52 protein-coding genes, 1 pseudogene and 1 riboswitch (1 of these 54 cut by a window edge) are annotated in these 56592 nt (G+C 67.4%); of the genes and pseudogenes, 37 read left to right on the forward strand and 16 right to left on the reverse strand.

Annotated features, from left to right (window positions below; translation table 11 throughout):
• Window positions 1-109 carry the 3' portion of a type VI secretion system lipoprotein TssJ gene (gene tssJ / locus QZM35_RS02370; RefSeq protein ID WP_089432320.1) on the forward strand. Its footprint begins 410 nt before the window's first position, so 109 of the gene's 519 nt are visible here — the last part of the coding sequence; the start codon falls outside the window, past its left edge; it ends in the stop codon at window positions 107-109.
• On the forward strand, window positions 106-870 hold the full coding sequence (locus QZM35_RS02375; RefSeq protein WP_301775342.1) for a hypothetical protein: 765 nt from the start codon (window positions 106-108) through the stop codon (window positions 868-870). The genes tssJ and QZM35_RS02375 overlap by 4 nt, the downstream gene beginning before the upstream one ends.
• 88 nt (window positions 871-958) lie before the next feature.
• Here the strand turns inward: QZM35_RS02375 and catC are convergent, their stop codons facing one another.
• Genes catC through QZM35_RS02390 form a run of 3 tightly spaced genes read right to left on the reverse strand, consistent with a single transcriptional unit; the run spans window position 959 to window position 3361 of the window.
• Window positions 959-1249, reverse strand: a complete 291-nt coding sequence (gene catC / locus QZM35_RS02380; protein ID WP_011355923.1) for a muconolactone Delta-isomerase — start codon at window positions 1247-1249, stop codon at window positions 959-961.
• 43 nt (window positions 1250-1292) lie between these two features.
• Window positions 1293-2195, reverse strand: a complete 903-nt coding sequence (catA, locus tag QZM35_RS02385) for a catechol 1,2-dioxygenase (RefSeq protein WP_089428087.1) — start codon at window positions 2193-2195, stop codon at window positions 1293-1295.
• A gap of 32 nt (window positions 2196-2227) precedes the next feature.
• On the reverse strand, window positions 2228-3361 hold the full coding sequence (locus QZM35_RS02390; protein WP_089428086.1) for a muconate/chloromuconate family cycloisomerase: 1134 nt from the start codon (window positions 3359-3361) through the stop codon (window positions 2228-2230).
• A 91-nt stretch (window positions 3362-3452) separates the two neighbouring features.
• Between QZM35_RS02390 and QZM35_RS02395 the strand changes: the two genes are divergently transcribed.
• Window positions 3453-4343: a LysR family transcriptional regulator gene (locus QZM35_RS02395; RefSeq protein WP_089432321.1), complete on the forward strand. Its 891-nt coding sequence runs from the start codon at window positions 3453-3455 to the stop codon at window positions 4341-4343.
• 156 nt (window positions 4344-4499) lie between these two features.
• On the opposite strand, the gene andR is transcribed toward QZM35_RS02395, so the two are convergent.
• Complete coding sequence (gene andR / locus QZM35_RS02400; RefSeq protein WP_089432322.1) at window positions 4500-5459, reverse strand: anthranilate 1,2-dioxygenase regulatory protein AndR; 960 nt, start codon at window positions 5457-5459, stop codon at window positions 4500-4502.
• Between the two features lie 213 nt (window positions 5460-5672).
• Here andR and andAc point away from each other — a divergent pair, with 213 nt between their 5' ends.
• The 5 genes from andAc (at window position 5673) to QZM35_RS02425 (ending at window position 10461) form a co-directional block, all read left to right on the forward strand.
• Window positions 5673-6944, forward strand: a complete 1272-nt coding sequence (gene andAc, locus QZM35_RS02405) for an anthranilate 1,2-dioxygenase large subunit AndAc (protein ID WP_089429154.1) — start codon at window positions 5673-5675, stop codon at window positions 6942-6944.
• A gap of 17 nt (window positions 6945-6961) precedes the next feature.
• Entirely contained in the window at window positions 6962-7447 is a 486-nt protein-coding gene (gene andAd, locus QZM35_RS02410) for an anthranilate 1,2-dioxygenase small subunit AndAd (RefSeq protein WP_059521536.1), read from the forward strand.
• Between the two features lie 20 nt (window positions 7448-7467).
• Window positions 7468-7794: an anthranilate 1,2-dioxygenase ferredoxin subunit AndAb gene (andAb, locus tag QZM35_RS02415; RefSeq protein WP_006479527.1), complete on the forward strand. Its 327-nt coding sequence runs from the start codon at window positions 7468-7470 to the stop codon at window positions 7792-7794.
• Window positions 7784-9004 carry an anthranilate 1,2-dioxygenase system ferredoxin--NAD(+) reductase gene (gene andAa, locus QZM35_RS02420; RefSeq protein ID WP_089432324.1) on the forward strand — a complete coding sequence of 407 codons (1221 nt, stop codon included), beginning with the start codon at window positions 7784-7786 and terminating at the stop codon, window positions 9002-9004. The genes andAb and andAa overlap by 11 nt, the downstream gene beginning before the upstream one ends.
• Before the next feature lie 170 nt (window positions 9005-9174).
• The gene (locus QZM35_RS02425) at window positions 9175-10461 is read left to right on the forward strand and encodes a DUF445 domain-containing protein (RefSeq protein ID WP_089428081.1); all 1287 of its coding nucleotides are present in this window, start codon (window positions 9175-9177) and stop codon (window positions 10459-10461) included.
• A gap of 48 nt (window positions 10462-10509) precedes the next feature.
• On the opposite strand, the gene QZM35_RS02430 is transcribed toward QZM35_RS02425, so the two are convergent.
• The 3 genes from QZM35_RS02430 to QZM35_RS02440 all read right to left on the reverse strand — a co-directional run bounded on the left by QZM35_RS02430 (window position 10510) and on the right by QZM35_RS02440 (window position 12598).
• Complete coding sequence (locus QZM35_RS02430; RefSeq protein ID WP_089432325.1) at window positions 10510-10809, reverse strand: addiction module antidote protein; 300 nt, start codon at window positions 10807-10809, stop codon at window positions 10510-10512.
• 3 nt (window positions 10810-10812) lie between these two features.
• On the reverse strand, window positions 10813-11151 hold the full coding sequence (locus tag QZM35_RS02435; protein WP_301775343.1) for a type II toxin-antitoxin system RelE/ParE family toxin: 339 nt from the start codon (window positions 11149-11151) through the stop codon (window positions 10813-10815).
• A 394-nt stretch (window positions 11152-11545) separates the two neighbouring features.
• On the reverse strand, window positions 11546-12598 hold the full coding sequence (locus QZM35_RS02440; RefSeq protein WP_089432327.1) for an RNA-guided endonuclease TnpB family protein: 1053 nt from the start codon (window positions 12596-12598) through the stop codon (window positions 11546-11548).
• Window positions 12599-12690: 92 nt separating this feature from the next.
• On the opposite strand from QZM35_RS02440, the gene QZM35_RS02445 reads away from it, so the two are divergent.
• The 12 genes from QZM35_RS02445 (at window position 12691) to QZM35_RS02500 (ending at window position 29195) form a co-directional block, all read left to right on the forward strand.
• Window positions 12691-14331 (forward strand): acetolactate synthase large subunit, encoded by a 1641-nt coding sequence (locus QZM35_RS02445; protein WP_301775344.1) that lies wholly within the window; start codon window positions 12691-12693, stop codon window positions 14329-14331.
• Window positions 14332-14360: 29 nt separating this feature from the next.
• A complete protein-coding gene (locus tag QZM35_RS02450) occupies window positions 14361-15794 on the forward strand; it encodes an aldehyde dehydrogenase family protein (protein WP_089432328.1) in 1434 nt (477 codons plus the stop codon).
• 242 nt (window positions 15795-16036) lie between these two features.
• Entirely contained in the window at window positions 16037-17620 is a 1584-nt protein-coding gene (locus QZM35_RS02455) for a Na+/H+ antiporter (RefSeq protein ID WP_089428076.1), read from the forward strand.
• A gap of 481 nt (window positions 17621-18101) precedes the next feature.
• Entirely contained in the window at window positions 18102-19235 is a 1134-nt protein-coding gene (locus QZM35_RS02460) for a hybrid sensor histidine kinase/response regulator (protein WP_089428075.1), read from the forward strand.
• Between the two features lie 124 nt (window positions 19236-19359).
• On the forward strand, window positions 19360-21036 hold the full coding sequence (locus tag QZM35_RS02465; protein WP_089432329.1) for a methyl-accepting chemotaxis protein: 1677 nt from the start codon (window positions 19360-19362) through the stop codon (window positions 21034-21036).
• On the forward strand, window positions 21033-21545 hold the full coding sequence (locus QZM35_RS02470) for a chemotaxis protein CheW (RefSeq protein WP_089428073.1): 513 nt from the start codon (window positions 21033-21035) through the stop codon (window positions 21543-21545). The genes QZM35_RS02465 and QZM35_RS02470 overlap by 4 nt, the downstream gene beginning before the upstream one ends.
• On the forward strand, window positions 21542-22951 hold the full coding sequence (locus tag QZM35_RS02475; protein WP_089428072.1) for a CheR family methyltransferase: 1410 nt from the start codon (window positions 21542-21544) through the stop codon (window positions 22949-22951). Before QZM35_RS02470 ends, QZM35_RS02475 begins: the two co-directional genes overlap by 4 nt.
• Before the next feature lie 45 nt (window positions 22952-22996).
• A complete protein-coding gene (locus tag QZM35_RS02480; protein WP_089428071.1) occupies window positions 22997-23704 on the forward strand; it encodes a chemotaxis protein CheW in 708 nt (235 codons plus the stop codon).
• Window positions 23701-26013, forward strand: a complete 2313-nt coding sequence (locus tag QZM35_RS02485) for a hybrid sensor histidine kinase/response regulator (RefSeq protein ID WP_089428070.1) — start codon at window positions 23701-23703, stop codon at window positions 26011-26013. Before QZM35_RS02480 ends, QZM35_RS02485 begins: the two co-directional genes overlap by 4 nt.
• Complete coding sequence (locus QZM35_RS02490; RefSeq protein ID WP_089432332.1) at window positions 26010-27029, forward strand: chemotaxis response regulator protein-glutamate methylesterase; 1020 nt, start codon at window positions 26010-26012, stop codon at window positions 27027-27029. The genes QZM35_RS02485 and QZM35_RS02490 overlap by 4 nt, the downstream gene beginning before the upstream one ends.
• A 71-nt stretch (window positions 27030-27100) precedes the next feature.
• Window positions 27101-27207: riboswitch (Fluoride riboswitch) on the forward strand.
• A gap of 79 nt (window positions 27208-27286) precedes the next feature.
• The gene (locus tag QZM35_RS02495; RefSeq protein ID WP_301775345.1) at window positions 27287-28528 is read left to right on the forward strand and encodes a voltage-gated chloride channel family protein; all 1242 of its coding nucleotides are present in this window, start codon (window positions 27287-27289) and stop codon (window positions 28526-28528) included.
• A gap of 88 nt (window positions 28529-28616) precedes the next feature.
• Entirely contained in the window at window positions 28617-29195 is a 579-nt protein-coding gene (locus QZM35_RS02500; RefSeq protein ID WP_089428067.1) for a hypothetical protein, read from the forward strand.
• Between the two features lie 14 nt (window positions 29196-29209).
• Here the strand turns inward: QZM35_RS02500 and QZM35_RS02505 are convergent, their stop codons facing one another.
• Both QZM35_RS02505 and QZM35_RS02510 read right to left on the reverse strand, forming a co-directional pair.
• The gene (locus tag QZM35_RS02505) at window positions 29210-29923 is read right to left on the reverse strand and encodes a riboflavin synthase subunit alpha (RefSeq protein ID WP_089428066.1); all 714 of its coding nucleotides are present in this window, start codon (window positions 29921-29923) and stop codon (window positions 29210-29212) included.
• Between the two features lie 207 nt (window positions 29924-30130).
• Complete coding sequence (locus tag QZM35_RS02510; RefSeq protein WP_089428065.1) at window positions 30131-31993, reverse strand: ABC transporter ATP-binding protein; 1863 nt, start codon at window positions 31991-31993, stop codon at window positions 30131-30133.
• Window positions 31994-32482: 489 nt separating this feature from the next.
• On the opposite strand from QZM35_RS02510, the gene QZM35_RS02515 reads away from it, so the two are divergent.
• On the forward strand, window positions 32483-33364 hold the full coding sequence (locus QZM35_RS02515; RefSeq protein WP_089428064.1) for a Dyp-type peroxidase: 882 nt from the start codon (window positions 32483-32485) through the stop codon (window positions 33362-33364).
• 102 nt (window positions 33365-33466) lie between these two features.
• On the opposite strand, the gene QZM35_RS02520 is transcribed toward QZM35_RS02515, so the two are convergent.
• Complete coding sequence (locus tag QZM35_RS02520; RefSeq protein ID WP_089428063.1) at window positions 33467-33868, reverse strand: OsmC family protein; 402 nt, start codon at window positions 33866-33868, stop codon at window positions 33467-33469.
• 95 nt (window positions 33869-33963) lie between these two features.
• Entirely contained in the window at window positions 33964-34887 is a 924-nt protein-coding gene (locus tag QZM35_RS02525) for a LysR family transcriptional regulator (RefSeq protein ID WP_301775346.1), read from the reverse strand.
• A gap of 497 nt (window positions 34888-35384) precedes the next feature.
• Between QZM35_RS02525 and QZM35_RS02530 the strand changes: the two are divergent.
• The 6 genes and pseudogenes from QZM35_RS02530 to QZM35_RS02555 all read left to right on the forward strand — a co-directional run.
• Window positions 35385-36434: pseudogene (locus QZM35_RS02530) on the forward strand (helix-turn-helix domain-containing protein); the annotation flags it as partial.
• Window positions 36386-37702: an Nramp family divalent metal transporter gene (locus QZM35_RS02535; protein ID WP_089428060.1), complete on the forward strand. Its 1317-nt coding sequence runs from the start codon at window positions 36386-36388 to the stop codon at window positions 37700-37702. The pseudogene QZM35_RS02530 and the gene QZM35_RS02535, both read left to right, overlap by 49 nt.
• Before the next feature lie 81 nt (window positions 37703-37783).
• Window positions 37784-38374 carry a phosphatase PAP2 family protein gene (locus QZM35_RS02540; protein WP_089428059.1) on the forward strand — a complete coding sequence of 197 codons (591 nt, stop codon included), beginning with the start codon at window positions 37784-37786 and terminating at the stop codon, window positions 38372-38374.
• Window positions 38375-38838: 464 nt separating this feature from the next.
• Complete coding sequence (locus QZM35_RS02545) at window positions 38839-39627, forward strand: SDR family oxidoreductase (protein WP_089428058.1); 789 nt, start codon at window positions 38839-38841, stop codon at window positions 39625-39627.
• A gap of 37 nt (window positions 39628-39664) precedes the next feature.
• Window positions 39665-40681, forward strand: coding sequence for an NADP-dependent oxidoreductase (locus QZM35_RS02550; RefSeq protein WP_174972061.1), 1017 nt, complete (start codon window positions 39665-39667; stop codon window positions 40679-40681).
• A 207-nt stretch (window positions 40682-40888) separates the two neighbouring features.
• Window positions 40889-41404 (forward strand): thioesterase, encoded by a 516-nt coding sequence (locus QZM35_RS02555; protein WP_301775347.1) that lies wholly within the window; start codon window positions 40889-40891, stop codon window positions 41402-41404.
• 43 nt (window positions 41405-41447) lie between these two features.
• Here the strand turns inward: QZM35_RS02555 and QZM35_RS02560 are convergent, their stop codons facing one another.
• The 4 genes from QZM35_RS02560 to QZM35_RS02575 all read right to left on the reverse strand — a co-directional run bounded on the left by QZM35_RS02560 (window position 41448) and on the right by QZM35_RS02575 (window position 45914).
• Complete coding sequence (locus tag QZM35_RS02560; RefSeq protein ID WP_089428055.1) at window positions 41448-42500, reverse strand: AI-2E family transporter; 1053 nt, start codon at window positions 42498-42500, stop codon at window positions 41448-41450.
• A 236-nt stretch (window positions 42501-42736) separates the two neighbouring features.
• Window positions 42737-43321 carry a YSC84-related protein gene (locus QZM35_RS02565; protein ID WP_089428054.1) on the reverse strand — a complete coding sequence of 195 codons (585 nt, stop codon included), beginning with the start codon at window positions 43319-43321 and terminating at the stop codon, window positions 42737-42739.
• A gap of 64 nt (window positions 43322-43385) precedes the next feature.
• On the reverse strand, window positions 43386-43772 hold the full coding sequence (locus QZM35_RS02570; protein ID WP_089428053.1) for a YqjD family protein: 387 nt from the start codon (window positions 43770-43772) through the stop codon (window positions 43386-43388).
• 285 nt (window positions 43773-44057) lie between these two features.
• Entirely contained in the window at window positions 44058-45914 is a 1857-nt protein-coding gene (locus tag QZM35_RS02575) for an ExeM/NucH family extracellular endonuclease (protein WP_301775348.1), read from the reverse strand.
• A gap of 204 nt (window positions 45915-46118) precedes the next feature.
• Here QZM35_RS02575 and QZM35_RS02580 point away from each other — a divergent pair, with 204 nt between their 5' ends.
• From QZM35_RS02580 to QZM35_RS02620, 9 genes are all read left to right on the forward strand, one after another.
• Window positions 46119-46472, forward strand: coding sequence for a YciI family protein (locus QZM35_RS02580; protein ID WP_089432340.1), 354 nt, complete (start codon window positions 46119-46121; stop codon window positions 46470-46472).
• 125 nt (window positions 46473-46597) lie between these two features.
• Window positions 46598-47017, forward strand: coding sequence for a YciI family protein (locus QZM35_RS02585; RefSeq protein WP_089428050.1), 420 nt, complete (start codon window positions 46598-46600; stop codon window positions 47015-47017).
• A 41-nt stretch (window positions 47018-47058) separates the two neighbouring features.
• Complete coding sequence (locus tag QZM35_RS02590) at window positions 47059-47475, forward strand: VOC family protein (RefSeq protein WP_089428049.1); 417 nt, start codon at window positions 47059-47061, stop codon at window positions 47473-47475.
• Entirely contained in the window at window positions 47472-48740 is a 1269-nt protein-coding gene (locus QZM35_RS02595; protein ID WP_089428048.1) for an RNA polymerase sigma factor, read from the forward strand. Before QZM35_RS02590 ends, QZM35_RS02595 begins: the two co-directional genes overlap by 4 nt.
• Before the next feature lie 233 nt (window positions 48741-48973).
• On the forward strand, window positions 48974-49396 hold the full coding sequence (locus QZM35_RS02600) for a rubrerythrin family protein (protein ID WP_089428047.1): 423 nt from the start codon (window positions 48974-48976) through the stop codon (window positions 49394-49396).
• A gap of 123 nt (window positions 49397-49519) precedes the next feature.
• Window positions 49520-50857, forward strand: a complete 1338-nt coding sequence (locus QZM35_RS02605) for a heterodisulfide reductase-related iron-sulfur binding cluster (protein ID WP_301775349.1) — start codon at window positions 49520-49522, stop codon at window positions 50855-50857.
• Window positions 50858-50888: 31 nt separating this feature from the next.
• On the forward strand, window positions 50889-51470 hold the full coding sequence (locus QZM35_RS02610; RefSeq protein WP_089428046.1) for a DUF3501 family protein: 582 nt from the start codon (window positions 50889-50891) through the stop codon (window positions 51468-51470).
• Window positions 51471-51551: 81 nt separating this feature from the next.
• On the forward strand, window positions 51552-51977 hold the full coding sequence (locus QZM35_RS02615) for a hypothetical protein (protein WP_301775350.1): 426 nt from the start codon (window positions 51552-51554) through the stop codon (window positions 51975-51977).
• 227 nt (window positions 51978-52204) lie between these two features.
• Window positions 52205-53137, forward strand: coding sequence for a transposase (locus QZM35_RS02620; protein ID WP_089428045.1), 933 nt, complete (start codon window positions 52205-52207; stop codon window positions 53135-53137).
• A 123-nt stretch (window positions 53138-53260) separates the two neighbouring features.
• On the opposite strand, the gene QZM35_RS02625 is transcribed toward QZM35_RS02620, so the two are convergent.
• Complete coding sequence (locus QZM35_RS02625) at window positions 53261-54787, reverse strand: mannose-1-phosphate guanylyltransferase/mannose-6-phosphate isomerase (RefSeq protein ID WP_089428044.1); 1527 nt, start codon at window positions 54785-54787, stop codon at window positions 53261-53263.
• 428 nt (window positions 54788-55215) lie between these two features.
• Here QZM35_RS02625 and QZM35_RS02630 point away from each other — a divergent pair, with 428 nt between their 5' ends.
• A complete protein-coding gene (locus tag QZM35_RS02630; RefSeq protein WP_069252876.1) occupies window positions 55216-56589 on the forward strand; it encodes an undecaprenyl-phosphate glucose phosphotransferase in 1374 nt (457 codons plus the stop codon).
• Window positions 56590-56592: the final 3 nt, after the last annotated feature.

Genomic DNA, 56592 nt, shown 5'->3' on the forward strand with positions numbered 1-56592 from the left:
GGCAGACTGGAAGCGGGTCGTCGAGAAAAAGAAGCTCGATCCGGATAAGCCTCTACGTCTCGGTTTGACGTCGAATGGATTGCAGATGGCGGGGGATAGGTCGAAATGAAAGTCTTGCAACCCATTCGGAGCGGGAACAAGCCATTCACGCTATCTAAACGACTCAGGCTGGCAGTTTTGCTTGGCATTATCGTGTCCGCTCACGCGGTGGCTCGAGATGTGCAGTCTCCATCCATTGCGCCGCTCGCTGGAAAGCCGGACGGTTTCGTTCCCCAAGGCTGGAAGCTGGAATATCAGACGAAGGGTGACCTGAACGGTGATGGCCGCGACGATCTTGTGCTGGTCTTGCGTGACAATGATCCTGCGAACGTGATATCGCATGACGGCATGTGCGAGAACCCGTTCGACGCGAATCCGCGTGTTCTTGTCGTTGCCTTTGCGCAGCTGGATGGCCGGTACGCTGTCGCGTTGCGAAACGATACGCTCATATCGGCCCGGGAATCCCCCTGTCTCGCGGATGCTTTGGAAGAAGGGAGCGTGATTGTCGACCGAGGCGCGTTGCGGGTCACGCTGAGTCGTTTTGCCAGTGCAGGGAGTTGGGAAATGGGATCCACCACCTATACATTCCGATGGCAAGACCGGAATTTCATGCTGATCGGCTATGACAACTTCTCGACGATGCGCAATACGGGCGTCGTACGAAACCTCAGTGTGAACTACTCGACAGGCAAGGCCAAGATATCGGTCGGAAATGTGTCCGACGACCGCGAGCGTACACGATGGGTAAAGCTGCATACGCAGCGTCGCTGGACGCTGGACCAGATTGGCGACGGCTTCGAGTTTTCCCGGTCGCTGCCGAGTGTCGAATAGTCGTCAATGCTGGGGGGCATGGCGTCACTACGACGCCATGTTCTGCGACCCATGCGCCGGACAACCGGCGGCATGGGCCGCACTGGGATCACCGATCATCCTCCCGCACCGAAGACGGATGCCGGCACAGCGCCCGCACTTCCATCTCCATATACGGAAATAGCGGCAACTGGCTCAGCAGGTCATGCAGCTGCTGCACACTCTCGACGTCGAAAATACTGACGTTCGCATACTGCCCGGCGATCCGCCACAGATGCCGCCAGGTCCCTTCGTTCATCAGCCGCTGGCACATCGCCTTTTCTTCCGCCTTCAGCGTGGCCGCCTTGACCGGATCCATGTCCGTCGGCAGACGGACGGTCATTTCCACATGAAACAGCATCCTGCACTCCTTGCGTTATCGGTTCGTCGAATCGGAAGGCCACTCACGCCTGCGCGCGGGCCCGCTCGACTTCGCTGCCCGGCACGTCCTGCTTGTCCTTGAGCAGCGAGAAATCGAAATCGATCAGCGCGAACTGCCCGTCGACGCCATACGGCTTGCCTTCCGCGCCTTCGGCCTGCTTCACCGGCGGGATCAACCCGTCGCGCGTCGCGAAGGCGAAGTCGTCCCACAGATGCGGATCGCCATCGATGTTGATCTGCGTCGTCAGCTTACGATAACCGTCCGCCGAAACGAAGAAGTGAATGTGCGCCGGACGATGGCCGTGGCGGCCGAGCTGGTCGAGCAATTGCTCGGTCTTGCTGCCCGGCGGCACGCTGTAGCCGACCGGCAGCACGCTGCGGAAGCTGTAGCGGCCTTCGGCGTCGGTGCGGATCGAGCGGCGCAGGTTGAACGCGGGCTGCGACTGATCGAAGTACGAGTAGTTGCCGAGATGGTTCGCGTGCCATACCTCGACCAGTGCGTTCGCGATCGGCGCGCCGTCCTGGCCAAGCACCTGGCCGCGCATGATCAGCGTCTGGCCCGGGTCGGTGCCGTCGTCGAGACGCGCATGGCCGACCGATTCCGGCGCACCGGCGACATACAGCGGCCCTTCGATCGTGCGCGGCGTGCCGCCCTGGATGCCGGCCTTTTCCTCGGCTTCGTCCATGCGCACGTCGAGGAAGCGCTCGAGGCCGAGGCCCGCGGCGATCAGCCCGAATTCGCGGCCGGCTTCGTTCAGGTAGTTCAGCGCCGTCCAGAATTCGCTCGGCTGCACGTCGAAGTCCTCGATCGTGTAGCAGATGTCCTTCACGATCCGGTTGACGATCGCGCGCACGCGCGGGTTGCCCGGCTTCTCGGCGGCGTCGTCGAAGGTCTTCAGCAGTGCGTCGATGGCTTGCTTGTTCATCTGTGTCTCCGGTTTCGGTGGTCGTGTGGGGATCAGCGGGCGTCGCGTCGCATCCGTTCGATGCGGGCCCAGTCGAAGGTGATGCCGAGGCCGGGCGCTGCCGGCAGGTGCAGCTTGAAATCCGCGTAGCGCAGCGGCTCGACGAGGATTTCCTCGGTGAGCAGCAGCGGGCCGAACAGTTCGGTGCCCCATTTCAGCGAGTCGAACGTGCTGAACAGTTGCGCGGACGCCATCGTGCCGGCCGCACCCTCGAGCATCGTGCCGCCGTACAGCTCGATGCCGGCCGCCGCCGCGATCGACGCGACGCTCGCCGCACCCTGCAGGCCGCCCGATTGCGCGATCTTCACCGCGAACACGTCGGCCGCGCGATCCTGCGCGAGCGCGAATGCGTCGACGGGGCCGTGCAGCGCCTCGTCGGCCATGATCGGCACCTGCGCCAGTTGCGTGAGGCGTTTCAGCCCCGCGCGGTTGGTCGCGGCGATCGGCTGCTCGACCAGGCTCACGCCTGCTTCCGCCAAGCGCGCGCCGGCCCAGATCGCGTCGGTTTCGCTCCATGCCTGGTTCACGTCGACGCGCACGTCGCCGCGCTCGCCGAGCGCGCGCTTGATCGCGATCACGTGCGCGACGTCGTCGGCCACGGCGTTCGAGCCGATCTTCAGCTTGAACGCGCGGTGGCGGCGCGCGTCGAGCATCGCTTCGGCTTCCGCGATATCACGCTGCGTGTCGCCGCTCGCGAGCGTCCATGCAACATCGACCGCATCGGTCCGGCGGCCGCCGAACAGCTCGGACAGCGGCACGCCGAGGCGGCGCGCCTGCGCGTCGAACAGCGCGGTCTCGATCGCGCACTTCGCGAAGCGGTTGCCCTGGAACAGCTTGCGGGCGCGCGCCAGCGCAGCGCCCGGGCGGGTCGCGTCCATGCCCTGCAGCAGCGGCGCGAAGTAGGTGTCGATGTTGACCTTGATGCTTTCGGGGCTCTCCTCGCCGTACGCGAGACCGCCGATGGTCGTCGCCTCGCCGACGCCTTCGATACCGTCCGTGCATCGAACACGCACCAGCACGAGGGTCTGGCAATTCATCGTGGCGACCGACAGTTTGTGGGGCCGGATCGTAGGCACGTCGACGAGCAGGGTCTCGATGCGTTCGATGGTGGCGGCAGTTGCTATCATGCGATTCCTCCTGTTGGTGCACATGGTAGGAATTCCCGCCCCGCGTCGTCCAACACTCTTTCCGACTACTTCCATACCTTTGAGGCATGAAATGGAATTGCGTCAGCTCCGCTACTTCATCGCCGTCGCCGAGGAAATGAACATCACGCGGGCGGCGGAGCGGCTGCACATGACGCAGCCGCCGCTCAGCCGCCAGCTCCAGGCGATCGAGGACGAAATCGGGCTGCCGCTGTTCGAGCGCGGCGCGCGGCCGCTGAAACTGACGGATGCGGGGCGCGTGTTCTATGCGCAGGCGAAGCGCCTCGTCGACCAGGCCGACGAGCTCGGCCCGCTGACGCGGCGGCTCGCGCAGCTGTCGGAGCGGATCGTGATCGGCTTCGTGCCGTCGACGCTGTACGGCGCGCTGCCGGACGTGATCCGCGCGTTTCGCGAGGCGCAGCCGGACGTCGAGTTGTCGCTGATCGAAATGTTCACGCTCGAGCAGCTCGGCGCGCTGAAGGGCGGGCGGATCGACGTGGGCTTCGGCCGGCTGCGCTTCGACGACGACCAACTGGTGCGCGAGGCGCTGATCGAGGAAAAGCTGATCGCGGCACTGCCGGTCGGGCATCGGCTCGCCGATCCGGCCCGGCCGCTGACGCTCGCGGATATCGCGAACGAGACGCTGATCGTCTATCCGAGCACGCCGCGGCCGAGCTTCGCCGATCAGCAGCTCTCGGCGCTGCGCGACGGCGCGCTGGTGCCGGCGGCCGTTCACGAGGTGCGCGAGCTGCAGACGGCGCTCGGGCTCGTGGCCGCGCAGGTCGGCGTGTCGCTGGTGCCGGAGAGCGTGGAGGGCGTGCGCGTGAAGGGCGTGGTCTACCGGCGGTTGCCGGAGCCGGCCGCGACGTCGCCGATCATCATGAGCCGCCGGCTGCACGGCGAAAGCGCGGCGACGGCCGCGTTTTGCGCGATTGCGCGGGAGATGATCGTGCCGGCGGGTTGACGATTGTCATTAACTTCTTCGAATTGCAACTAACGGTCTGTTTCGGCAAACACTGGCAGAGGCGGGGAGGGCGCCGCGATGTCATGCGCTGTCGTGCGAGCGCTTCGGCGGTTCCGCAAGCCGCCGGGCCCGGCCGCGCGCGCATGCGTGACGACGTTACCGCTTCCCGTCGAGCGTTTCCGACGGCGATTCCCCGAACTTTTCCCGATACGCGATCGCGAACCGCCCCAGGTGCGTAAACCCGCAATCGAGCGCGACATCGGCGATCCGCCGGTCGGACACCGCGCCGCGCAGCAGCTCGCGCGCGTGGTCGAGCCGCGTCGCGCGCAGGTATTGCATCGGGCTCATCCCGCGGAACTGCAGGAACGCGTCGCGCAGCGTCCGTTCCGGCACGTTGGCGGCCTGGACGATATCGGCGAGCTGCAGCGGCTGCGCGTAGTGCGCGTTCACGAACTCCTGCGCGCGCCGCACGAAACCCGGCGCCGGGTCGCGATGCGACGCCTGCAGCACGGACGGCGGGTGGCCTTCGATCAGCAGGTCGATCAGCAGGTGCTCGAGCTGGGAGGCGACGCGCGGGTTCGCGTTCGCGCGTTCGAGCAGTTCGGGCGAGCGGGCGACGAGCATCAGCTGCTGGCGCCACGCGGCGAGCGCGGCGTCGCTGACGTGCAGCACGGGATCGAGCGTCGCGCGCGGGTCGCCGGTCAGCGAGCCGACGGTCGCGGCGTCGATGCGCAGCACGAACTGCTCGCAATCGGCCGACAGCACCGCGTCGAAGCGTTCGCCGGGCGCACACAGCACGCCGGTCTGGCCGTCGACGCCGAGCTGTCGCCCCATCGCGCGCACCTCGGCCTGGCCCGACAGGCAGAACATCAGCAGGTAATAGCCGTCGACCGCGTCGACCTGCACGCGCATCGCGTCGCCGAACGCGATCGTGCCGATCCCGAGCCCGCCCAGCTTGACGAAATCCATGTGCGACGCGCCATGCGTGCGGCCGTTCGGCAGCAGTGCATGCGGCTGCATCACGCGCGAGATCCGCTCGCGCGTCTCGTCGAGATCGCGGGATTCGAACAGCCGGTGCGCGCGCAGCGCGAGCGGCTCGAACGACGTTGGGGACATGGGCATCAGCCTTGGTGTAGACGGCGTGCGTATCGATCCGATCAATGGGTCGCGATCGAGCGCACGGTCGTGTGTGCCGTCATGCTAGCGCAGAAATCCGCCGAAAGTGGATATTGCACCGCCGCAATCGCACTTTCCGGATAGACGGCGAATATTAGCTTTTCAAAAATCGGCTCCATGCATTCAACGCAACGGATCGACAAGGAGTCCGACATGGAGCAGACAGAATCGCCCGTCGTTTTCGCCGCGCGCGACGACGCGTCCGACGTGACCTTTCCGCACGACGACGGCTCGCGCGTGCCGTACAAGGTGTTCAGCTCGCGCGCGGTCTACGATCGCGAGCAGGAGCGCATCTTCCGCGGCCCGACGTGGAACTTCGTCGCGCTGGAGGCGGAAATCCCGAACGCCGGCGACTTCAAGAGCACGTTCGTCGGCGATACGCCGGTGGTCGTCACGCGTACCGAGGACGGCACGCTTTCCGCGTGGGTGAACCGCTGCGCGCACCGCGGCGCGCAGGTGTGCCGCAAGTCGCGCGGCAACGCGAGCTCGCACACGTGCGTCTATCACCAATGGAGCTTCGACAATTCGGGCAACCTGCTCGGCGTGCCGTTCCGGCGCGGCCAGAAGGGGATGTCCGGGATGCCGGCCGACTTCGACCCGAAGCAGCACGGGTTGCGCAAGCTGCGCGTCGACAGCTATCGCGGGCTCGTGTTCGCCACCTTCAGCGACGACGTGATGCCGCTGTCCGACTATCTCGGCGAGCAGATGCGGCCGTGGATCGACCGGATCTTCCACAAGCCGATCGAGTATCTCGGCTGTACGCGCCAGTACTCGAAGTCGAACTGGAAGCTGTACATGGAGAACGTGAAGGACCCGTATCACGCGAGCATGCTGCACCTGTTCCATACGACCTTCAACATCTTCCGCGTCGGGATGAAGGCGCGCTCGATTCCGGATGCGAACCACGGGCTGCACAGCATCATCACGGTGACGAAGACGGGCGACGACACGTCGGCCGCGTACAAGCAGCAGAACATCCGCTCGTTCGACGAAGGCTTTCATCTGGAAGACGAATCGATTCTCGACCTCGTGTCGGAATACGACGAGGACTGCACGAACCATATCCAGCCGATCTTCCCGCAGCTCGTGATCCAGCAGATCCACAACACGCTGGTCGCACGGCAGATCCTGCCGAAAGGCCCCGACAACTTCGAACTGATCTTCCACTTCTTCGGCTACGCGGACGATACGCCCGAGCTGCGCGCGCTGCGCATCAAGCAGGCGAACCTCGTCGGGCCCGCGGGCTACATCTCGATGGAGGACACCGAGGCGACCGAGCTCGTGCAGCGCGGCACGGTGCGCGACGGCGACGCGACGTCGGTGATCGAGATGTCGCGCGGCAATCCGGACCAGCAGGACACGGTGATCACCGAAAGCCTGATCCGCAAGTTCTGGGTCGGCTACCAGAAGCTGATGGGCTATTGAAGCGGGAGCGCGGAACGATGGAAAACCTGACGGAAGACATGAAGACGTGGTTCGAGATTTACATGCTCCAGAACCGCTATATCGGGCACCTCGACAACAACCGGCTCGAAGCATGGCCGACGATGTTTACCGAGGACTGCACGTACGAAATCGTGCCGAAGGAGAACGCCGACCTCGGGCTGCCGGTCGGGATCGTCCACTGCACGAACCAGCGCATGCTGCGCGACCGCGTGGTGTCGCTGCGGCACGCGAACATCTACGAAGAGCATACGTACCGGCACATGACGTCGGGCCTGACGATTGTTGCAGAACGTGACGGCGAGATCGACACCGAGAGCAACTACGTCGTCGTGCAGACGCGCAGCAACGGCGAGTCGAACGTGTACCAGGCCGGCAAGTACTACGACACGGTCGTGCGCACGCCGGACGGGCTGCGCTACAAGACCAAGCGGGTGATCTACGACACGTCGCGCGTGCAGACGCTGCTCGCCACCCCGATCTGATACGGAAGCAAGGAACAGACATGACCGAAGCAACGCTCGCCGAGTGGCATCCGCTCGGCGCTTTCGACGAATTCTCCGAAGACGAACCGGCGGCGCGCGTCGCCGGCCAGAAGCCGATCGCCGTGTTCCGGATCGGCGACGAACTGTTCGCGATGCACGACCTCTGCACGCACGGCCATGCGCGGCTGTCCGAAGGCTATGTGGAGGACGGCTGCGTCGAATGCCCGCTGCACCAGGGGCTGATCGACATCCGCACCGGCGCGCCGAAATGCGCGCCGATCACCGAACCGGTGCGGACCTATCCGATCCGGATCGTCGACGGGCAGGTGGAAGTCAATGTCGGCTGACCCGTTCGTGATCGTCGGCGCCGGGCATGCCGCGCGGCGCACGGCCGAAGCGCTGCGCGAGCGCGACGCGGCGGCGCGCATCGTGATGATCGGCGCGGAGCGCGAGCTGCCGTACGACCGGCCTGCGCTGTCGAAGGATGCGCTGTTGACGGACGGCGGCGAGCAGCGTGCGTTCGTGCGCGCCGCCGCGTGGTACGACGCGCAGCGCATCGAGCTGCGGCTCGGTACGCGCGTCGATGCGATCGAACGCGATGCGCAGCGCGTGCGGCTCGACGATGGCACGACGCTGGCTTATGCGCGGCTCGTGCTCGCGACGGGTTCGCGGGTGCGCATGTTCGGTGGTGAGATCGACGCAGGCGTCACGCCGCACTACGTCCGCACGGTCGACGATGCACGTGCGTTGCGCGCGCAGCTTGCGCCGGGCCGCCGCGTGGCGGTGCTCGGCGGCGGGTTCATCGGGCTGGAGGTCGCGGCGGCGGCGCGCCAGCTCGGGTGTGACGTGACGGTGATCGATCCGGCGCCGCGCCTGCTGCAGCGCGCGTTGCCGGAAGTGGTCGGCGCGTATGCGCATCGGTTGCACGATGCGCGCGGCGTGGTCTTCCAGATGGCGACGCTGCCGCGCGCGATCCGTCGCGCGCCGGGCGGCGGCGCGATCGTCGAGACCGATCACGGCGACGTGCCGGCCGACCTCGTCGTGGTCGGCATCGGTGTGGTGCCGAATGTCGAGGTCGCGCAGGCGGCCGGGCTCGAGGTCGACAACGGGATTCGCGTCGACGCGGGCTGCCGCACGGTCGATCCCGCGATCTTCGCGGCGGGCGAGGTGACGATGCACTTCAATCCGCTGCTCGGGCGTCACGTGCGGATCGAATCGTGGCAGGTGGCCGAGAACCAGCCGGCGGTTGCGGCCGCGAACCTGCTCGGTGCCGACGAGACCTATGCCGAGCTGCCGTGGCTGTGGTCCGATCAGTACGACTGCAACCTGCAGATGCTCGGGCTGTTCGGCAGCGAGCGCACGATCGTCGTGCGCGGCGATCCGGCGAGCGGGCCGTTCACGGTGTTCGGCCTGGGGGATGACGGCAGGATCGTCGCGGTGGCCGCGGCGAACCTGGGGCGCGACATCGGCGCATCGCGCCGGTTGATCGCGGCGGGGGCGGTGCCGGACCCGGTGAAGCTTGCGGATCCGGCGGTGAACCTGAAGACGTTCATGTAGCGGGCGCTCGGTCGTCCGGGCCGGCGTGCGGTGACGATGCCGGCCGGCGCCATGTGCAATCCGCCGGTCCGATCCGGCGGCGTCCGATACGCTCGACGCGTGCCGCAATGTTTGTCGGCAGCCCCGCAACCGGTGCATATTAGCGGCATCGTTCGCCCGACCCGTTGCCCATGACGCCAGACAAAGCCCTCGAACTGAAACGCAGCAAGCGCCGCGCGCTGTGGCTGCTGCTGGCCGCCGTCGCGGTGTTCGTCACGACGATCCTGCTGCCGCGCGGCCCGTGGGTCGACGGCGTCAAGGCCGTGGCCGAAGCCGCGATGGTCGGCGCGCTCGCCGACTGGTTCGCGGTCGTCGCGCTGTTTCGGCGCGTGCCGATCCCGTTCGTGTCGCGCCACACCGAGATCATTCCGAAGAACAAGGACAAGATCGCCGACAACCTCGCGGTGTTCGTGCGCGAAAAATTCCTCGGCCCCGACGCACTCGCCGCGCAGATCCGCCAGCACGATCCCGCGCAGAAACTCGGCGCGTGGCTCGGCGAGCCGGCGAACACCGAGGCGCTCGGCGGCTATGTGACGAAGCTGATGAGTTTCGCGCTCGACATGACCGACGACGCGCGGATCCAGTCGTTCGTGCACGACGCGTTTCGCGCGGTGATCGACCGGATCGACCTGTCGCAATCGGCCGGCGCGATCCTCGACACGCTGACGAAGGACGGCCGCCACCAGGCGCTGCTCGACGACGCGATCGAACAGGTGGTCGACGTGCTCGACAAGGAGGAGAACCGCGAGGTGATCGCGGGTTTCATCGTCGAATGGCTGAAGACGCAGTACCCGAAGGTCGAGAAGATCATGCCGACGCAGTGGTTCGGCGAGAACGGCGCGCGGATGCTCGCGAGCGCGGTGAGCCGCGTGCTGGAAGGCGTGGCGGCCGATCCCGAGCACGAGCTGCGGCAACGTTTCGACCGGACGGTCGTGCGCTTGGCCGAGCGGTTGAAGCACGATCCCGCGTTCATCGAGAAGGGCGAGGAGATCAGGCGCTATATCCGCGACGGCGCCGCGTTCAACGACTATGTGCGTGACCTGTGGGACCAGTTGCGCGCGTGGCTGAAGGCCGATCTCGCGCGCCCCGATTCGGCGCTGCACCGGCAGGCCGCGATGCTCGGCGGCTGGCTCGGTGCGCGGCTCGCGGAGAGCCCGGCATTGCGTGCGTCGCTGAACGAGCACGTCGAGAAGGCCGTGCACGAGATGGCGCCGGATTTCGCGGATTTCCTGATGCGCCACATCCGCGACACGGTACGCAACTGGGATGCGCGCGAGATGTCGCGGCAGATCGAGCTGAACATCGGCAAGGATCTGCAATACATCCGCATCAACGGCACGCTGGTCGGCGGGCTGATCGGGCTCGGGTTGTATCTGGTGTCGCTGGTGCCGCGCTGGGCGGCCGGCTGGCTGCACTGACGCGGGCACGCGCGTTGCGCCCGTGGCGCGATGCGGTGCGCCGCCGGGTTACGCGACCGCCTTGGCGCCGTGCAATTGCAGGCCGAGCGCCTTGATGACTTTCAGGATCGTGCCGAAGCTCGGGTTGCCGTCGTGCGACAGCGCCTTGTACAACCCTTCGCGCGACAGGCCTGCATCGCGCGCGACCTGCGACATGCCGCGTGCGCGGGCGATCACGCCGAGGGCATGCGCGATGAAGGCGGAATCGTCGCCGGCTTCCTGCAGGCACGCGTCGAAGTACTCGGCCATGTCGTCTTCGGTTTTCAGGTGTTCGGCCGAATCCCACGGCCGCGTGTTGATCTTGTTCATCGATCACTCCATGTCGAGGTGCGCGAGCATTGCGTGCGCGGCGCGTATGTCGACCCGTTGCGTCGATTTATCGCCGCCGCAGAGCAGGATCACCCATATCGTTCCGCGCCTTGCGTAATAGATGCGATAGCCGGGGCCGTGGTCGATACGCATTTCGACGACGGGGGAGCCGGCGGATTTCCCGTCGCCCGGATTGCCCATCGACAAGCGGTCGATGCGCGCCTGAATGCGGCGCCTGGCGAGGCGATCGGGCAGGCAGGCAAACCAGGCATCGAAGACGTCGGTGGTCCGGATGCTGTACGTAGGCGCACTGTAGGGCACGGATTGCAGGATGTCAACCATGGTTCACATGCTCGATGAATGGAATCGGTTGCGCCTACGGTAGTGCCGCGCGCGTCGTTCGAGGTCGAATTGGCCGTCAGGCCGATCCTGTCGCGAGGCCGGGGCCGGCCATCCGGTCGAAGCCGGAATTCCGCGAATCCGTCTACAATCAAAAACGTCTTTGCCGCCCGTGCGCGCTCGCCGCGCGCGGGCGGGTCCGTTCGTCCTCCGGCATCCGGAGGCGCCGCCGCGCATCACGCATCGAGCATCGCGTGTTGCGCGGCGAGCAGTGCCGTGGTCTGTGTCCAGTAGGTAAGGCGTCCGCGTGCCGTAGGCCGGCGCGCGTCCTGTACGCCGCGTGTCCGTAGGCCGGGCAGGCGGCATAACCGAGAGTCCCCTTGACGTCCTCGTCCGCCTAAAGGCGGAGGATTCCCACACCTGGCGATGCACGTCCGCATCGGAGAATGTTCAGCGCAGCGTTGATATCACGATCATGCTCGACACCACATTCACTGCAGGCCCACTCTCTTACTCGCAGTCCCGCGATACCTTTCGGCCGCGTCGTGCTGTCTTTCGATCCGCACGCCGAACAGGACTGGGTGGAACCGCTTTCGTCGACTTCCTCGAACGTGGCTCCGTGCGCGATCGCTTTGTAGCGGAGCTTGTTTCGGAAGGACGACCAGGACGCGTCGTAGACGCTCTTCGCCATCCTGGTTCTGGCGAGTTTGACAGCCGACACGTTGCCGACCGCGATGTAATCGAAACGCCGCACCAGATCGAGTGCCAGCTTGTGCTGGAAGTCGGCACGGGTATTCGCCACCTTGGCGTGCAGCTTCGCGATATGCCGCTTGTGCTTTCGCGCCCGCTGCGCTTTCGCCAGCTTTTCCGCCGCGCGTCGACCGAACCGGTCATTCGGCAGTTTTTCTCCGGTCGAAAGTGTGGCGAAGTCTTTCAGGCCGAGATCGATGCCGACGCCGGAACGGATCGGGCGGGCCTGAACATCCGGCATCTCGATCACGATGTTGAGAAACCAGTTGCCGCGTGCATCCTGCGCGAAGTTGGTTCCGTCCTTGATCTTGCCTTCGGGAAGCGCCCGGCTGTTGAACACGCGGAAGGTGTTGCCGGCGAAACGAAACGCGTCACCCTCACGCTTCAGGTCGCGGCCCTTCAGAGGCACCCAGCCAAGCGATTTCTTGCCGCGATAACGCAGGTAAGGCCGACGGTGCTGACTGCGCGACTTCGCATATTGCTCGCACGTCGCGTTGACCGTGCCGGAGTGGATGCCGAGCGCCTTGCTGCTACCCGTGGTCAGCACATTCAAATCAAAACCCGTTGGCCACCTCTTGTTCCACTTGAGCGCGTGCTTCTGCGTGTCGTTGCAGAAGTTCCAGACGTAGTTCACCGCACGGCTCTGCTTGTTGAGCAGTCCGTTGAGCGACTTCACTCGGTAGCGGTAGACAAGGACCATGCCGGTGATCCTAACCCGTCGAAGAAGCTGCCTGTCAACAGCACGCCTGTCCTTCCCGCCATCAAGGGCGGGGTTTCTCGGAGCAAATTTTGATGAAAGCATCGGATCTGTTCGTGAAGGCGCTGGAAGCCGAAGGCGTCGAGTACGTGTTCGGCATTCCCGGCGAGGAAAACCTCGATCTGCTCGAATCGCTGCGGCGATCGAAGATCAAGCTCGTGCTGACCCGGCACGAGCAGGCGGCCGGGTTCATGGCCGCCACCTACGGCCGCCTGACGGGCTGCACCGGCGTGTGTATCGCCACGCTCGGGCCCGGCGCGACGAACTTCGTGACGGCCGCCGCCTATGCGCAGCTCGGCGGCATGCCGATGCTGATGATCACCGGGCAGAAGCCGATCAAGTCCAGCAAGCAGGGCCACTTCCAGATCGTCGACGTGGTCGACATGATGCAGCCGCTCACGAAGTTCACGCGGCAGATCGTGTCGATCGGCAACATCCCGTCGGCCATACGCGAGGCGTTCCGCCGCGCGGAGGAAGAGCGCCCGGGCGCCGCGCACCTCGAGCTGCCGGAAGACATCGCGCACGAGGAGGGCGACGGCAAGCCGATCCCGCGCAGCTACAGCCGGCGGCCGGTGGCCGAGGAGAAGGCGGTCGCGCATGCGGTCGACGCAATCCAGGCCGCGCGGCATCCGCTCCTGATGATCGGCGCGGGCGGCAACCGCAAGACCACCTGCAAGATGCTGCTCGAATTCGTCGACAAGACGGGCATCCCGTTCTTCACGACGCAGATGGGCAAGGGCGTGATCGACGAGACGCACCCGCTGTGGCTCGGCAACGCGACGCTGTCCGACGGCGATTTCGTGCACCGCGCGATCGAGCATGCGGACTGCATCATCAACGTCGGCCACGACGTGATCGAGAAGCCGCCGTTCTTCATGCGTACCGACGACAAGACCGTGATCCACGTGAACTTCCTCGGCGCGCAGGTCGACCCCGTCTATTTCCCGCAGATCGAGGTGGTCGGCGACATCGCGAACGCGGTGTGGCAGATGAAGGAGGCGGTGACGCCGCAATCGCACTGGGATTTCGAGCGCTTCCGGATGATCAAGGAGCATTTCGACGCGCATCTGCAGAAGGGGCAGCACGACTCGCGCTTCCCGATGTACCCGGTGCGGATCGTCAACGATCTGTACAACGCGATGCCGGTCGACGGCATCGTCTGTCTCGACAACGGGATGTACAAGATCTGGTTCGCGCGCTACTGGCGCGCGCACGAGCCGAATTCGCTGCTGCTCGACAACGCGCTCGCGTCGATGGGTGCCGGGCTGCCGTCGGCGATCGCGACGAAGATCGTGCATCCGCAGCGCAAGGTGATCGCCGTGTGCGGCGACGGCGGTTTCATGATGAATTCGCAGGAGCTCGAAACGGCCGTGCGGCTGAAGCTCGACCTCGTCGTGATGATCCTGCGCGACGACGCGTTCGGGATGATCCGCTGGAAGCAGGAGAACATGAATTTCCCCGATTTCGCGATGACGCTGCAGAACCCCGATTTCGTCGCGTATGCGCAAAGCTACGGTGCGCACGGGCATCGTGTCGAATCGGCCGACGATCTCGAGCCGCTGCTGCGCGAGTGTTTCTCGTCGCCGGGCGTGCACGTGATCGACGTGCCGATCGACTATTCGGACAACGAGCGCGTGCTGAACCGCGAGATCAAGCGCCTGTCGGCGCAACTCTGAATGCCACGTTCACAGGAAGGAGTCGTTCCATGTTGAAGGAAACCTATCCGTACTACCTCGCCAACGAAGCCGTCTACGCGAACACCGATCTGGAGGTGACGGACAAGTTCAGCGGCAAGGTCGCGACACGCGTCGCGCTGGCCGATGCGAAGGCCATCGACGCGGCGATCGGCGCGGCGGTCGATGCCGCGAAGCCGATGCGCGAGTTGCCGGCCTACAAGCGGCAGGCCGTGCTCGACCATTGTGTCGCGCGCTTTCGCGAGCGCTTCGACGAGCTGGCCGAGGCGCTGTGCATCGAGGCCGGCAAGCCGATCAACGATTCGAAGGGCGAAGTGACGCGGCTGATCGACACGTTCCGCGTGGCGTCCGAGGAATCGGTGCGGATCGACGGCGAAATCATCAACCTCGAGATCTCCGCGCGTGCGCAGGGCTATACGGGCTACACGAAGCGCGTGCCGATCGGCCCGTGCTCGTTCATCTCACCGTTCAACTTCCCGCTGAATCTCGCCGCGCACAAGGTCGCACCCGCGCTCGCGGCCGGCTGTCCGTTCGTGCTCAAGCCGGCGAGCCGCACGCCGATCGGCGCGCTGATCATCGGCGAAGTGCTCGCGGAAACCGACTTGCCGAAGGGCGCATTCTCGGTGCTGCCCGCGCATCGCGACGGTGCCGACCTGTTCACGACCGACGAGCGGTTCAAGCTGCTGTCGTTCACGGGTTCGCCGGCCGTCGGCTGGGCGTTGAAGGAGAAGGCCGGCAAGAAGAAAGTCGTGCTGGAACTCGGCGGCAACGCGGCCGCGATCGTCGATGCGGATCAGCGCGACCAGCTCGACTACGTGGTCGAGCGCCTTGCGTTCGGCGCGTATTACCAGTCGGGCCAGAGCTGCATCGGCGTGCAGCGGATCCTCGTGCATGCCGACCTGTACGACGCGCTGCGCGAGAAACTGATCGCGAAGACGCGTTCGCTGAAGATGGGCGACCCGAAGGATCCGTCGACGTTCGTCGGCCCGATGATCTCCGAATCCGAATCGCGCCGGCTGTCGGGCTGGATGGACGCGGCCGTCGCGGCCGGCGCGAAGATCGTCGCGGGCGGCAAGGTCGATGGCGCGATGTTCGAGGCGACGCTGCTGGAAAACGTCGGGCGCGAACAGGACCTGTACCGGAAGGAGGCATTCGGCCCCGTCGCGATCCTCGAGAAGTTCGACCGCTTCGACGAGGCGCTCGCGCGCGTGAACGACAGCGACTTCGGGCTGCAGGCCGGCGTGTTCACCGATTCGCTCGCGCATGCGCAGCGCGCGTGGGACGAGCTGGAGGTCGGCGGCGTCGTGATCAACGACGTGCCGTCGTTCCGCGTCGACAACATGCCGTACGGCGGCGTGAAGGATTCGGGCCTCGGCCGCGAAGGGATCCGCTACGCGATCGAGGACATGACCGAGCCGCGGCTGATGGTCGTGCGGCGCCGGTAACGCGCGGGCAGGCGGCGCGGTGCCGCGACGGCACGCGGGCGGGCGATCGGGCCGGCCCGCGTGCCGTTTTTCATGGTGCCGCACACCTTGGGCCGGCGCCGGGCCCGCACCGTGACTGACTCGCACGGCGGGCGGCTCGAACGCGCTCGACTGCCGGCCTCGCCTCGTGATGTAATCGCGCGAAACTGCCGACCGGGGTACGACACCGGAACGCGCGAATTCATTCTTCACGAGGTCGATTCATGTCCCCCGTCTCGGCATTCAAGCTGGTTTTGTTGTCATTTCTCGCGATCGTCGCGCTCGAATGCATCGCCAAGCGGCTGCGGTTGCCGCCCGCGGCCGCGCTGCTGATCGGCGGCATCGGCATCGCGTTCATTCCCGGCCTGCCGCCGATCAATCTCGATCCGGAACTGGTGTTGCTGGTGTTCCTGCCGCCGCTGCTGATGGACGGCGCGTACTTCTCGGTGTGGGAGGAGTTCAAGCGCAACGTCGGCGGCATCCTGCTGCTCGCGATCGGCGCGGTCGTGTTCACGACGTTCGCGGTCGGCTTCGCCGTGCACTGGGTGGCGCCGTCGCTGCCGTGGGCCGCGTGCTTCGCGCTCGGCGCGATCGTGTCGCCGCCCGACGCCGTGGCGGCGAAGGCCGTGCTCGAGCGCGTCGCGCTGCCGCGCCGGCTGATGGTGCTGCTCGAAGGCGAAAGCCTGCTGAACGATGCGGCCGGCCTCGTGCTGTTCCGCTTCGCGGTCGTCGCGGCGCTGTCAGGCACCTTCAGCCTCGGCCACGCGGTCGTGGGTTTCGCGGAACTCGGGCTCGGCGGCGTGGTGGTCGGCTTCGTGGTCGGCAAGCTCGTCGTGTGGTTCCTGAAGCTGCTCGACGACGACTATCTCGTGATCACCGTCGCGGTGATCGCCGGCTGGATCGCGTATATCGCCGGGGAAATGGTCGAAGTGTCCGGCGTGATCGCCACCGTCACGGCCGGCATGATCGTCGGCTGGCATCAGCACGAGGTGTTCTCGGCGGCGGTGCGCACGCGCGGCACCGCGTTCTGGCAGGTCATCGTGTTCCTGCTCGAAGCGATGGTGTTCGTGCTGATCGGGCTGTCGCTGCGCGGCGCGATCCACCGGCTCGGCGGTTTCGAGCAGGTGCTCGCCACGATGGTGCCGCCGATGCTCGCGGTGCTGGCGGCGGTGATCGTGTCGCGCTTCGTGTGGATCTACGCGGTCGAGGCGCTGAAGTGGCCGGTGCGCGGGATCGCGCGGCGCGGCGAAGCGCCCGACTGGAAGGCCGCGACGATCATGAGCTGGGCCGGGATGCGCGGCGTCGTCACGCTGGCGATCGCGCTGTCGCTGCCCGAGGCGATGCCCGGCCGCGACGTGATCCTGGTCGCGTCGTTCGCGGTGATCCTCGTCACCGTGCTGCTGCAGGGCACGACGATCGGGCCGCTGATCCGGCTGCTGCGCCTGCCGCAGCGCGAAGAACGCGCGTCGCACCACCTGACCGAGCCGCAGACGTGGGCATACGTCGAGGCGGCGCAGCTTGCGGCGATCCAGCCGCTCGTGCGCGACGAGAACGGGGTCGTGATCCATCCGCGCCTGCTCGAGCAGTACACGTATCGTGCGGAATTGACGGAAAGGGCGAAGAACGAGCCGACGTATCCGGCTGAAGTGCGTGCCGCGCACTACGACGTCGTGCTGGCCGCGATCCGGGCCGGGCGCGCGGAACTGTTGCGCCTGCACCGTTCGGGGCGCATCCACGACGAGATGCTGCACGCGCTCGAACGCGACCTCGACCTGCAGGAAGTGTCCGCGCAGCACGCGCGCGGGTAAGGCCGCACACCTCCGTCACATCGCCATCGAGCGGCCGGCGTCAGCCGGCCCGAAGCGCGCCCGGCCGATCGTTGCCCGGCGCGCTTTTTTTCTTTCGCGTGCCCGCCGATGGGGTGGATATTCATCCGGCCCTCAAATGCGACGGCAGCCAGCCTTGCAGCGCATGCAAGCCTTATCGCGCGGGTCTCGCAAACGTTATCGTCTTTCGAATCCGGAAATGATCCGATTTAACTGTTTCCGTCTCTTTGTGCATATTTGGCAAAACTAAACCGGATTGAGATAGATGCTGTGTTCTAATTTCATTTAGAATCAGCCGGTTATGTTTATTGAGAGAAAGGATGCGGAGGTAATACGGCCGCCAACGGGGAGAAATCGGCGTCCGAAACCCTGCAAGGCGGTGCCGACAGGCCAATTCGGCGGAATCAGGCGGGGTTTTCAACCGCTGAAATAAGATAGCGTCCAAGTCTGATAAACAACTCCTATGAAAGAATCGATTGGAGAATCGGCGTTTGAAACTGTATTTATGAAAGAATCGAGCGGTGATAATGCCTCGGATTGTCTTGAATCGGGGTTATCGGTCCTTCTCGTCGACGATCAACCGTTCGTCGGCGAGGTGATCCGCCGCGCGCTGCGCAGCGAACATGACATCGACCTGCACGTGTGCACCGACGCGCACCGGGCGATGGCGGTCGCGCGCGACGTGAAGCCGACGGTCATCCTGCAGGATCTCGTGATGCCGGAGATCGACGGCCTCGATCTGGTCCGCGCGTGGCGCGCGGACGCCGGCACCGCTCGCGTGCCGATCATCGTGCTGTCCGCGAAGGAGGAGCCGATCGTCAAGCGCGAGGCGTTCATCGCCGGCGCGAACGACTATCTGGTGAAGCTCCCCGACGCGATGGAGCTGGCTGCCCGCATCCGCTATCACTCGAATTCTTACCTGATGTCCCGGCAGCGCGACGAGGCGCTCGATTTCCTGTCGCACGACATGCGTTCGCCGCAGACGTCGATCCTCGCGCTGCTCGACGTCTACCGGACCGAGCACGGCGAGATGCCGGCGATCATGGAGCGCATTGCCGGCCATGCGCGGCGCGCGCTCGCGCTGGCCGACGGCTTCATCCACCTGACCCGCGCGCAGTCCGAGCGCCGCGCGCACGAGGTCGTGAGTCTCAACGAGATCGTGCTCGACGCCGTCGACCAGCTGTGGGAGAAGGCGGCCGGGCTCGGCAGCCGGGTCGCCGCGCACGTGCCCGATACCGAATGCGTGACGATGGGCGACCGCATGATGCTGACGCGCGCGGTCGCGAACCTGATCGACAACGGGCTGAAGTACGGCCCGGCCGGCACGGACGTGCACTGCACGCTGGGCAGCGAGGACGGCGCCTGGCTGATCGGTGTCGAGGACACCGGCGCGGGAATCGCGCCGGCGCAGCGCACGGCCGCGACCGAGTCGTTCGTGCAGCTCGAATCCGCGCATGGCGCGGCGCGCGGCGGCTTCGGCCTCGGGCTCGCGTTCGTCCGCGCGACGGCGGCGCGGCATCGCGGCCAGATCCTGATGCGCAATACGGCGCGCGGCTTCATGGTCGCGCTTCGGCTGCCGGCGCAAGCGGAGCGGTGATGTCGCGGCGCGGCCTGCCGGCGCCGCGCTGCCCGAGAGACCCTGATGCGCTCGTGGCGCGCCGTCCGGCGCGCCGGCGGGCGTGGATTTTTTCAACGCAGATTTTATAAAGCCCATAACGAACATGGCCACCGTGACGCCCCGCGCGACCAATGAAAGCCTGCATCCGACGATCGGCGCTGCCCGGCTGACGCTCGGCAATCGCATCCTGCTCAGCTTCGGCGTGCTGTTCGTGCTGATGCTGGTGACAGCCGGCGTCTCTTACGAGCGACTGCGCGCGATCAACAGCGAAGCCGTCAGCATCGAGCGCGACTCGCTGCCGGGCGTCTACCTTGCGTCGTCGCTGCGCGGTTCGGTCAACGAATCGTTCATGCTGCTGCAGCAGGCGACGTTCGTCGAAACCGATCCCGACAGCGTGCATCGCGATCTCGCGAAGATCGCCGATGCGCTGAAGGAAGTCGAGGCGTTGTCGGTCGACTATCAGAGTACGACGTTCCGCGACGACGACCGGCAGCGCTTCGCGGCGTTCCGCGGCGCGTTCGACCACTACGTGCCGCTGCTGAACGACGCCGTGCAGAAGAGCCGCGTGTCCCGCGAGGAGGCCGTCGCCGCGTACGCGAAAGTGCTGCCCGCGTGGACCGAGGTCGTGCGCAACGCGAACGTGCTGGTGCAGGAAAACCGCAAGTTCGCCGAGCAGTCCGCGAAGCTGATCCGCGAATCCGTGCAGGACACGGAAGTCGTGCTCGTCGGCGCGCTGACGATCATGCTGCTGTCCGCGCTCGGACTCGGCTACCTCCTGTACCGGTCGGTCACCGTCCCGATGGCGCGGCTCGTCGAGGTGCACGACGTGATGCGCACCGGCAACCTGACGCGCCGCCTCGACCTGCGCCGCCGCGACGAATTCGGCACGCTGGAGACGGGCTTCAACCGGATGGCCGACGAGCTGACCGAGCTCGTCGCCCGCGCGCAGCAATCGTCGCTGCAGGTGACGACGTCGGTGGCCGAGATCGCGGCGACGTCGCGCGAGCAGCAGGCGACCGCGAACGAAACCGCGGCCACGACGACCGAGATCGGCGCGACCTCGCGCGAGATCTTCGCGACGTCGCGCGACCTGCTGCGCACGATGAACGAGGTGGCCGGCGTGGCCGAGCAGTCGGCGACGCTCGCGGGCGTGAGCCAGAGCGGGCTCACGCGGATGGGCGAGACGATGCGCAGCGTGATGGACGCGGCCGGTTCGGTGAATGCGAAGCTCGCGATCCTCAACGAGAAGGCGCTGAACATCAACCAGGTGGTCGCGACGATCACCAAGGTGGCCGACCAGACCAACCTGCTGTCGCTGAACGCGGCGATCGAGGCCGAGAAGGCCGGCGAATACGGCCGCGGCTTCGCGGTCGTCGCGACCGAGATCCGCCGCCTCGCCGACCAGACGGCGGTGGCGACCTACGACATCGAGCAGACGGTCAAGGAAATCCAGTCGGCGGTGTCGGCGGGCGTGATGGGGATGGACAAGTTCTCCGAGGAAGTGCGCCGCGGGATGCTCGACGTGCAGCAGGTCGGCGGGCAACTGTCGCAGATCATCGCCGAGGTGCAGACGCTCGCGCCGCGCTTCCAGATGGTCAACGAAGGGATGCAGACGCAGGCGAACGGCGCCGAGCAGATCACGCAGGCGCTGTCGCAGCTGTCGGAGGCCGCGCAGCAGACGGCCGAGTCGCTGCGCCAGTCGTCGCAGGCGATCGACGACCTGACGCTCGTCGCGAACCAGTTGCGCACCAGCGTGTCGCGCTTCAAGGTCGACGCGTGACGCGCGCCGACCCGCAGAACGGCGCCCACGCGCTGTTCCTGATGTTCGAGCTCGATGGCGGGCGCTATGCGCTCGACGCAGCCGGCATCGACGAGGTGCTGCCGCTCGCGGTCACGAAGGCCGTGCCCGGCGCACCCGAATGGATCGCCGGGCTGCTGATGCGCGGCGGCCAGCCGGTGCCGGTGATCGACGTGCCGATGCTGGCGCTCGGGCGCCGCGCCCATGCGCTGCGCTCGACGCGGCTCGTGATGGTCCGCTACCGCGCGGACGAAGCGGGCGGCGAGCGCACGATCGGGCTGATCGTCGAGCGTGCGACGCAGACGACGCGGATCGACCGCGCGGCGTTCCGCTCGAGCGGCATCTCGACCGCACGCACGCGCTGGCTCGGGCCCGTCGCGAATACGCCCGATGGTGTCGTGCAGCAGGTATCGGTATCCGACCTGGTCGACGACGTCGCGCGCCTGTATCTGTTCGATGGCCTGCCGGGCCACGGGGGAGAGTCCGCATGAAAGAGTCCGAATCGCGATTTCGCGGCTGGCTGCTGCGCGAGACCGGCATCGACCCCGATTCGCTCGGCAACGATTTCCTGATCCGCGCGCTGACGGAACGCGTGCACGCGCTGCAGGCGGACGGCGAGCGCCTGCCGTCGGCGGCGCGGCCGCCCGTCACGCAGGACGCGCTCGACGCCTACTGGCAGCAGCTCAACGCATCGGCCGACGAGCGGCGTGCGCTGATCGAGCTGTTCGTCGTGCCCGAAACCTGGTTCTTCCGCGACCGGGAGGCCTTCGCGACGCTCGCGCGGCTCGCGACGGAGCGGCTCGCCGCGCTGCCCGGCCGGGTGATCCGCGTGCTGAGCGCGCCGTGCTCGACGGGCGAGGAGCCGTATTCGGCGGCGATGGCGCTGCTCGACGCGGGGCTCGACCCGGCCAGCTTCACGATCGACGCGATCGACCTCAGCACGCGCGCGATCGAGCAGGCGCGGCTCGGCTGCTACGGGCGCAATGCGTTCCGCGGCACCGCGACGGAGTTTCGCGCGCGGCATTTCACGCCGACCCGCGACGGCTGGCTGCTCGACGAGCGCGTGCGCGCGTGCGTGCAGTTCAGTCAGTCGAACCTCGTCGAACCGGCCGTGGATACCGGCATTCGCTACGATTTCGTGTTCTGCCGCAACGTGCTGATCTACTTCGATCGCGACGCGCAGGATCGCGTGATCCGCTCGCTCGACGCGCGTCTGGCCGACGACGGCATGCTGTTCGTCGGGCCGGCGGAAACGGGCGTCGCGATGCGGCACGGGATGCGCTCGGCGCGCGTGCCGCTGGCGTTCGCGTTTCATCGCGAGCCCGCCGCGGCGGCGGGCGATGTATTCGCGGCCCGGCCGGCGGCGCCGCTGGCAGCGGCCGCGCCGTATCGGCGCGCGGAGCGCTTCACGGTCGCGCCGCTCGCGGCGACGCGCTCGGTGCTGGCGGTCGCGCCGCCGGCGTGGCTCGGCGACACGCGTCAGCCGTTCGCGGCGCCGCCGCCCGCCATGCACGCGGCCGCGTTCGACGCACGGGGCGACCAGCCGGTGACGGCGGCCGAACCGGCCGCGTCGCTCGCCCCGGTTGCGGAGCGCGCCGCGCCGACGCTGGAAGACGCGCAGGCGCTGGCGAATGCCGGCGCGTTCGACGAGGCCGAGCGCGTGCTCGCGCAATTCTCGGCGCGCGTCGGGCCGCATGCCGATGCGTTCTACCTGAACGGGCTGATCGCGGACGCGCGCGGTCGCGCCGCGGAAGCCGGCGACTTCTACCGGAAGGCGCTGTACCTGCGGCCCACGCACCACGAGGCGCTGACCCATCTCGCGACGCTGCTCGACGTCGGCGGCGATCGTGCGGGCGCGCAATGGCTGCTCGAGCGCGCACGGCGCTCGGCCGGCTGACAAGAGATGGGTTGGGGACCGACACCGCGATGACCAGAGGAATCCATGAACCGCGCCGCCGCTGCCATTGACGAGACGACGATCGACGTCGACGATTGCTGGAACCGGATCGGCACGCGCGGCGACCGCTCGTGCGAGCGGCTGAACGACTGCCTGCGCTGCCTGAACTGCCCGGTGTACGCGTATCACGCGGCGAAGCTGCTCGAGCGCCCGCTCGACAGTGCCGAGATGGCCGACACCACGCGCCGGATGAGCGCACCCGGCGCGCCGCACATGCACGACGCCGATGCCGATACGCACCACGCGGCGCTGGCGTTCCGCGTGGCCGACGAATGGCTCGCGCTGCCGATCGGCGTGCTGCGCGAGATCGCCGGCACGCGCCCGATTCATTCGCTGCCGCATCGCCGCCATTCGGCCGTGCGCGGCGTGGTCAACATCCGCGGCACGCTGCGCATCGCGATCTCGATCGGCGCGCTGCTCGGCCTCGATGCCGGCAAGGGCGGCAACGGCGGTGACGACGGCCGCTTCACGCGGCTGCTGGTGGCGGCGCACCAGGGCGAGCCGGTCGTGTTTCCGGTCGACGAAGTCGAGGGTGTGCTGCGCTTCGGCGCCGCCGACTGGGTGCCCGTGCCGGCAACGGTCGGGCGCGCGAGCGCCGGCCTGTCGCGCGGCGTGCTGTCGTGGCGCGGCAAGTCGGTGGGCTTGCTCGACGACGATCGCCTGTTCGACGCAGTCACACGGAGCATGCGATGAGCGGCGATGACGACCTGAGCCACCTGTCGCTGCTCGAGCTGTATCGCGAGGAGACGCGCACGCAGACCCAGGCGCTGTCCGAGCGGCTGCTCGCACTCGAATCGGGCGAACCCGATTCCGTCGCGCTCGAGGCATGCATGCGCGCCGCGCATTCGCTGAAGGGCGCCGCGCGCATCGTCGGCGTGCCGCTCGGCGTCGATATCGCGGGGCGGATGGAAGAGTGCTTCGTCGCCGCGCAGGCCGGCACGATCGCGCTGACGGCCACGCACGTCGACGTGCTGCTGGCGGGCGTCGATCTGCTGGTGCGCGTCGGCGATCCGCAGGGGCAGCCCGTCACGCAGACGGAGATCGACGTGTTCGCGGCGGCGCTGACCGGCGCCGACGGCGCGCAGACGATGCAGGCGGCGGCCGCGGCCCCGCCGCCGCCGGTGCCGCCGTCGATCGTCCCGTTTCGGGAGCACGACGGCGCCGCGAACGAACCCGTCGGGGCCAGCGCCGCGGTGCCCCCGCTCGCCGTATCGGGCGGCGTGCCCGATCCGGCCCAGGCCGGCCGCGTGGCCGGCGCCGGCGCGATGCGCCGCGTGCGTGCGGATACGCTGAACCGGCTGCTGAGCCTGTCCGGCGAATCGCTGGTCGAATCGCGCTGGCTCAAGCCGTTCGCCGAATCGATGCTGCGCGTGAAGCGCGCCCAGCGCGACGCGGCCCGGTCGCTGGATTTGATGTACGAACAATTCGCCGACGATCTCGACGCGGGCATGCTCGCGTCGATGAACGAAGTGCGGCACATGCTCAACGACCTGCAGCGTTCGCTCGCCGAGCGCATGGACGAATTCGACCGCTTCGAGCGGCGCAGCACGCATATTGCCGAGCAACTGTACGACGAAGCGCTGCAGTGCCGGATGCGGCCGTTCGGCGATGCGACGCGCGCGTACCCGCGCATCGTCCGCGATCTCGCGCGCTCGCTCGGCAAGCAGGTGCGTTTCTCGATCGTCGGCGAGGGCACGCAGGTCGACCGCGACATCCTCGACCTGCTCGACGCGCCGCTCGGCCACCTGCTGCGCAACGCGATCGACCACGGTGTCGATTCGCCGGACGCACGGCGTGCGCGCGGCAAGCCGGCCGAGGCGAGCGTGACGCTGGAGGCGCGCCACAGCGCCGGCTCGCTGCTGGTCAGCGTGATCGACGACGGGCCCGGTGTCGACATGGACGCGCTGCGCGCGGCCGTCGTGCGCCAGCGCCTGACCGACGACGAGACGGCCGCGCGCCTGTCCGATCCGGAACTGCTCGAATTCCTGCTGCTGCCGGGCTTCTCGATGCGCGATGCGGTGACCGACGTGTCGGGCCGCGGCGTCGGGCTCGACGCGGTGCAGGAGATGGTGCGCGGCGTGCGCGGCGCGGTGCGGATCTTCAACGAACCGGGCGCGGGCATGCGCTTCGTGCTGCAGTTGCCGCTCACGCTGTCGGTGATCCGCAGCCTGCTCGTCGAAGTGGGCGGCGAGCCGTATGCGTTTCCGCTCGCGCACGTGCGCCGCACGCTCGAACTCGCGCACGACGATATCGACGTGCTCGAAGGGCAGCCGCATTTTCCGTTCGACGGCCGGCGCGCGGGCCTCGTCGCCGCGCACCAGTTGCTCGATGCGGGCGAGCCCGACGTCGCGCGCACGAGCACGGCGGTCGTGGTCGTCGGCGCGGAGCCCGAGTTGTACGGCGTCGCGGTCGACCGCTTCCTCGGCGAGCGGATGCTCGTCGTGCAGCCGCTCGACAGTCGCCTGCACAAGATCCAGAACATCGCGGCCGGCGCGCTGCTCGAGAACGGCGACCCGGTGCTGATCGTCGACGTCGAGGACCTGATCCGCTCGGTCGACAAGCTCGTGCGCGGCGGGCAGCTCGCGCGGCTCACGCGTGATCCGCAACTCGCGCTCGCCGACCGGCGCCGCCGTGTGCTCGTCGTCGACGATTCGCTGACGGTGCGCGAGCTCGAACGCAAGCTGCTCGAAAAGCGCGGCTACGACGTGACGGTCGCGGTCGACGGGATGGAAGGCTGGAACGCGGTGCGCAGCGACGGGTTCGATCTCGTCGTCACGGACGTCGACATGCCGCGCATGGACGGCATCGAGCTCGTCACGCTGATCAAGGGCGATCCGATGCTCAAGCGCGTGCCGGTGATGATCGTGTCGTACAAGGATCGCGACGAGGATCGCCGTCGCGGGCTCGATGCGGGCGCCGACTACTACCTCGCGAAGAGCAGCTTCCACGACGAAGCACTGCTCGATGCCGTGCACGACCTGATCGGGGATGCGCGCCGATGAACATCGGCATCGTCAACGACCTGCCGCTGGCCGTGGAGGCGCTGCGCCGCGTGATCGCGCTGCGCGCGGACCACCGCGTGCTGTGGGTCGCGACCGACGGCGACGAGGCGGTCGATTTCTGCGTTGCGCATCCGCCCGACGTGGTGCTGATGGATCTCGTGATGCCGAAGGTCGACGGCGTCGCCGCGACGCGCCGGATCATGGCGCGTGCGCCGTGCGCGATCCTGATCGTGACGGCGAGCGTCAGCGCGAACACGTCGTCGGTGTACGAGGCGATGGGTGCCGGTGCGCTCGATGCGGTCGACACGCCGACGCTCGCGCTCGGGCTGTCGACGGACGCGTCGCCGCAGGCGCTGCTCGCGAAGATCGACCAGATCGGCCGGCTGCTCGAAAGCCGCACCGCGGCGCTCGTGCCGCCGGGGCCGGCGCCCGAGCGCGGGCAGCCGACGCTCGTCGCGATCGGCGCGTCGGCGGGCGGCCCGACCGCGCTGACCGCGCTGCTGCGGGCGCTGCCGGGTGATTTTCCGGCGGCGATCGTGATCGTCCAGCACGTCGACCAGGCATTCGCGCTCGGGATGGCCGAGTGGCTCGACGGCTATACGCGACTGCCGGTGCGCGTCGCGCGGCAGGGCAGCGTGCCGCAGGCCGGCGAGGTGCTGCTCGCGGCGACCAACGATCACCTGACCCTGTCGCCGCGCGGCGTGCTCGGCTATACGCGGCATCCGGTCGAGACGCCGTACCGGCCGTCGATCGACGTGTTCTTCAACAGCGTCGCCGACGGCTGGCAGGGCGAGGCGTTCGGCGTGCTGCTGACGGGCATGGGGCGCGACGGCGCGCTCGGCCTGAAGGCGATGCGTGCGAAGGGCTGCTACACGATCGCGCAGGACGAGGCGACCAGCGCCGTCTACGGGATGCCGAAGGCGGCCGCGGCGATCGGCGCGGCGTCGGCGATCCTGCCGCTCGAGCGGATCGCGCCCCAACTGATCTCGCGCATCGCGCGCCCGCTGCGCGACTGACGGCGCCGAGGGGTGCGCGCGGTGCCGTGCCGTGGCCACGTTGCGGGCGGCGCGAGGCGTCGCGTACAATGGCGGCCAGCGGAGATGGCATGCCTCCCTGCGGTCGTATTCGGCGCGTTGTTGCGCACGGTGCGGCCCTCAACCGCCGGTTCGCCCGGCTGATGATGCCTGCGTGTTCCTGGGTCGTCAGGAGGTCGCAGGCCGTCCATGCGGGTTTCTGCCGCCCAGGTTTTGATGTTCCGTCGAATCTGGAAATCATGTTCTTCACGACTTCTGCCGATCTTCTCGCGACCGTGCGCTATGTGTGCCGCTGGCTCGCGCTCTCGGCCCTGCTCGGCACGCTGGCCGGCACGGCTTCCGCCCTGTTCCTGATCGCGCTCGACTGGGCGACCGGCACGCGCATCGCGCATCCGTGGCTGCTGTGGGGGCTGCCGGCCGCCGGTTTCGCGACCGGCTGGATCTACCATCGCTTCGGCCAGTCCGTCGCGCGCGGCAACAACCTGCTGATCGACGAGATTCACGACCCGAAGGCGCTGGTGCCGAAGCGGATGGCGCCGCTCGTGCTCGTCGCGACCGTCGTCACGCACCTGTTCGGCGGCTCGGCTGGGCGCGAGGGTACGGCCGTGCAGATGGGCGGCGCACTCGCCGATCGCGTCACGCAGGTGTTCTGTCTCGATCGCGAACATCGCCGCGTGCTGCTGATGGGCGGCATCGCGGCCGGTTTCGCCTCGGTGTTCGGCACGCCGCTCGCGGGCGCCGTGTTCGGGCTCGAGGTGCTCGCGATCGGGCGCGTGCGGTACGACGCGCTGCTGACCTGCGTGGCCTCCGCGATCGTCGCGGACGTCGTCTGTCGCGCGTGGGGCGTGCATCACACGGCCTATGCGATTCCGTTCGTGCCGGCCGTGTCGGCGACGGGGCTGGCGGTGACGGTCGTCGCGGGCATCGCGTTCGGCGTGGTCGGGCGGTTGTTCGCGTTTGCGACGCATGCGTTGACCGCGTGGTTCAGGCGAGCCGTCCGCTATGCGCCGCTGCAGCCAGTGCTCGGCGGCCTGCTGGTCGCCACGGCCGCCACCGCGCTGAACGTGCCGCAGTATCTCGGTCTCGGCATCCCGACGATCGAGGCCGCGTTTCATGGCCCGCTGCCGCTCTACGATTTCGCGGGCAAGTTCGCGTTCACCGTCGTCACGCTCGCGTCGGGGTTCAAGGGCGGCGAAGTGACGCCGCTGTTCTACATCGGCGCGACGCTCGGCAACGCGCTCGGCCAGGTGCTGGCATTGCCGGTGCCCGTGCTCGCGGGGCTCGGCTTCGTCGCGGTGTTCGCCGGCGCGGCCAATACGCCGATCGCGTCGACGATCATGGCGATCGAACTGTTCGGCGCGGATATCGGCGTGTACGCGATTGTCGCGTGTGTCGTCGCGTATCTGTTCTCGGGGCACGCGGGAATCTATCGCGCGCAGCGGGTGGCGGTAGGGAAGGGCGCGCAGGTGGAGGTTGAGTGAGCGGGAGAAAGCATGACCTCTGCTCATTTCCGTCAATCGTGCACCGATGCCATTGACCGAATTCCGAAAACCCACCAGGGAGCACCCAATGACGCTGGAAGACCTTCTGATCGAAGCGCGGCGCCTCGCCAGACCGTCCCGTCAATACCGCTTCGCGGAAGACGGCGAACCCGTCACCGGCTACTGGCATGGCGTCGAGGCGGGCGCGTTGTGCGTTTCCGTCGAGCGCGACGGCACATGGCTGAACGTGTATCTCGACGCGGACGGCGCATCAGGCCGCGTGGAAACCGCCGCGCAACCCGTTCGGTCCGAACGCTCGCTGTGCCGCTCCGACGCGATATCGCTCCCGCCGATCGAAGCGGTGTTCCGCTTTGGCTCTGCCGCGATCGACACCTATCTCGGCGCACACGGCTGGCAACGCGAATGGGGATTCAACAGCAACTTCAAGGGCATCGCGGCGCACGACTACGAGCGTGAGTGGATGGCGCAATGCCCGCTGTACACGGGCGGGGTGGTCGCCGTCGCGGGCGGGTGGAACATGCCCTGGCCCGACGACGACGAACTGGTCGACCTCGATCTCGTCCTCTGGACGTTCGAGGAATCGGAGCCGTGGATCGAGGTGTTTTCCGACGGCAGCCGGTACTCGGTGATCCAGCGGATCACCTAGCTTCCCGGCATCCGTTACTGCTTCGGCAGCTTCGCGACGTTCCGCGCGAGCAGTTCCTCGATATCGATGCCTTTTTCCGCCAGCAACGCGGTGACGACGCCGTTCAATTCTCCGAGCGTCTCCTTGACCGCTTCCCGGATCGTATCGACGACCACCTGCGTGCTGCGCTCGATCTCGATGTTGACCGTGTCGTTGACGCCCTTCGCATCGAAGGTCGTCGCGCGGCGCGTTTCGGGAATCAGCCAGACATCGAACCAGCCTTCGTCGCGGTTGACGTCGGACACCGTCAGGCTGCAGCCGTTGATCGCGATATAGCCCTTCGCGAACACATACCGCTTGAACGCCTCCGGCACGCCGATGCGCACCATCCGGTTGTGTTCGGACACCGCGATGTGCCGGATGGTCCCGGTGAAATCCACGTGGCCGGACAGCGGATGCCCGCCGATCTCCGCACCGTCCTTCGCGGCCCGCTCCACGTTGATGTGCGCGCCCGTCGTGAGATCGGCCAGCGTCGTGATTCGCAGGCTCGGCAGCATCACGTCGAAGTCGATCAACTCCGGCGAATGGATGGTCGTCACCGTCAGGCAGACGCCGTCGACCGAGACGCTGGCGCCGATCTCGATGTCGTCGGTAAAGCGCTCCGGGAATTCGATGCTGAAGGTTCTCAGTTCCCCGTGATCGGCGATGCGTTTGACGGTGGCAACGCCCTGGACAATTCCTGTAAACATGGTCGATCCCTAGTCGCAAATTTCCTGGTCGACATGATACGGGATACCGGAAAAGGGCACTCCTCGGCGCGCGGCGCCGGGGCGGCAGGTCTGACGCGCGGACGTAAAAAAGGCCGTGCACCTGGCACGGCCTCGATCCGGATCCGTTTATCGACGCGCGCCGGCGGCGATGACCGCGCCGCCGGCGCGCATTGCGACACGCTTGCGTCACACCTCGGCCGGCTCGCCGAGCGGCCCGGCATCGTCGTCCGCCGTGCGCCGCGGCGAATCGGCGAGCCCCTTCGCCAGCTCCAGCGCCTGCCGCTCGAACAGCCGGCGATAGATGCCGCCGTCGATCCGGATCAGCGCGTCGTGGCTGCCTTCCTCGATCACCTTGCCGCGATCGAGCACCAGCAGCCGGTCGAGCGCGCGCACGGTCGACAGCCGGTGCGCGACCACGAGCGTCGTGCGGCCGACCATCAGCCGCTCCATCGCCTGCTGGATCAGCAGCTCGCTTTCGCTGTCGAGGCTCGACGTGGCTTCGTCGAGGATCAGGATCGGCGCATCGGCGAGAAACGCGCGCGCGATCGCGACCCGCTGGCGTTCGCCGCCCGACAGCTTGATCCCGCGCTCGCCGACGAGCGTGTCATAGCCGTCCGGCAGCGTGGCGATGAAGTCGTGCGCGCTGGCGAGCCGCGCGGCGCGCTCGATGTCGGCCCGGCTCGCGTCGGGGCGCGCATACGCGATGTTCTCCGCGAGCGTGCGGTGAAACAGCACGGGCTCCTGCTGGACGATCGCGATCTGGCTGCGCAGCGAATCCTGCCTGACCTGCGCGATGTCCTGGCCGTCGATCGTGATGCGGCCGCCCGACACGTCGTACAGGCGCTGGATCAGCTTGATGAACGACGTCTTGCCCGACCCCGAGTGGCCGACGAGGCCCACGCGCTCGCCCGGCGCGATCCGCATCGAGAAATCGTTGTACAGCGGCACCGGATGGTTGTCGTAGCGGAACGTCACGTGCTCGAAGCGGATCTCGCCTTGCCCGATCCGGATCGCCGGCGCGCCGGGACGATCGTCGATGCCGAGCGGCTGGCGTTCGAGCGCGACGAGTTCCTCCATGTCGTTCACCGAGCGCTGCAGGTTGCGGATGTGCATGCCGACGTCGCGCAGGTAGCCCTGCAGCATGAAGAACATCGTCAGCGCGAACGCGATGTCGCCGACGCTCGCCTCGTCGTTCGCCCACAGCCGCAGCGCGACGCCGATCATCGCGGCCTGCATCGCGACGAGCATCGCGCCCTGCAACCCGCCGTTCAACGTGCCGCGCACCCAGGTGCGGCGCGTGCGCTGCCGCCACTTGCCGATCACGCGTGCGAGCCGCGCTTCCTCGCGCGTTTCCGCGCCGAACGCCTTGACGACCGCGTTGCAGCTTACGGCATCGGCGAGCGCGCCGCCCATGCGCGTGTCCCACAGGTTGCCGAGCCGCGCGGCGGGCGCGACGATGCCGAGCGACACGGCCACCGTCACCGTGATGTACAGCAGCGAACCCGCGCCGACGACGAGCCCCATCACGGGCCAATGCGTGCCGAGCAGCACGGTGGCGCCGACCAGCATCGTGACCGACGGCAGCAGCGCGATCAGCACGGTGTCGTTCAGCAGGTCGAGCGCCCAGATGCCGCGCGTGATCTTGCGCACGGTCGAGCCCGCGAAGCTGTTCGCGTGCCAGTCGGTCGAGAAGCGCTGCACGCGATGGAACGACGCGGCCGCGATCTCGCTCATCATCTTCAGCGTGAGCGTGATGATGTTCAGGTAGACGCCTTGCCGCAGCACCGTCGCGCCGAGCCCGAGCGCCGCGAGCGTGCCGAACGCGACGAGGGCCGCATGCCACGCGGCGGCGCGGTCGGTCAGGCCGGTCGACAGCGCGTCGACGAGGCGGCCCGCGAACAGCGGCGTGAGCACGTCGGCGAGCGCGGCGAGCAGCGCAAGGCTCGCGACCGTCGCGGTGCGCGCCGGCTGCTTGCGCCAGTAGCGGAAGGTAAAGCCGAAGACGGCCTGGAATGCCTGGCCGCCCAGATGGGAGGTTTTTCTGGTCATTTATCGTTGCCCGGCGCATCGCGCGACGGGACTTTCCGGTTCGGAGAACATCGAAAACGCAACAGCCGGGCCGCGCGAACATCGCGGGCGGAAAACGAAACGGGCTGTCGGGAAACGGCGCGGCTGACGGGTTAGCGAAAAACTCGGGAGCCGGCGCGGACGGCGGGCTGGATCAGCTGCGCCGTGGGACCACGTTCGGGAAGGTGGCTGACATTCGGAACATCTGCACCTCCCCTGAAGTGAACGGTTGAAAGGACGCCGAAAAGACGTGAAAAGATTCTATCAGCAGTGAAGGGCGCGCCGCAACGTCTGACGAATGCGGCGTTGCAGCGTCGATACGTTAGTATTCAGGGTATCGGCCCTTCTTTTGCGGCCTTTCCCCAGTGCGGCAGCGCAAGGGCCGGCACGCGCGTCGATTGCGCTTCGGCGTCTGCGGCGCACGCCGCCGCGGCCCTCGCAGATTCACCACGATACATTCCTGAGGAAACGATGAGCGACGTTCAGCAAGGCATCCTGACCCCGATCGATTCGGCGGCCCGATACCTCACTTTCACGATGTCGAATGACGGCAATGTGGCCGCGGCGCTGGCCGCGCTGCGCGAGATCGTCGACGGACGCGACACGGTGGTCGGGGTCGGGCATGCGCTGGCGGCGCACCTCGGGCACCCGGTGCCGGGGCTGACCGAATTCCCGGCGTTCGCGGTGAAGGACCGCACGCTGCCGGCGACGCCGGCCGACGTGTGGGTCTGGCTGCGTGGCGACGACCGCGGCGAGCTCGTGCTGCGCGCGCGGGCGATCGAACGCGCGCTGGCGCCGGCCTTCGCGTTGCAGGATGCGGTCGACGGTTTCCGCTATTCGAACGATCGCGACCTGTCCGGCTACGAGGACGGCACGGAGAACCCGGAAGGCGACGACGCGGTGGCCGCGGCGATCGTGACGGGGCAGGGCGCGGGGCTCGACGGGGCGAGCTTCGTCGCGGTCCAGCAATGGCTGCACGACTTCGACCAGATGGAGCGCATTCCGTCGGGCGACATGGACAACATCGTCGGGCGCCGCCGCTCGGACAACGAAGAACTCGACGACGCACCCGAGTTCGCGCACGTGAAGCGCACCGCGCAGGAAAGCTTCGAACCCGAGGCGTTCATGCTGCGCCGCTCGTCGCCGTGGTCGGACGCGCGTCGCGCGGGCCTCTACTTCGTCGCGTTCGGCTGCTCGTTCCGCGCGTTCGACGTGCAGATGCGCCGGATGAGCGGCGCGGAGGACGGGATCGTCGACGGCCTGTTCCGCTTCACGCGGCCGCTGACGGGCGCGTATTTCTGGTGCCCGCCGTTGAAGGACGGCAAGCTCGACCTGTCCGCGCTCGGGCTGTAAGCGCCTGACGGGTTCGACGAAACGGGGGGCCGCGCATCGTGCGCGGCCCCCCGTTTCTTGTTGCGCGGCGATCGTGTGCCGTGTGCTTTCGTGCGTGGCGTGTCAGTTCAACGTCGTGTCGATCCGCGTGCCGCGCTTGATGAACTGCGTGACCGGCGTTTTCTCGCAGATTTCGGCGAGGCGCTGGCGTTGCGCTTCATCGAGCGGGCCGTCGAGCGTCACGACGCGGCGCACGTACTGCGTGCCGTCGCGATCGGCATGCAGCTCGGTGCGCACGTCGATGCGCGCGGCCGGCCACGTCTTGCGCTGCATGTACATGCGCAGCGTCGCGGCCGTGCATTGCGCGAGCCCGGCCAGCACGAACTCGTACGGCGCCGGCCCGCGATCCTGGCCGCCTTCGCGGGGCGCTTCGTCGCCGGTCAACGCGTGCGTGCCGGCCTGCAGCTGGACGACGTAGTCGGGCGCATCGGCGTCGAGGACGGCGGCGGCATGGATGAGCGACATGGCAAGTCTCCGGTCAGCGGAAAGTGAGAAAACGGAAGAGGGTGACGCGCAGCCGTCAGCATACCGCCCCGATCGGGACGGCGTGCGCCGCGCGGCTAGGCGTCGGTGACGCTGGCGCTGCTGCGCACGAGTGCGGCGATACGTTCGCGCACCCACTGGTGCGCGCGATCGGCGTCGCGCGATTCGTGCCAGTACGCGAGGAGCGGGAACGGCTTGAGCCGCAACGGCAGCGGCCGCACGACGATCGGCAGCAGCGCGGCCATCCGCAACGCATAGGTGTGCGGCAGCGTGACCAGCAGGTTGCCGGTCGCGGCGATCTGGCAGGCGGCGAAATAGTGCTGGCAGGTGAGCCGGATATCGCGGAAACGGCCGTCGTTGCCGAGCAGCACGTCGAGCGATTGCGGCTCGCCGAGCGACGACACCGAGACATGCTGCGCCGCGAAATAGTCGCCGCGCCGCAGCGGTTCGTGCGCAAGCGGATGATCGTAGCGCAGCGCGACGACGAGCGAATCGTCGAGCAGGTGGTCGGTGGCGATGCGCGGGCCGGTCGGCACGCGGCGATCGACGGCGAGATCGAGATTGCCCGATGCGAGTTCGCGCTCGATGTCGGCCACCGCGATGCGGCGGCTCACGAGCCGCAGGCCCGGCGCTTCGTCGGCGAACGCGGCGACGATCCGCGGCAGCGCGATCGATTCCAGCACGTCGCGAATGCCGACCGCGATGCTCAGGTCGAGCGTCGCGGGATCGAATGCCGACGGTGCGCGCGCGGTGCCTTGCAGGCCCTTCAGGTGCAACTGCACGTCCGCGATGATCGTGCGCGTGCGTTCGGTTGCGACGACGCGGTTGCCCTGCCGCACGAACAGCGGATCGTCGAAATGCGCGCGCATCCGGTTGAGCGCATGCGTGACGGCCGGCTGCGTGAGGTGCAGCGCGCGGGCGGCCGCGCCGATGCCGCCATGCACGTAGACGGCGTCGAGCACGCGAAACAGGTTCAGGTCGAGACGGTGATCGGCGGGCACGGGGCGCGGGTGGCGTGGTGAAGGGTGGACCGATTCTAAGGGATGCGCAGGCAACGGATACGGCGGCCTTTCCTGCGTGACGTTCGCAGGCACAGGATACGAATCGATATCATTTGAGCCGATATTCGGTTGTGCATTTATCCGGATATCCGACGCAATAATTCGCAATGAAATGCGCGGATTGCGACATACACAATCGTAATAATGGGCAATATCGGCCCGGGCAATTCCATACAGGGCCGCCGGCAAACCGCGACAGCCTGTAGTAATCCGCCATCATGCTGTCCGCGTCGGCCATTTCGCGCCAAAGGCGCGACCCGTTCGGCTAAGATGCCGTCGCTTCATATTTCGGGATAGCCGTCCTGTCGCACGCATTCAAACCAAATATAAGCCTGACAGTTCGACGGTATTAGAAGAAGTCGAACAAGTCGGGGGCTTGGCCAGTGAATGCAGCAGATCAGAGATGGGTCGTTATCTATTTGAGTACGGGATTTTCGTTGGCCCAGGCCGCGCGTCTTGGCGAGGCTTTCAACCTGGCGAATCGCCTGCACGCCTACAGTGCTGACTACCAGTTGAAGTACGTATCCGAAAGCGGGGGACTGGTGCAGTCGTCCTCCGGCGTGAGCATCGCGGCCGATCCGCTCGGTGACGAGCATGGCCGCCGCGCGCTCGCGTTCTTTCATCTTCACGGTGACCGCGCGGTGGTCAACTGGGACGACGCATTGCAGCGTCGCCTCGCCGACATTCGTCGTCATGCGCGCTGGATCGTCGACGGGATGGATCTGCCCACGCTCGCGGCCATGCAGCGTCCGTCGGCGGCGCTCGACGGGCGGCCCGGCCGGGGCGGGCGACGGGTCGCCACGACGGTCGAGCTGCAGGCCGGGGAAACCGACGTGTTCGCCGCCGTGCTCGACATGTTCCGCGTCGAGCTCGGCGACATTGCCGCGCAGGAGATCGCCAGCAACCTGCTGCGGCCGGTCGAGCAGCGCTATGCGCAGTCGATGTGGGCCTTTCGCGAGCTGAGCGCGAGCCCGTCGATCCGGATGTCGGCGCAGCGGCTGCGCGCGCAGAGCGTGAACCGCATCTCGATCGCGAACGCGGCCCAGGCCGCCGCGATGAGCGAGCGCAACTTCCTGCGGCGCTTCAAGAAGGAAATCGGCGTGACGCCGACCGAATTCGTCCAGCACGTGCGGCTCGAGCGCGCCTGCCACATGCTGGTCCACACGACGCTGCCGGCCGACAAGGTCGCGCGCCGCACCGGGTTCGGCAGCGGCGAGCGGCTCGCGAAGCTGTTTCGCCAGCGCATGCTGATGTCGCCGACCGAATTCCGTGTCTCCGAGCGCGAAAGGATCCTCACCCGTGGCGCGAGGCCGGCCGATGCAGGCGAGGGGGCCGGCGACGGCACCGAGGGGCATCGCGCCGCGTGACGGGCCGCGCGGGAGAAAATCGGGCGGATACCCGTAGAATCGTCCTGTCCCGATCTCGAGCCCCGGTTTCCATGTCCTTCCTCCCCACCACCGCCACCGCCCCTTTCTGCCCGTCGGAAGTCAAGGGCAGCATCACGATCGATGCCGGCGCGCCGCGCTGGCAGAAGCTCAAGCGCTTCTTCGGCCCCGGCCTGCTGGTCGCGATCGGCTACATGGATCCCGGCAACTGGGCGACCGACATCCAGGCCGGCTCGCAGTTCGGCTATTCGCTGCTGTGGGTCGTCGCGTTCTCGAGCCTCGCGGCGATCTTCCTGCAGATGCTCGCGGCGCGGCTCGGCCTCGTCGCCGGCAGGGATCTCGCACAGGCCAGCTACGACCGCTATGGCCGGTTCGGCCGCATCGTGCAGTGGGTGACCGCCGAAGTGTCGATCATCGCGTGCGACATCGCGGAAGTCCTCGGCTGCGCGCTCGCGTTCAAGCTGCTGCTCGGCGTGCCGCTCGCGTGGGGGATCGTGCTGACCGCGCTCGACACGGTCATCGTGCTCGGCCTGCAGGGCAAGGGGTTCCGGCAGATCGAGGCGATCGTGCTCGCGCTGATCGCGACGATGGCGTTCTGCTTCGTCGCGCAGGTCGCGATCACGCCGCCCGACTGGCACGCGGTGGTCGGCGGGCTGGTGCCGGGCGATCCGGGCCACGACCGCAAGGACGCGATCGTGCTCGCGCTCGGCATCGTCGGCGCGACGATCATGCCGCACAACCTGTACCTGCATTCGTCGGTCGTGCAGACGCGGCACGTGGTCGGCGGCGCGCGCGGGATGATCCGCGACACGCTCGCGCTGGTGCGCATCGATACCTGCGTGTCGCTGTTCGTCGCGATGCTCGTCAACGCGGCGATCCTGGTCGTCGCGGGCGCGGCCTTCCATGCGACGGGCCAGCACAACGTGACCGACATCGAGCAGGCCTACAACCTGATTACGCCGATCGCCGGCGGCGCGGCGGCACTGCTGTTCGGCATCGCGCTGCTCGCGTCGGGGCAGAGCTCGACGCTGACCGGCACGATCGCCGGCCAGGTGATCATGGACGGCTTCCTGCATACGAAGATCCCGTGCTACCAGCGCCGGCTGATCACGCGCGGGCTCGCGCTCGTGCCGGCGCTGATCGGCGTGCTGTGGCTTGGCGACAGCTCGGTGGGGCAGCTGCTCGTGTGGAGCCAGGTGCTGCTGAGCCTGCAGCTGCCGTTCGCGATGTGGCCGCTGATCCGCTCGGTCAGCGATCGCAACATGATGGGCGAGCACACGATCGGGCGCGGGATGCAGATTGCCGCATGGGCGCTGTTCGCCGTCATCACCGGCACGAACCTGCTGCTGATTACCGGTGTCGCGGGCTGATACAGCCTGACACAGGCTGACACAGTCGCGCGGCGCGCATGCGGTAAACTGCGGCCTTTCGATCGTCGTCCGAAGTCCGTTATGTGGAGTGAAATCAGCAACATCGGCGATGCCGCGCTGACCTTGCCGATCGCGCTGACCTGCGCGGCATGGCTCGCGCTGACCGATTGGCGCCTCGCCGTCCGCTGGGGCGTGCTGCTCGCCGCCGGCATGGGCCTCGTCGGCGCCACCAAGATCCTCTATGCCGGGTGCGGCATCGAGCTGCCGCAATTCGATTTCCGCGTGATCAGCGGCCATACGATGCTGTCGACGTCCGTGTGGACCGTCGCGCTGTCCATGCTGTGGCAGGCGTTCCGGCCGGGCAAGGCGCCCGGCATCGCGGCCGGGCTGGCCGTCGGCGCGCTCACGGCCGTCGCGCGCGTGTTCGATCATTCGCACACCGTGCCGGAAGTGATCGTCGGCTGGATGCTCGGCGCGCTGGTCGCGCTGGTGTTCCTGCGCGGCTACGACAGCGCGCGGCAGCGTGCCTTCTCGCCGCGCGTCGCGGCCGTCTGCCTGCTGCTCGTGTCGGGCATCGCGTACGGGCACCGTGCGCCGTTCCAGCAGATGATCGACACCCATTCGCCGCAACTCTGCGCGTTCGTGCGCGCGCCGTCGGGCGACGGATTCTGACGGCAGCTGGTCGCGGCGCCCCGGCGCCGCTTTCTTGCCGCCGGCATTCGCCCGGCGGTTGCACGATTCCACCCCGTTCATTTTCGCGACCGCTTTCGCGTCTGCGCGGAACGCCGCGCTTCGTCATTGCCTGAATCAACCTGGCTGGTCTGCGTGATCCGCGGGTGCCGCTGGCCCGTACATGCGCGCCGACACGCCGAGGTCATGAACAGTACCTATGACCGGGCATAACGATTATTCATTTCATCGATTGGCGGCATTCGCGTACGCTGGCTGTCGTTCAACCGGGGCAGGCTGCCCGGCGCGTCCGGCACGCGTCAGGTTCGTCTCGATATACTCGCGGAAACCGTGCGGCGCCTCGTGATGTCGAGGCACGGTCGACCGGCCCGCGCCGGCCGGAACAGGCACGGCCCACCCGTCGCGGCAGCGTTCCGCGACGACGATTCACGATAGGAGCAGGTCACATGACAGTCGTTTCTTCGCGCCTTGCCGGCAAGTGCGCATACATCACGGGCGCCGCGGGCGGCCTCGGCCGCGCGATCGCGCGCCGGATGGTCGAGCAGGGCGCGCGCGTGTTCGTGACCGACATCGCCGACGCGGCGGTGCTCGACGCGTTCGCGCAGGAACTCAACGCGGGGCACGCGACGCCGGTCGCGTTCGCCGCGACGCAGGACGTGCGCGACGAAGCACGCTGGCAGGCGCTGCTTGCGCAGGCGGTCGATGTGATGGGCGGGCTGTCGGTGCTCGTCAACAACGCGGGCGTCGGCTCGATCGGCTCGCCTGCGCAGATCGAGCTGGACGAATGGCGGCGCGTGATGGCGATCAACGTCGAGAGCATCGTGCTCGGCTGCAAGCATGCACTGTCGTATCTGGCCGAAAGCCATCCCGCGTCGATCATCAACATCTCGTCGGTCGCCGCGTTCAAGGTCGAGCCGGATTTCACCGCGTACAACGCGTCGAAGGCGGCGGTCGCGTCGCTGACGAAGTCGGTCGCGATCGACTGCGCGCGCCGCGAGATCGACGTGCGCTGCAACTCGATTCACCCGGCGTTCATCCGCACGGGGATCGTCGAGCCGCTGTTCCAGTCGCTCGGCGAACGCGACGCGATGCGCAAGCTCGCACGCGGCATTCCGCTGCGCCGGCTCGGCGAGCCGGACGACGTCGCGCACGCGGCCGTGTATCTCGCATCCGACGAGAGCCGCTTCGTGACGGCCGCCGAACTCGTGATCGACGGCGGCATGTGCGCGGTCTGACGCGCATCCCGAACCACTACGACCGGAGGAGAACATCGTGTCCACACCCGTGAACCGCCAATTGCTGCTGAAGACGCGCCCGGAAGGGCGGGTCGGCCGCGAACACTTTTCGCTCGTCGAGACGCCGGTGCCGGCGCTTGCCGACGGCGAGGTACTCGTGCGCGTGCTGTACCTGTCGATGGACCCGACCAACCGCGTGTGGATGAGCGACGTGCCGCAGTACCTGCCGCCCGTCGCGATCGGCGAGGTGATGCGCGCGCTCGGCATCGGGCGCGTGGTGGCGTCGCGTCATGCGGGGTTCGCGGAAGGCGATCTCGTGCAGGGGCTCGTCGGCTGGCAGGACTACGCGGTCGTGCCGGCCGACCAGGCCGCGCAGCTCGTGAAGCTGCCCGCGGCGTCGGGCCTGCCGCTGCCGACGCTGCTCGGCGCGTGCGGGATGAGCGGGCTGACCGCGTATTACGGGCTGACCGATATCGCGCCGGTGCAGCCGGGCGAGACGCTCGTGGTGTCGGCGGCGGCCGGCTCGGTCGGCTCGATCGCCGGGCAGATCGGCAAGATCCACGGCGCACGCGTGGTCGGCATCGCGGGCGGCGCGGACAAGTGCCGCTACCTGACCGAGACGCTCGGCTTCGACGCGGCCGTCGACTACAAGGCCGACGATTTCCGTCAGCAGCTGAAGGCGGCGACGCCGGACGGCGTGCACGTGAACTTCGAAAACGTCGGCGGCGAGGTGATGCGCGCGGTGCTGTCGCGGATGGTGATCGGCGGGCGCGTCGCGCTGTGCGGCGTGATCTCGAACTACAACAGCGGGCGCGCGGCGGACGACGTCGGCGTGCTGATCTCGAAGCGGCTGACGATGCGCGGCTTCCTGATCCTCGACTATCGCAAGAGCCGGGAAGCCGTGCAGACGCTCGCGGGCTGGCTGCGCGACGGCCGGCTCAAGGCCGAAGAGACGGTTGCGGACGGTCTCGAGAACGCGCCCGACGTGCTGAATCGCCTGTTCGACGGCGACCATCGCGGCAAGCTCGTGCTGCGCGTCGATCCCGGCGCCTGACCGGCCCGCGATGCAGCGTGCGATGCCGTTCGTACGCTGCCGCGAGCGGGTGCCGAACGCGCTGCGTTCGAACGGCCGGGCTTTAGTTTCGGACTAGTCCCATATCTTGTCCGGACGTCTCTCCCTAAAGTGATTGCCAGCAGACAGGCGGCGTGACCGACGCGTCACGCCGCCTTTTTTTTCTGGTCACGGCAGAGGAGAGGGAGCATGCGAAACGACGCGAAGCGGGCGGCATCGGTGGCGATGCGCAATCGAACGGTGCGGTGCGGCGGTGCCGTGCGGCAGATCGCAATCTGGCTTGGCGTGGCGTTCGCGATGTCGAATGCGGTGGCGGCCGGGCATGCCGCGTCGGATGGCATCGTACGGTTCACGGGCGCGCTCGTCGATCTCTACGACGTGACGCTCGACGCACCGGCGGGCGTGGTGGTCGAAGGACGGGAGGTGGCGAGCGGCGGGGCGGCGGCAACACTGCGATTCGATGCCCATGGCCGGCGGTTGCCGGGCGCCCAGGTGGCGCTGGTCGGGCCCGACGGTGCGCCGTTCTCGCCCGATGTCGCTTCGCGCGTGCGGGCAACGTGGCGCGATGCGCACGGCGATCGAAGCGTGCCGCTGGTATCGGGCCGCACGTATCGCGTCGGTCCGTATGGCGGCGTGATGTCGCTGGCGGCGGATGAAGCAACGGGCGCCGAGGCGCCCGTCGTGATCCGCATTCGCCATCCATGACGGCGCGTGCCGGCAGGTGCGTGGCACGCGGCCACGCGATGCGTCATTCGCCCTGTTCGGATCGTGCGTAGATGTCCCAGCTCGCCATGAACAGCGCGGCGACGAGCGGCCCGATCACGAAGCCGTTGATGCCGAACAGCGCCATCCCGCCGAGCGTCGAGATCAGCACGACCCAGTCGGGCATCTTCGTGTCCTTGCCGACGAGGATCGGGCGCAGCAGGTTGTCGACGAGGCCGATCACGCCCACGCAGAATGCGACGAGGATCACGCACTTCCAGACCGCGCCGATCATCAGGAAGTAGAGCGCGGCCGGCACCCAGACGAGGCTCGCGCCGATCGCGGGCAGCAGCGACAGGAATGCCATCAGCGCGCCCCACAGCACGACGCCCTCGATCCCGAGGATCCAGAAGATCAGGCCGCCGAGCGCGCCCTGCACGAGCGCGACCGCGATGTTGCCCTTGACCGTTGCGCGCACGACGGTCGTGAACTTCGCGAGCAGCAGGTTCTTGTGCTCCTCGTCGAGCGGCAGCGCGCGGCGCACGCGGCGGCCGATCTCGCCGCCGTCGCGCAGCAGGAAGAACACCATGTACAGCATCACGCCGAAGCTCACGACGAACTGGAACGTGTTCTGGCCGATGCTGAGCGCCTGGGTGGCCGCGAACTGGCTGATTTGCGCGGCGCCGTCGGTCAGCTTCTTCTGGATGCCCGGGATGTTGGTCAGCCCGTATTTCTGCAGCAGGTTCTGGATCGACGTCGGCAGCGCGTGAATGATGTCGTGGAAATACTGCGAATAGTTCGGCTGGGCGTCCTTGAGTTCCTGGTACACGTACGCGATTTCCTGCACGAGCGTCGCGGCGACGAACACGAGCGGGAGGATCACGATCAGGACGATCAGCGACAGCGTCACGAGCGCGGCCAGGTTGCGCCGCTTGCCGAAGCGTGCGGCGAGCCAGCGCTGCACGGGCTGGAACAGGATCGCGAGAATGGTGCCCCAGAACACGGCTCCGGAAAACGGCGCGAGGATCCAGCAGAGTCCGACGGTGACCGCGGCCAGCAGGAAATAGAAGAATTTTTGGTGGTCGTGTCCGCTTTCCATGGATGACGTTCGCGCAGATTGATGCGTGGTTTGATTGAATCTCGTTGCCCCGCGCGCGATCGGTTCTCGATCGTCACGGGTTCGCGGCGAAATGCGACGCAGGGCGGCCCGAAGCGGAGTATGCCCGCAAAGGCGCCGCCATCATAGCCGCTGCGCGCGGCCCATGCGAAAACGCCGCGGCCGGGGCCGCGGCGCTGCCGGGAAGCAAACGCGGCGCGACGCCGCGTGCCGCATCGTCAGATGTTGAGCTTCGTGACCTTGGTGCCGTTCACCGACAGGTCGCCCATCAGGCCCGCGTTGGTCAGGACCAGCACCTCGACCGGGGCGGTGGCGGTGTTGGAGTCGACCGCGCCATTCGCGCCGACCTTCACGACCGCGACCGACGCGTCGGCGCCCGCGGCCCAGCCTTCGGACTTGCGGAACGAGTCGAGCGCATCCTGCGTCATGAACAGGAACACGATCGCCTTCGACTGCGCGCCGGCCTGCAGGCCGACCGACAGCGACGACGTGTTGTAGTAGCCGACCGTGCTGCCGCCGACGCGCAGCGCGCCGTTGCCGGACTGGCCGCCGACGATGAAGCCGGCCTGCAGCACGTTCGGGAACACGAGCACGCCGCGCGATTTCGCGACGAGTTCACGCGAACCCGGCACCGTCGAATAGAGGCGCGACAGCGTCGCGTTGACGCTGGCGTCGATCGACTGGCGCTTCGACGCACTGGCCGCGGCGCCTTCCGGTTTGTCCGGGGTGGTCGTGCAACCGGCGAGCGCGAGGCTGCCGAGCAGGACGGCGGCGGCGGCTTTCATGGCAAAGGTCTTCTGCATGGCGTTTCTCCTTCGTTTGTCTGATTGAGGACAGACGGGGCGGGCGCGTGGCGGCCGGCTCCGCTCAACGGCGGGCAAGGAGCAGGCCCGCAACGAACGCGAGGCCGGCGACGACGCCGGCGGTTTGCCACGGGTTGTCTTGCACGACCTGCGACACGCGTTCGGCCGAATCGCGCAGCCGGGCGGCCGCGCTGCCCGACGCATGGTCGAGTGCGCCGCGCGCTTCATCCAGCTTGGATTGCACGCGCTTGCGCAGCGCGGCGATATCGCCGTCGCCGTCGTTTTTCAGCAGATCTTCCAGTTCGTCGACCAGCCCGCGCAGATCGTCGGTGACGTCGTCATGCAGGTCGCGGGCGGCCGAGCGCGTCGTGCGTCCCACGCGCCGGCCCGTGCGACGGATGTCGGACAGGCCGCGGTCCAGCTTGTGTTCGATCGAGTCGGTGAGCGCCATGGTGTTTATCCTCCTTCGATTCAAGGCAAATTTGAAGATAAGACGAATCCCAGCAACCTGTGTGATTCACTTGGCCCGATTTTGTTTCGAGACAAATTTTCAATTCGTCGGCAGGATTGCCGCGAAGCCCCGCCGCACGGGGCGGCGAGGCGATTGAAAAAAATTCGCATTCCGGGCGAAGCGGCGTATCGGGCTGCGGTACGCAGTGAAGGTCCGGTAAATATCGCGTCACCAGGGCCATCAGGTAAATAGTGCCGTTGCAGGCCTTGTGCTGATGCAAATGCACTAATCGACCGTTGGTCGAGGAGCATGGTTCGTGCCCGGGGCTGCTGACGTGCCGCCATTGCCAAGCGCGACGTCGATCACGACGGGATCGTGATCCGATGACCGGTACGCGTCGGGTGCGTAATAAATCGACCGTTGCGTGGCCGTTTTGTAATCAGGCAACGGTTGCAGCGCGACCGGCTCGTCGGTGTTGATGTGCCAGACGTGCACGGCCCTCACGCGCGCGGCGAGCGCCGGCGTGGCCAGCGCGTGGTCGAGGCTGCCCGCTTCGCCGCGAAATACGTAGCTGTACGCAGCATCGCCGACGAAGCGGGCCACCAGGTTCGCGTAGCCGCGCGATTCGAGCGCGCGCACCGGGTCTTCCTTCGCGTAGCTGTTCAGGTCGCCGATCAGCAGGACGCCATCGGCCCTGGTGCCGGTCGGCGACGTGGCGAGCCAGTCGGCGATGCGCGCGGCGGCTTGCGTGCGCGCCGCATTCCAGCAGCCCTGGCCGTCCGACTGGTCACGATCGGCGCCGGTCGCGTTCGGGCAGTTCTTCGATTTCAGGTGATTGACCGCGACCGTGAAGGCGCGCGCGCCGCCGATGCGCCGGAATGTCTGCGCGAGCGGCGGGCGGTGCCGGCCGCCGAGTGCGACGGTCGCGGCGCGCCCGGCCGGCTCGACCGTGCGGCTGTCGTACAGCAGCGCGACTGCGATCGCATCGCGGCCGAGACGCGCGGTGCCGGGCTCGACCGCGCGCCAGCCGTCGCCCAGTTGCGCGGCGAGACGGCGTACGGCGCTCGTTTCACCGTGGCCGTTGTTCGCGATTTCCATCAGCCCGATCACGTCGGCACGCAGCGCGCGCAACGCCGCGACGATCTTCGCCTCCTGCCGCGCGAACGCGGCGGGCGTTTTCGCACCGCGGTTGGCCGGGGCATCGAAACCGCCGCCACGCCCGTCGCCGTTGAAATAGTTGAATACGTTGAACGACACGATGCGCACGTCGGCATCCGGGTGCCGGGCCGGCGCCTCGGTACGCGGGTTCGTGGCGGCATCGAACACCGGCGCCGCGCCGGCAACCGGTTGCAGCCGCCATGCGCCGTAGCGCAGTTCGAGCACGCCTTCGACGCCGCGTACCGTGTAGCCCGCGCGCAGCGTGTTGGCGGCGCTCAGCGCGGGCGGCGGATAGCGCACGGTCGCGGGATCGCGGCGGGTCGAGCCGTCGTCGAGCACGATGCGGTTGCGTGCGTTGGCGGTCGCGATCGCGGCGGCCTCGGCCGGCGGAGCGACGTGGGTCGGGATGCGCAGCCGGCCGTGGCTGAGGACGACGCTGCCGTAGCGGCCGAGTTCGTGGGTATCGCTGACCGTCAGCGTTTGCGGCAGGCGCACCCGCATGCCTTCCAGCGCGGCCAGCACCGCCGGGGTGGCGACGGGCAGCGTGAGCGTGGCAGGCGTGACCGTTTGCCCGCGGGCGCAGACGGTCACGCCGCCCGACAGCGTGAATTGCGTCCGGCCGTAACGCTCGTCGACGCGGCCCGTGAGATGTACGCGATCGCCGGCCTGCGCGCGCGCGTTCGGCGCGTACACGAACACGCCTTCGGAGACGCCCGGCCGGTGCCGTCGCTGCGCGTCGGCCTGCTGGACGAAGAAGCCGCCAAGGCCGTCGGTGCCGCCGAACGCCGCGGTGACGACCGCTTCGATCGAGGTCGTTTGCCCGACCAGCGGCGACGGGCCGCCGGCGCCGCGAAGGTCGGCAATCGGCGTGGTTGCGCCGCCGCAGCGGGCGCTGACCGGCGGCGCGGCCACGGCCGGCCGGGCAGGGAGGGCGGCGAGGGTGATGAACGGTGCAACGGCTAGCGGCACAAGCAGGCGTGACATGGGGCGGTCCACAGGAAGACAATCCGACGGTTCGGGAAGGCATCTTGACGGCAAAATGTCAGGAAGCGGTCGAAATGGCCGTCCGGCCAGTTGCCGATCGGCCGACGATGCAAGCCGCACGGCGGCTGTTACGCTTTTGCATCGGCCGGCGCATCCCGATCGCGCGGCGAGCCCTGCCGCGCCCCGTTCCCACAGGAGTCATCCATGTCTTACATGTTGTTGATAGTCGAGCCGACCGAGCAGCGCGCCGAACGCACGCTCGACGAAGGTCAGGCGCTGTACGCGCGGATGGTCGATTTCGCCGAGACGCTGAAGGCGCGCGGCGTGCTGCGCGGCGTCGAGTCGCTGGAGCGTTCCGAGCGCGCGACGCGCGTGCAGGTGCGCGACGGCGAGACGCGGCTACTCGACGGCCCGTTCGCGGAGGCGAAGGAGATGGTCGGCGGCTTCTTCATCGTCGACGTCGACACCCGCGAAGAAGCGATCGAGATCGCGCGCCAGTGCCCGGCCGCGCAATGGTGCACGGTCGAGGTGCGGGCGGTCGGTCCGTGCTTCCTGTGAAGGTCGCGACTCGGTATTTACCCTGATATGTCGCGGAATATGTCGATCCGGCCGTCTTCCGGCCGTCGTCCGGATAAGGCGCCGACGAATGGGCGCTGCCTTCCACCGACGACAAGGAGTGAACGATGCGATTCATGATCATGATCCGGGCGAACGCCGTCAGCGAATCCGATGCGTTGCCGGACAACCGGCTGGTCGAGGCCATGACCGTCTATCACGAGGAACTGGCCAGGGCCGGCGTGCTGCTCGACGCGAACGGGCTGCGACCGAGCGCGCGTGGCTGGCGCGTGCGCTACACGGGCGGCAAGGCCACCGTGGTCGACGGCCCGTTCGCCGAAACGAAGGAACTGATTGCCGGCTATACGCTGATCCAGGTGCGTTCGCGCGACGAAGCGCTCGAATGGACGCGCCGGTTCCCCGCGCCGTTCGGCGCCGAGATGGATTGCGAGATCGAGGTGCGGCCGCTGTTCGAGCTCGACGACCTCACGCCGAGCGATGCGGTCGAGCGGTTCCGCGAACTCCACGTCGGCCGCACCAGCGCCTGATTGATTGCCGCCTGAATCCAACCTCACCGGGAGTACCCGACATGCACAAGATGGTTTTCATCAACCTGCCCGTGGCCGACCTGCCGCGCTCGAAAGCGTTCTACCAGGCGCTCGGCTACGAGGTCGTACCGGCCTATACCAACGACCAGGCCGCCTGCATCAAGATCAGCGACACGATCTTCGCGATGCTGCTCGTGCGGCCGTTCTTCCAGACGTTCACCGGCAAAACCATCATCGATCCGGCGACGCAGGTGCAGGTCCTGTCGTGCCTGTCGTGCGACAGCCGCGCCGAGGTCGACGCGATCGTCGCGAAGGCGCTGGCGGCCGGCGGGTCTGCGCCGCAGGCGCCGCGCGAGTACCCGAACATGTACGGCCACGGGTTCGACGATCCGGACGGCCATGCATGGGAGCTGATGGCCATGCCGCTGGACGCGTCCGCCGAGGGGCAGGCGTCGTGACGCGTGAGGCGACTCACCGTGCGATCGAAGCGGTCTGGCGGATCGAGGCGCCCAAGATCATCGCGCGCGCCGCGCGCGTGGTGCGCGACGTCGGCGTGGCCGAGGAACTGGCGCAGGACACGCTCGTCGCGGCGCTCGAGCACTGGCCCGTCGACGGCGTGCCCGACAACCCGGCCGCATGGCTGATGACGGCCGTGAAGCGTCGCGCACTCGATCGTGTCCGGCAGGAGTCGCTCCACGCGGCGAAGCGCGACCAGCTCGGCCACGAGATGGACGCGCTCGAGGCGCATGTCGTCCCCGACATCGCGGAGGCGCTTGCCGACGCGAGCGACGATGACATCGGCGACGACCTCCTGCGGCTGATCTTCACGTCGTGCCATCCGGTGCTGTCGACCGATGCGCGCGTTGCACTCACGCTGCGGCTGCTCGGCGGGCTGACGACGGGCGAGATCGCGCGCGCGTTCCTGACGCCCGAGCCGACGATCGCGCAGCGGATCGTGCGCGCCAAGCGCACGCTCGCGGCGGCGCACGTGCCGTTCGAGGTGCCGGCGGCCGACGCGCGGCCCGCGCGGCTCGCGTCGGTGCTCGAGGTGATCTATCTCGTGTTCAACGAAGGCCATGCGGCGACCTCGGGCGACGACTGGACGCGCCCGGCGCTGTGCGACGAGGCGTTGCGGCTCGGCCGCGTGCTGGCCGGGCTGGCGCCGGACGAGAGCGAGGTGCTCGGGCTCGTTGCGCTGATGGAGTTGCAGGCGTCGCGCATGCATGCGCGTACCGACGCGCAGGGCCGGCCCGTGCTGCTGCTCGACCAGGATCGCAGCCGCTGGGATCCGCTGCTGATCCGGCGCGGCCTCGCGGCGCTCGAACGCGCGACGAAGCTCGGCGGCGTGCGCGGGCCGTATGCGCTGCAGGCCGCGTTGGCGGCCTGCCATGCGCGTGCGCGGCGGGCATCGGATACGGACTGGGCGCAGATCGTCGCGCTGTATGACGCGCTCGCCGAAGTCGCACCGTCGCCCGTCGTCGAGCTGAATCGTGCGGTGGCCGTCGGGATGGCGTTCGGGCCCGCTGCGGCGCTCGAACTCGTCGACGCGCTGCGCGACGATCCCGCGCTCGCGCGCTATCACTGGCTGCCGAGCGTGCGCGGCGACCTGCTGGCGAAGCTGGGCCGCGCCGACGAGGCGAAGGCCGAATTCCGCCGCGCGGCGGAACTGACGCGCAACGAACGCGAACGCGAATTACTGCTCAGGCGCGCAACGGACGCGTGACGCACGCGGCACGTGCGAATGCCGGGCACCGAGCCCCCGAGCACCGAGCCCGCCCGCTGGCGCGCCGCTCCGCCAAGCACTATCGCCCGGATTGAAAAAGCCTATTGGGGGATGCGAACGGGAGCGCCTAGATTGAAGAGCACGACGCGCGCGCCCCGGCAAGCGCATCGTTCCCCACATACCTGATCGACCCGGCTCCGCACGCGGCCGCGCCGACTCGAACGGAGGCGCAAATGGCTCAACTCAAGGGCAGCAAAACCGAAGAGAACCTGAAAGCCGCATTCGCGGGCGAATCGCAGGCGAACCGGCGTTATCTGTATTTCGCTTCGAAGGCGGACGTCGAAGGCCAGAACGACGTCGCCGCGCTGTTCCGCTCGACCGCCGAAGGCGAAACCGGCCATGCGCACGGCCATCTCGAATACCTGGAGGCCGTCGGCGATCCGGCAACGGGCTTGCCGTTCGGTTCGTCGCGGCAGAATCTCGAATCGGCGATCGCCGGCGAAACGCACGAATACACCGACATGTATCCGGGCATGGCGAAGGCGGCGCGCGAGGAAGGCTTCGACGAAATCGCGAACTGGTTCGAGACGCTCGCGAAGGCTGAACGCAGTCACGCGAACCGCTACACGAAGGCGCTGGACAGTCTCGTCGACTGACGGGCCGCCGCGGGCCGCACGGCAGGCCGTGCGACCGGCAAGCGGCCGGCTGTTCGTTCATCGCTGCCCGCATCGCGCGGGCGGCGCTGGCGCGCATGCGCGCCGCGCTGGATGGAGCGCCCCATGCCCCACAAGGAAGGCAGTCTCGAAGCCCCGACCCGGCATCCGCTCGACTGGCAGTCCGATGCGTTCTACGACCAGGCCGCGATCGATGCGGAAATGACGCGCGTGTTCGACATCTGCGCTGGATGCCGACGCTGCGTGTCGTTGTGCGGCGCGTTTCCGACGCTGTTCGATCTGGTCGACGACACGCCGATGGGCGATATCGAGGAGGTGCCGAAGGCCGCGTTCGGCAAGGTCGTCGACCAGTGCTACCTGTGCGACCTCTGCTACATGACGAAATGCCCGTACGTGCCGCCGCATGCGTGGAACGTCGACTTTCCGCACCTGATGCTGCGTGGCAAGGCCGCGCGCTACAAGCGCGGCGAAGCGACGCTGCGCGACAAGGTGCTGTCGAACACCGACGCGCTGGGCCACTTCGCCGGCATTCCGATCGTCACGCAGGTGGTGAACGCGGTGAACCGCACGCCGCCCGCGCGCCATGCGCTCGAGGCGACGCTCGGCGTCGATCGCCACGCGTGGCTGCCGGAATTCGCGCCGCGCAAGTTCCGGCGCACGGCGAGGCCGTCGGACGGCTTGCCCGTGCGCGACGGCGAACGCACGCCCGGCAAGGTCGCGATCTATGCAACCTGCTACGTGAATTTCAACGAGCCCGGCATCGGCCACGACCTGCTCGCGATCCTCGCGCACAACGACATCCCGTACGAGCTCGTCACGCGCGAAGCCTGCTGCGGGATGCCGCTGCTCGAGCAGGGCAATCTCGCCGGCGTGGCCGCGAAGAAGGACGTGAACCTGCCCGTGCTCGAACGCTACGCGCGCGAAGGCTATGCGCTGATCGGGGCGATCCCGAGCTGCGTGCTGATGTACAAGAGCGAGCTGCCGCTGATGTTCCCCGGCGACGAAGCGGTGCGCGCGGTGGCCGACGCATTCTGGGATCCGTTCGAATACGTGATCGCGCGCCATCGCGACGGACTGCTGAAGACCGATTTCAAGACCGGCCTCGGCACCGTGTCGTATCACGTGCCGTGCCATGCGCGCGTGCAGAACATCGGCCGCAAGACGGCCGACGCGCTGTCGCTCGTGCCCGACACGCGCGTGAACGTCGTCGAGCGCTGCTCCGGCCATGCGGGCACGTTCGGCGTGAAGAAGGAGTTTCACGCCGACGCGATGCGGATCGGCGGGCCCGTGTTCAAGGCGATGGCCGAGCCGCGGCCGGATGTCGTGTCGTCGGACTGCGCGCTGGCCGGTCATCACATCGTGCAGGGCATCGACGACCAGGGGCTGCCGTCCGCGCCGCTCGCGCATCCGCTTACGCTGCTGCGCCGCGCGTACGGCATCTGAGCCGCCGCCGGCCGACCCACGAGGACCTCCCATGACGTTGACCCGCGACTCCCTGCTGACGCTCGAAGCGTACGCGAAGATCCGCAAGGCCGAACACGCGCGGCTCGTCGCGTACAAGCGCCGCCGCGCGGTGGCGCTCGGCAACCATCTGCGCTTCCTGTTCGAGGACGAGACGACGATCCGCTATCAGATCCAGGAGATGCTGCACATCGAGAAGATCTTCGACCAGGCCGGCATCGAAGGGGAGCTGGACGCGTATCTGCCGCTCGTGCCCGACGGCACGAACCTGAAGGCGACGATGCAGATCGAGTACGAGCACGAGATCGAACGGCGCGCGGCGCTCGCGCGGCTGATCGGTGTCGAGGATCGCGTGTACCTGCAGGTCGACGGGCATGCGCGCGTCTACGCGATCGCCGACGAGGATCTCGACCGCGACACCGCCGAGAAGACGTCGGCCGTGCACTTCGTGCGCTTCGAGCTCGACGCGCCGATGCGCGCGGCGCTCAGGGGCGGGGCGGCGCTGTCGATCGGTTGCGATCACCCGGCCTACACGATGCCGCCGCAGCGCGTGGACGCGGACGTGACCGCGTCGCTGGCTGCCGATCTGCGCTGACGCGTCCGCTGCAACGTCCGGCACTCCCGGTCACCGGTTTTCCTTTTTCCGTTCCGACCCGAAACACGATTCCCGCCCCCGATGCGGCGCGATCGCCTGCGCGTCGCCCCCGAAGATGTAACAGACGTCACGAGTTTGCGCGTGGCGAAAAATGTGCATCGCACGTCACCGTGCTTTCATCACTCGCAGAGAAACAATAAAAAGATTGTGCATGGAGATAATTTAAATCGGCCGAATTTGAATGATTTACCGATTCGTGAATATCTTGTTACGCTTTTTTCCCTGATTTACCGATATCGGGAAGCAATGCGCGGGATTGTTGCCGGCCGGGGTCGGAGCAGCCCGGAAATGCCCATGAAAAGGCATTCTTCATACGCTGCGGAGCCCCGCCAGACGGGCCTTTGCAGCGACGGGCATAAAGATCCCGCAAAAAAATTCAAGCGTAAATACATTACGCATCCATGGCAGGTTGTTTCAGTGCGTAACATTAAGTCATTGTCATATTGAGATAAACCCTAGGGATGGTATGCTTCGTGCACAAAAATTCCCACATTGGAGTGAGACCGTGATTTGTGCGTCATTGCCGGGAATCTCGGCACCGTGAAAGTGCGGTGTCGCACCGGCATGCACAACAGCGGATAACCATAATGTGCAACCTGGCCGCCCCGCGATGCGATGTGTCGCGACGGCGCCGCCAATCGCAGCCCCGGCCTGGCTGCGTGGAGAGATCTACTATGTTCTTCGATGAGCTTACCGATGAAGAGTGGTTTCGTCTTTCAACGCTGATCGCCGATGAACCCATCCGGCTGAACCGCCGTGGGCGTCCACGAGCCGAACCGCGCGTCGTTGCCAACGCGGTGCTCTGGATCCTGACGACCGGTGAAGCCTGGTCGAAACTGCCCGGCCGCTATCCGTCAGGGCCGACGTGCCGTCGCCGCTACGAGGAGTGGCTCGCGTCCGGCACGCTGCTGCAGATGATCGACGTGCTGACCCAGTTCAGCGGGCGCACGTTCGCGTATATCCCGCCGCCGCCGGAGCCGGCCGTGCCCGCGCGCCGTGCCGAGCCCGTGCCCGACAACGATCGCTTGCGCGGCGTGTTCTGGCAGAACCCCGAGTCGTGGCAATTGCCGGTCGCTCAGGCAAACGTTTGGGAGGGCGAGGGTGCGTCGATGAGCGCGCGGCCGGTCGACGAAGTCGTCGATCCGTCGTTCGCGGTGCCCGGTGCGCCGTCGACGGCGCTGCGCCATGCGCATGCGTCGTCGGCGAGCTTCGCCGCGGCCGAACCGCAAGTCGACCAATATCGCGGCTATACGATCTGCGGCATTGCGCAGCCGGTGCAGAACCTGATGTATCGCGCGTGGGCCGAGATTACGCAGGACGATCGGCGCGTCGAACGCTCGGGCCTGATCGGGCCGCGCTTCACCGATGCCGAGGAAGCCGAGCAGTTCGCGCTCGACTGGGCGCGCCAGTGGATCGATCGCCACGGCGCGAGCGACGAGCCGGCGCGCGAGCCGCAAGGCGAGGTGCTGGCCGGCTTGTCCGCGCTCGCGCGTGCCGAGTCGGACATCCAGCGCTTCATCGCCGAGCGCCATGCGGGCGCGCTGTCCGAAAGCCGCAACGATCCGGTGCAGCCGGAGCGTCGCGAGTACGTGTACCGCGTCGGCTGATCGCCGACCGGGTGAAACGCGCGGGCCGTCGTGTGCCACGACGCCCGCGCGGAAGTCCCGTCTTTCCATGCCTGCCTTGCCCGAGGCGCCGCTGTCGAAGCGGCGCCTCGCTGTGCCCGTGCGTTACTGCCGGCCGTAGGTATCGTCGAAGCGGACGATGTCGTCCTCGCCGAGATATGCGCCCGACTGCACCTCGATCAGCTCGAGCGGCATCTTGCCCGGGTTCTCCAGGCGGTGCGACACGCCGAGCGGGATGTACGTCGATTCGTTTTCCGACAGCAGGAACGTTTCATCGCCGCGCGTGATGCGCGCGGTGCCGCAGACGACGATCCAGTGTTCGGCGCGATGGTGGTGCATCTGCAGCGACAGTTGCGCGCCCGGCTTCACGACGATGCGTTTCACCTGGAAGCGCTCGCCCATGTCGACCGAGTCGTAGTGGCCCCACGGGCGATGCACCTTGCGGTGATCGGTCGCTTCCGCGCCGCGTTGCGCCTTGATGCGCCCGACGATTTTCTTCACGTCCTGCACGCGCGACTTGTCCGCGACGAGCACGGCGTCCGGCGTTTCGACGACGACGAGGTTCTGCGTGCCGACGCAGGCGACGAGCCGGCTTTCCGAATGCGCGAACGTCGATTCCGCGCCTTCGAACAGCACGTGGCCGCGGCCGACGTTCTCGGCGTCGTCCTTCGGCGAGATCTGCCAGATCGCGTCCCACGAGCCGACGTCCGACCAGCCTGCGTCGAGCGGCACGACGACGCTCTCGCACAGTTGCGGCAGGCTCGCGAGCGGCTCCATCACCGCGTAGTCGATCGAGTTCGACGGCGACGCGGCGAACGCTTCGCGATCGATGCGGAAGAAATCGCCGTCGGCCTTGCCCTGGGCGACGGCCTGTTCGCAGGCCGCGTAGATGGCCGGTTCGAGCTGGCGGATCGCCTTCAGCCAGACCGACGCGCGAACGATGAAGATGCCGCTGTTCCACCAGTATTCGCCCGATGCGACGTACTGCTGAGCGAGTTCGAGATGCGGTTTCTCGACGAAACGGTCGAGGCGGCGCACGTCGAGTGGGCCCGTGGCGGCGTCGCCGAGCGGCGCGCCGACGCGGATGTAGCCGTAGCCGGTTTCCGCGTGCTTCGGCACGATGCCCATCGTCGCGATCTTGCCTTGCATCGCGCAGTGCACGCCGGCCGCGACGGCCGCATGGAAGCGCGGCAGGTCGGCGACCGCATGGTCGGCCGGCATCACGGTCATCACCGCATCGTTGCCGTCGGCGACCAGCCGAAACGCGGCGAGCGTCAGCGCGGGCGCGGTGTCGCGGCCGACCGGCTCGAGCATGATCGACGCGGATTTGCCGGTCAGGCGCAGCTGTTCGGCGGTGGTGAAGCGGTGATCCTCGCCGCACACGATCAGCACGTCGTCGTTCAGCGGATGGTCGGCCGCCAGGCCGTCGAGGCGCAGCGCGGTCGACTGCAGCAGCGAATGTTCGCCGAGCAGGCCGATCAGCTGTTTCGGAAAACGTTCGCGCGACATCGGCCACAGGCGCGTGCCGGACCCGCCGGCGAGAATCACCGGCTGCACGGCGACGCGCGTGGCGGCGGCGGGCGCGGTGGAAGAAGAATGGCGCGTTTCGGCAGCCACGGCCGGAGCATTCATGAGGACACTCTCCACGGTTGAAGTCAGTGCCTGTCGTTGTAGCATGAAGTAAATCGACAATAAAACCGGATCCATTGCCGGATATTCGCCACGCATTCATCGGGAAGAATTTTCCGCGCCGGCATCCGATGCAAATAAAAAAGTAAAAAATAAATCGGTGAATCGGCTGGTCTTGACCACCCGCAAAGGGTGAGCGGAAATCGTAAAGCTTCTGAAAAATTCCCGATTCCAGGGAATTTCGGGAAAACGTGCCGAATTAATTCAGAAACATCGCGGCAAGAATTTCCGATTATTTTTCGAAATACTTGTACGCTTGAGGCGAAAATTTCTTACCGCTTCAATAGCGTCATGCAACGTTTGAATCGAATGTGCGGCACGGGTCGCACAAGGAGCTGTTCGGCAAACGCCTGTTCAAAGAGGAAGCAGACATGTTGAGCGTGCTGGCGAGAGTCATCGATATCGCGATGGTCGTGACGGGGGCGCTGATTGCCGCCGCGCTGCACGGTGGCAGCATCTGGCTCAACGACCTGCAGCGCACGATGATGCTGTTCGATTGCCTGCTCGTCGTCGTGTGCTTTCCCGCCTTCGGCATCTACCAGTCGTGGCGCGGCAAGCGTCTCGTCGGGCTGGTGGGGCGGGTCGCGTTCGCGTGGCTGGTGGTCGAGCTCGCGGGCATCCTGCTGAGCTTCAGCTTTCACCAGTCGGGCGACCTGTCGCGGCTGTGGCTGGGTTACTGGGCGCTCGTGACGATGGCGCTGCTCGCCGGCTCGAAAGCCTGCGTGCACGTCGTGCTGCGGCAACTGCGCCGCGGCGGCTACAACCTGAAGGCGGTCGCGATCGTCGGCGGGACGCCGGCGGCGCGGCGGCTGATCGCCCAGATGCGGGCGCGGCCGGAAGCCGGTTTCAACCCGGTGTGCGTATACGACGAAAGCGAAGCGCCCGGCGAAGTCGCGCTCGACGACGTGCGCATCGAGCGGCAGTTCGAGTCGCTGGTGTGGCTGGTGCGCAGCCGCGCGATCAGCGAGCTGTGGCTCACGCTGCCGATCACGGAGGAGCGCCGGATTCACCAGATCGTGACGGTGTTCCGCCACGACTTCGTGAATATCCGCTTCATCCCGGACGTGCGCACGCTGTCGTTCTTCAACCAGGAAGTGGTCGAGGTGCTCGGCGTGCCGGCGATCAACCTCGCGGCGTCGCCGATCACCGACGTGCGGATCCTGCCGAAGTTCGTGTTCGACCGGGCGTTCGCGCTGGTGGCGCTCACGGGCCTCGCACCGGTGATGCTGGTGATCGCGTGCCTGATCAAGCTGACGTCGCGCGGCCCGGTGTTCTTCCGCCAGAAGCGCAAGGGCATCGACGGGCACGAGTTCGAGATCTACAAGTTCCGCTCGATGAAGGTGCACGAGGAAGTGGCGGGGCAGGTCACGCAGGCGAAGAAGAACGATTCGCGCGTGACGCCGGTCGGCCGGTTCCTGCGCCGCACGAGCCTCGACGAGCTGCCGCAGTTCATCAACGTGCTGAAGGGCGAGATGTCGGTCGTCGGCCCGCGCCCGCATGCGCTCGCGCACGACGACATCTACAAGGATCTGGTCAAGGGCTACATGTTCCGCTACCGGATCAAGCCGGGCATCACCGGGTGGGCGCAGATCAACGGCTTTCGCGGCGAGACCGACCAGATCGAGAAGATGATGGGACGCGTGAAGCTCGATCTGTACTACATGCAGAACTGGTCGTTCTGGCTCGACATCAAGATCGTCGTGCTGACGCTCTGGAAAGGCTTCACCGGCAGCAACGCGTACTGAGCA

Source organism: Burkholderia sp. AU45274 (assembly GCF_030482505.1).
In the GTDB taxonomy this organism is placed as follows: domain Bacteria; phylum Pseudomonadota; class Gammaproteobacteria; order Burkholderiales; family Burkholderiaceae; genus Burkholderia.

What these genes read in the sequence shown, in the direction of transcription:
- QZM35_RS02440 (WP_089432327.1), bottom strand. Translation starts at nt 12,598, where the DNA reads ATGGTCCTTGTCTACCGCTACCGAGTGAAGTCGCTCAACGGACTGCTC.
- QZM35_RS02580 (WP_089432340.1), top strand. Translation starts at nt 46,119, where the DNA reads ATGTCTTACATGTTGTTGATAGTCGAGCCGACCGAGCAGCGCGCCGAA.
- QZM35_RS02375 (WP_301775342.1), top strand. Translation starts at nt 106, where the DNA reads ATGAAAGTCTTGCAACCCATTCGGAGCGGGAACAAGCCATTCACGCTA.
- andAa (WP_089432324.1), top strand. Translation starts at nt 7,784, where the DNA reads ATGTCGGCTGACCCGTTCGTGATCGTCGGCGCCGGGCATGCCGCGCGG.
- QZM35_RS02555 (WP_301775347.1), top strand. Translation starts at nt 40,889, where the DNA reads ATGCGAAACGACGCGAAGCGGGCGGCATCGGTGGCGATGCGCAATCGA.
- QZM35_RS02460 (WP_089428075.1), top strand. Translation starts at nt 18,102, where the DNA reads ATGAAAGAATCGATTGGAGAATCGGCGTTTGAAACTGTATTTATGAAA.
- QZM35_RS02510 (WP_089428065.1), bottom strand. Translation starts at nt 31,993, where the DNA reads ATGACCAGAAAAACCTCCCATCTGGGCGGCCAGGCATTCCAGGCCGTC.
- QZM35_RS02590 (WP_089428049.1), top strand. Translation starts at nt 47,059, where the DNA reads ATGCACAAGATGGTTTTCATCAACCTGCCCGTGGCCGACCTGCCGCGC.
- QZM35_RS02540 (WP_089428059.1), top strand. Translation starts at nt 37,784, where the DNA reads ATGTGGAGTGAAATCAGCAACATCGGCGATGCCGCGCTGACCTTGCCG.
- QZM35_RS02480 (WP_089428071.1), top strand. Translation starts at nt 22,997, where the DNA reads ATGAACCGCGCCGCCGCTGCCATTGACGAGACGACGATCGACGTCGAC.
- andAd (WP_059521536.1), top strand. Translation starts at nt 6,962, where the DNA reads ATGGAAAACCTGACGGAAGACATGAAGACGTGGTTCGAGATTTACATG.
- QZM35_RS02545 (WP_089428058.1), top strand. Translation starts at nt 38,839, where the DNA reads ATGACAGTCGTTTCTTCGCGCCTTGCCGGCAAGTGCGCATACATCACG.
- QZM35_RS02490 (WP_089432332.1), top strand. Translation starts at nt 26,010, where the DNA reads ATGAACATCGGCATCGTCAACGACCTGCCGCTGGCCGTGGAGGCGCTG.
- QZM35_RS02615 (WP_301775350.1), top strand. Translation starts at nt 51,552, where the DNA reads ATGCGGCGCGATCGCCTGCGCGTCGCCCCCGAAGATGTAACAGACGTC.
- QZM35_RS02575 (WP_301775348.1), bottom strand. Translation starts at nt 45,914, where the DNA reads ATGTCACGCCTGCTTGTGCCGCTAGCCGTTGCACCGTTCATCACCCTC.
- QZM35_RS02395 (WP_089432321.1), top strand. Translation starts at nt 3,453, where the DNA reads ATGGAATTGCGTCAGCTCCGCTACTTCATCGCCGTCGCCGAGGAAATG.
- QZM35_RS02630 (WP_069252876.1), top strand. Translation starts at nt 55,216, where the DNA reads ATGTTGAGCGTGCTGGCGAGAGTCATCGATATCGCGATGGTCGTGACG.
- QZM35_RS02390 (WP_089428086.1), bottom strand. Translation starts at nt 3,361, where the DNA reads ATGATAGCAACTGCCGCCACCATCGAACGCATCGAGACCCTGCTCGTC.
- QZM35_RS02570 (WP_089428053.1), bottom strand. Translation starts at nt 43,772, where the DNA reads ATGGCGCTCACCGACTCGATCGAACACAAGCTGGACCGCGGCCTGTCC.
- QZM35_RS02430 (WP_089432325.1), bottom strand. Translation starts at nt 10,809, where the DNA reads ATGAACAAGATCAACACGCGGCCGTGGGATTCGGCCGAACACCTGAAA.
- QZM35_RS02505 (WP_089428066.1), bottom strand. Translation starts at nt 29,923, where the DNA reads ATGTTTACAGGAATTGTCCAGGGCGTTGCCACCGTCAAACGCATCGCC.
- QZM35_RS02435 (WP_301775343.1), bottom strand. Translation starts at nt 11,151, where the DNA reads ATGGTTGACATCCTGCAATCCGTGCCCTACAGTGCGCCTACGTACAGC.
- QZM35_RS02600 (WP_089428047.1), top strand. Translation starts at nt 48,974, where the DNA reads ATGGCTCAACTCAAGGGCAGCAAAACCGAAGAGAACCTGAAAGCCGCA.
- QZM35_RS02485 (WP_089428070.1), top strand. Translation starts at nt 23,701, where the DNA reads ATGAGCGGCGATGACGACCTGAGCCACCTGTCGCTGCTCGAGCTGTAT.
- QZM35_RS02610 (WP_089428046.1), top strand. Translation starts at nt 50,889, where the DNA reads ATGACGTTGACCCGCGACTCCCTGCTGACGCTCGAAGCGTACGCGAAG.
- QZM35_RS02585 (WP_089428050.1), top strand. Translation starts at nt 46,598, where the DNA reads ATGCGATTCATGATCATGATCCGGGCGAACGCCGTCAGCGAATCCGAT.
- QZM35_RS02620 (WP_089428045.1), top strand. Translation starts at nt 52,205, where the DNA reads ATGTTCTTCGATGAGCTTACCGATGAAGAGTGGTTTCGTCTTTCAACG.
- QZM35_RS02515 (WP_089428064.1), top strand. Translation starts at nt 32,483, where the DNA reads ATGAGCGACGTTCAGCAAGGCATCCTGACCCCGATCGATTCGGCGGCC.
- QZM35_RS02565 (WP_089428054.1), bottom strand. Translation starts at nt 43,321, where the DNA reads ATGCAGAAGACCTTTGCCATGAAAGCCGCCGCCGCCGTCCTGCTCGGC.
- QZM35_RS02495 (WP_301775345.1), top strand. Translation starts at nt 27,287, where the DNA reads ATGTTCTTCACGACTTCTGCCGATCTTCTCGCGACCGTGCGCTATGTG.
- QZM35_RS02465 (WP_089432329.1), top strand. Translation starts at nt 19,360, where the DNA reads ATGGCCACCGTGACGCCCCGCGCGACCAATGAAAGCCTGCATCCGACG.
- QZM35_RS02535 (WP_089428060.1), top strand. Translation starts at nt 36,386, where the DNA reads ATGTCCTTCCTCCCCACCACCGCCACCGCCCCTTTCTGCCCGTCGGAA.
- QZM35_RS02560 (WP_089428055.1), bottom strand. Translation starts at nt 42,500, where the DNA reads ATGGAAAGCGGACACGACCACCAAAAATTCTTCTATTTCCTGCTGGCC.
- QZM35_RS02455 (WP_089428076.1), top strand. Translation starts at nt 16,037, where the DNA reads ATGTCCCCCGTCTCGGCATTCAAGCTGGTTTTGTTGTCATTTCTCGCG.
- catA (WP_089428087.1), bottom strand. Translation starts at nt 2,195, where the DNA reads ATGAACAAGCAAGCCATCGACGCACTGCTGAAGACCTTCGACGACGCC.
- QZM35_RS02605 (WP_301775349.1), top strand. Translation starts at nt 49,520, where the DNA reads ATGCCCCACAAGGAAGGCAGTCTCGAAGCCCCGACCCGGCATCCGCTC.
- QZM35_RS02475 (WP_089428072.1), top strand. Translation starts at nt 21,542, where the DNA reads ATGAAAGAGTCCGAATCGCGATTTCGCGGCTGGCTGCTGCGCGAGACC.
- QZM35_RS02445 (WP_301775344.1), top strand. Translation starts at nt 12,691, where the DNA reads ATGAAAGCATCGGATCTGTTCGTGAAGGCGCTGGAAGCCGAAGGCGTC.
- andR (WP_089432322.1), bottom strand. Translation starts at nt 5,459, where the DNA reads ATGTCCCCAACGTCGTTCGAGCCGCTCGCGCTGCGCGCGCACCGGCTG.
- QZM35_RS02500 (WP_089428067.1), top strand. Translation starts at nt 28,617, where the DNA reads ATGACGCTGGAAGACCTTCTGATCGAAGCGCGGCGCCTCGCCAGACCG.
- QZM35_RS02625 (WP_089428044.1), bottom strand. Translation starts at nt 54,787, where the DNA reads ATGAATGCTCCGGCCGTGGCTGCCGAAACGCGCCATTCTTCTTCCACC.
- catC (WP_011355923.1), bottom strand. Translation starts at nt 1,249, where the DNA reads ATGCTGTTTCATGTGGAAATGACCGTCCGTCTGCCGACGGACATGGAT.
- QZM35_RS02425 (WP_089428081.1), top strand. Translation starts at nt 9,175, where the DNA reads ATGACGCCAGACAAAGCCCTCGAACTGAAACGCAGCAAGCGCCGCGCG.
- andAb (WP_006479527.1), top strand. Translation starts at nt 7,468, where the DNA reads ATGACCGAAGCAACGCTCGCCGAGTGGCATCCGCTCGGCGCTTTCGAC.
- QZM35_RS02520 (WP_089428063.1), bottom strand. Translation starts at nt 33,868, where the DNA reads ATGTCGCTCATCCATGCCGCCGCCGTCCTCGACGCCGATGCGCCCGAC.
- andAc (WP_089429154.1), top strand. Translation starts at nt 5,673, where the DNA reads ATGGAGCAGACAGAATCGCCCGTCGTTTTCGCCGCGCGCGACGACGCG.
- QZM35_RS02450 (WP_089432328.1), top strand. Translation starts at nt 14,361, where the DNA reads ATGTTGAAGGAAACCTATCCGTACTACCTCGCCAACGAAGCCGTCTAC.